Annotated in this window: 61 protein-coding genes, 1 riboswitch and 1 other annotated feature (2 of these 63 cut by a window edge); of the genes, 6 read left to right on the top strand and 55 right to left on the bottom strand. The window is 35.2% G+C overall.

What is annotated here, in order from left to right; all coding sequences use genetic code 11:
- The 21 genes from rplA to Q0977_RS06595 form a co-directional block, all read right to left on the bottom strand.
- Positions 1–449: the 5' portion of a 50S ribosomal protein L1 gene (gene rplA, locus Q0977_RS06695; RefSeq protein ID WP_119415310.1), read on the bottom strand. 253 nt of this gene lie to the left of the window's left edge; 449 of the gene's 702 nt are visible here — the first part of the coding sequence; the start codon lies at positions 447–449; its stop codon lies beyond the left edge, outside the window.
- A gap of 127 nt (positions 450–576) precedes the next feature.
- The gene (rplK, locus tag Q0977_RS06690) at positions 577–1,002 is read right to left on the bottom strand and encodes a 50S ribosomal protein L11 (RefSeq protein ID WP_146013888.1); all 426 of its coding nucleotides are present in this window, start codon (positions 1,000–1,002) and stop codon (positions 577–579) included.
- Positions 1,003–1,181: 179 nt separating this feature from the next.
- Entirely contained in the window at positions 1,182–1,715 is a 534-nt protein-coding gene (gene nusG / locus Q0977_RS06685; protein WP_119415311.1) for a transcription termination/antitermination protein NusG, read from the bottom strand.
- A 99-nt stretch (positions 1,716–1,814) separates the two neighbouring features.
- A complete protein-coding gene (gene secE / locus Q0977_RS06680; protein ID WP_119415312.1) occupies positions 1,815–2,000 on the bottom strand; it encodes a preprotein translocase subunit SecE in 186 nt (61 codons plus the stop codon).
- 45 nt (positions 2,001–2,045) lie between these two features.
- Positions 2,046–2,192, bottom strand: a complete 147-nt coding sequence (gene rpmG, locus Q0977_RS06675; RefSeq protein ID WP_119415340.1) for a 50S ribosomal protein L33 — start codon at positions 2,190–2,192, stop codon at positions 2,046–2,048.
- 85 nt (positions 2,193–2,277) lie between these two features.
- On the bottom strand, positions 2,278–2,919 hold the full coding sequence (sigH, locus tag Q0977_RS06670; RefSeq protein ID WP_119415313.1) for an RNA polymerase sporulation sigma factor SigH: 642 nt from the start codon (positions 2,917–2,919) through the stop codon (positions 2,278–2,280).
- Between the two features lie 61 nt (positions 2,920–2,980).
- Positions 2,981–3,499, bottom strand: a complete 519-nt coding sequence (locus Q0977_RS06665; RefSeq protein WP_119415314.1) for an NYN domain-containing protein — start codon at positions 3,497–3,499, stop codon at positions 2,981–2,983.
- Positions 3,500–3,510: 11 nt separating this feature from the next.
- On the bottom strand, positions 3,511–4,257 hold the full coding sequence (gene rlmB, locus Q0977_RS06660) for a 23S rRNA (guanosine(2251)-2'-O)-methyltransferase RlmB (protein WP_119415315.1): 747 nt from the start codon (positions 4,255–4,257) through the stop codon (positions 3,511–3,513).
- On the bottom strand, positions 4,257–4,676 hold the full coding sequence (locus tag Q0977_RS06655) for a Mini-ribonuclease 3 (protein ID WP_119415316.1): 420 nt from the start codon (positions 4,674–4,676) through the stop codon (positions 4,257–4,259). The genes rlmB and Q0977_RS06655 overlap by 1 nt, the downstream gene beginning before the upstream one ends.
- A gap of 4 nt (positions 4,677–4,680) precedes the next feature.
- Positions 4,681–6,081, bottom strand: a complete 1,401-nt coding sequence (cysS, locus tag Q0977_RS06650; RefSeq protein WP_119415317.1) for a cysteine--tRNA ligase — start codon at positions 6,079–6,081, stop codon at positions 4,681–4,683.
- 6 nt (positions 6,082–6,087) lie between these two features.
- Positions 6,088–6,735, bottom strand: a complete 648-nt coding sequence (gene cysE, locus Q0977_RS06645) for a serine O-acetyltransferase (protein WP_124217385.1) — start codon at positions 6,733–6,735, stop codon at positions 6,088–6,090.
- Between the two features lie 48 nt (positions 6,736–6,783).
- Positions 6,784–7,021: a binding site (T-box leader), on the bottom strand.
- Between the two features lie 46 nt (positions 7,022–7,067).
- Entirely contained in the window at positions 7,068–8,528 is a 1,461-nt protein-coding gene (gltX, locus tag Q0977_RS06640) for a glutamate--tRNA ligase (RefSeq protein WP_299511701.1), read from the bottom strand.
- Positions 8,529–8,608: 80 nt separating this feature from the next.
- On the bottom strand, positions 8,609–9,085 hold the full coding sequence (gene ispF, locus Q0977_RS06635) for a 2-C-methyl-D-erythritol 2,4-cyclodiphosphate synthase (protein WP_299511698.1): 477 nt from the start codon (positions 9,083–9,085) through the stop codon (positions 8,609–8,611).
- Positions 9,086–9,087: 2 nt separating this feature from the next.
- Positions 9,088–9,774, bottom strand: coding sequence for a 2-C-methyl-D-erythritol 4-phosphate cytidylyltransferase (gene ispD, locus Q0977_RS06630; RefSeq protein WP_124217389.1), 687 nt, complete (start codon positions 9,772–9,774; stop codon positions 9,088–9,090).
- A gap of 68 nt (positions 9,775–9,842) precedes the next feature.
- On the bottom strand, positions 9,843–10,937 hold the full coding sequence (locus tag Q0977_RS06625; protein ID WP_299511693.1) for a PIN/TRAM domain-containing protein: 1,095 nt from the start codon (positions 10,935–10,937) through the stop codon (positions 9,843–9,845).
- 110 nt (positions 10,938–11,047) lie between these two features.
- Positions 11,048–12,424 carry a DNA repair protein RadA gene (gene radA / locus Q0977_RS06620; RefSeq protein ID WP_299511690.1) on the bottom strand — a complete coding sequence of 459 codons (1,377 nt, stop codon included), beginning with the start codon at positions 12,422–12,424 and terminating at the stop codon, positions 11,048–11,050.
- A gap of 116 nt (positions 12,425–12,540) precedes the next feature.
- Complete coding sequence (locus tag Q0977_RS06615) at positions 12,541–14,979, bottom strand: ATP-dependent Clp protease ATP-binding subunit (protein WP_299511687.1); 2,439 nt, start codon at positions 14,977–14,979, stop codon at positions 12,541–12,543.
- A 26-nt stretch (positions 14,980–15,005) separates the two neighbouring features.
- On the bottom strand, positions 15,006–16,088 hold the full coding sequence (locus tag Q0977_RS06610) for a protein arginine kinase (RefSeq protein WP_233548045.1): 1,083 nt from the start codon (positions 16,086–16,088) through the stop codon (positions 15,006–15,008).
- The gene (locus tag Q0977_RS06605; RefSeq protein ID WP_119415325.1) at positions 16,075–16,641 is read right to left on the bottom strand and encodes a UvrB/UvrC motif-containing protein; all 567 of its coding nucleotides are present in this window, start codon (positions 16,639–16,641) and stop codon (positions 16,075–16,077) included. Before Q0977_RS06605 ends, Q0977_RS06610 begins: the two co-directional genes overlap by 14 nt.
- A gap of 13 nt (positions 16,642–16,654) precedes the next feature.
- Positions 16,655–17,125 carry a CtsR family transcriptional regulator gene (locus tag Q0977_RS06600; protein ID WP_119415326.1) on the bottom strand — a complete coding sequence of 157 codons (471 nt, stop codon included), beginning with the start codon at positions 17,123–17,125 and terminating at the stop codon, positions 16,655–16,657.
- A 165-nt stretch (positions 17,126–17,290) separates the two neighbouring features.
- A complete protein-coding gene (locus Q0977_RS06595; protein WP_119415327.1) occupies positions 17,291–17,608 on the bottom strand; it encodes a DUF4870 domain-containing protein in 318 nt (105 codons plus the stop codon).
- Between the two features lie 176 nt (positions 17,609–17,784).
- Here Q0977_RS06595 and Q0977_RS06590 point away from each other — a divergent pair, with 176 nt between their 5' ends.
- Together Q0977_RS06590 and corA are read left to right on the top strand one after the other, a co-directional pair.
- Entirely contained in the window at positions 17,785–18,012 is a 228-nt protein-coding gene (locus Q0977_RS06590; protein WP_119415328.1) for a hypothetical protein, read from the top strand.
- 225 nt (positions 18,013–18,237) lie between these two features.
- Entirely contained in the window at positions 18,238–19,200 is a 963-nt protein-coding gene (corA, locus tag Q0977_RS06585) for a magnesium/cobalt transporter CorA (protein WP_119415329.1), read from the top strand.
- 89 nt (positions 19,201–19,289) lie between these two features.
- Here corA and Q0977_RS06580 read toward each other — a convergent pair whose 3' ends face one another.
- Positions 19,290–19,487 carry a hypothetical protein gene (locus Q0977_RS06580; RefSeq protein ID WP_147414467.1) on the bottom strand — a complete coding sequence of 66 codons (198 nt, stop codon included), beginning with the start codon at positions 19,485–19,487 and terminating at the stop codon, positions 19,290–19,292.
- Between the two features lie 241 nt (positions 19,488–19,728).
- Between Q0977_RS06580 and Q0977_RS06575 the strand changes: the two genes are divergently transcribed.
- Positions 19,729–21,042 (top strand): globin-coupled sensor protein, encoded by a 1,314-nt coding sequence (locus tag Q0977_RS06575; RefSeq protein WP_299511666.1) that lies wholly within the window; start codon positions 19,729–19,731, stop codon positions 21,040–21,042.
- A gap of 97 nt (positions 21,043–21,139) precedes the next feature.
- Here Q0977_RS06575 and Q0977_RS06570 read toward each other — a convergent pair whose 3' ends face one another.
- The 13 genes from Q0977_RS06570 to Q0977_RS06510 all read right to left on the bottom strand — a co-directional run bounded on the left by Q0977_RS06570 (position 21,140) and on the right by Q0977_RS06510 (position 35,337).
- Positions 21,140–21,631: an acyl-CoA thioesterase gene (locus Q0977_RS06570; protein ID WP_119415332.1), complete on the bottom strand. Its 492-nt coding sequence runs from the start codon at positions 21,629–21,631 to the stop codon at positions 21,140–21,142.
- A 119-nt stretch (positions 21,632–21,750) separates the two neighbouring features.
- On the bottom strand, positions 21,751–23,178 hold the full coding sequence (locus Q0977_RS06565; protein WP_124217400.1) for an aldehyde dehydrogenase family protein: 1,428 nt from the start codon (positions 23,176–23,178) through the stop codon (positions 21,751–21,753).
- Positions 23,179–23,399: 221 nt separating this feature from the next.
- Complete coding sequence (locus Q0977_RS06560; protein ID WP_124217401.1) at positions 23,400–23,762, bottom strand: DUF779 domain-containing protein; 363 nt, start codon at positions 23,760–23,762, stop codon at positions 23,400–23,402.
- A 16-nt stretch (positions 23,763–23,778) separates the two neighbouring features.
- Positions 23,779–25,296 (bottom strand): aldehyde dehydrogenase family protein, encoded by a 1,518-nt coding sequence (locus Q0977_RS06555; protein ID WP_124217403.1) that lies wholly within the window; start codon positions 25,294–25,296, stop codon positions 23,779–23,781.
- A 243-nt stretch (positions 25,297–25,539) separates the two neighbouring features.
- On the bottom strand, positions 25,540–26,241 hold the full coding sequence (locus Q0977_RS06550; protein WP_124217405.1) for a CpsD/CapB family tyrosine-protein kinase: 702 nt from the start codon (positions 26,239–26,241) through the stop codon (positions 25,540–25,542).
- Between the two features lie 2 nt (positions 26,242–26,243).
- Complete coding sequence (locus Q0977_RS06545) at positions 26,244–26,996, bottom strand: YveK family protein (protein ID WP_299511653.1); 753 nt, start codon at positions 26,994–26,996, stop codon at positions 26,244–26,246.
- 234 nt (positions 26,997–27,230) lie between these two features.
- Positions 27,231–28,001 (bottom strand): tyrosine-protein phosphatase, encoded by a 771-nt coding sequence (locus Q0977_RS06540; protein WP_299511650.1) that lies wholly within the window; start codon positions 27,999–28,001, stop codon positions 27,231–27,233.
- A gap of 196 nt (positions 28,002–28,197) precedes the next feature.
- Complete coding sequence (locus Q0977_RS06535) at positions 28,198–28,905, bottom strand: ABC transporter ATP-binding protein (protein ID WP_124217414.1); 708 nt, start codon at positions 28,903–28,905, stop codon at positions 28,198–28,200.
- A complete protein-coding gene (locus tag Q0977_RS06530) occupies positions 28,905–29,681 on the bottom strand; it encodes an ABC transporter ATP-binding protein (RefSeq protein WP_124217416.1) in 777 nt (258 codons plus the stop codon). The genes Q0977_RS06535 and Q0977_RS06530 overlap by 1 nt, the downstream gene beginning before the upstream one ends.
- Positions 29,674–30,621, bottom strand: a complete 948-nt coding sequence (locus tag Q0977_RS06525) for a branched-chain amino acid ABC transporter permease (RefSeq protein ID WP_124217418.1) — start codon at positions 30,619–30,621, stop codon at positions 29,674–29,676. The genes Q0977_RS06530 and Q0977_RS06525 overlap by 8 nt, the downstream gene beginning before the upstream one ends.
- Before the next feature lie 13 nt (positions 30,622–30,634).
- Positions 30,635–31,510: a branched-chain amino acid ABC transporter permease gene (locus Q0977_RS06520; RefSeq protein WP_299511639.1), complete on the bottom strand. Its 876-nt coding sequence runs from the start codon at positions 31,508–31,510 to the stop codon at positions 30,635–30,637.
- 72 nt (positions 31,511–31,582) lie between these two features.
- Entirely contained in the window at positions 31,583–32,782 is a 1,200-nt protein-coding gene (locus tag Q0977_RS06515; protein WP_299511636.1) for an ABC transporter substrate-binding protein, read from the bottom strand.
- Between the two features lie 341 nt (positions 32,783–33,123).
- The gene (locus Q0977_RS06510; RefSeq protein WP_124217423.1) at positions 33,124–35,337 is read right to left on the bottom strand and encodes an MMPL family transporter; all 2,214 of its coding nucleotides are present in this window, start codon (positions 35,335–35,337) and stop codon (positions 33,124–33,126) included.
- Positions 35,338–35,455: 118 nt separating this feature from the next.
- On the opposite strand from Q0977_RS06510, the gene Q0977_RS06505 reads away from it, so the two are divergent.
- Positions 35,456–36,076 carry a TetR/AcrR family transcriptional regulator gene (locus Q0977_RS06505; RefSeq protein WP_124217426.1) on the top strand — a complete coding sequence of 207 codons (621 nt, stop codon included), beginning with the start codon at positions 35,456–35,458 and terminating at the stop codon, positions 36,074–36,076.
- A 113-nt stretch (positions 36,077–36,189) separates the two neighbouring features.
- Here the strand turns inward: Q0977_RS06505 and Q0977_RS06500 are convergent, their stop codons facing one another.
- The 15 genes from Q0977_RS06500 to Q0977_RS06430 form a co-directional block, all read right to left on the bottom strand.
- Complete coding sequence (locus Q0977_RS06500; protein WP_119416604.1) at positions 36,190–36,615, bottom strand: MarR family winged helix-turn-helix transcriptional regulator; 426 nt, start codon at positions 36,613–36,615, stop codon at positions 36,190–36,192.
- Between the two features lie 23 nt (positions 36,616–36,638).
- A complete protein-coding gene (locus tag Q0977_RS06495) occupies positions 36,639–37,394 on the bottom strand; it encodes an SDR family NAD(P)-dependent oxidoreductase (RefSeq protein WP_119416603.1) in 756 nt (251 codons plus the stop codon).
- A 104-nt stretch (positions 37,395–37,498) separates the two neighbouring features.
- Positions 37,499–38,698, bottom strand: a complete 1,200-nt coding sequence (locus tag Q0977_RS06490) for an MFS transporter (RefSeq protein ID WP_119416602.1) — start codon at positions 38,696–38,698, stop codon at positions 37,499–37,501.
- Positions 38,699–38,708: 10 nt separating this feature from the next.
- Positions 38,709–39,131 (bottom strand): MarR family winged helix-turn-helix transcriptional regulator, encoded by a 423-nt coding sequence (locus Q0977_RS06485; protein WP_119416601.1) that lies wholly within the window; start codon positions 39,129–39,131, stop codon positions 38,709–38,711.
- A 163-nt stretch (positions 39,132–39,294) separates the two neighbouring features.
- Positions 39,295–39,891: a class I SAM-dependent methyltransferase gene (locus tag Q0977_RS06480; RefSeq protein WP_299511622.1), complete on the bottom strand. Its 597-nt coding sequence runs from the start codon at positions 39,889–39,891 to the stop codon at positions 39,295–39,297.
- A 13-nt stretch (positions 39,892–39,904) separates the two neighbouring features.
- Positions 39,905–40,492, bottom strand: coding sequence for a class I SAM-dependent methyltransferase (locus Q0977_RS06475; protein WP_158582388.1), 588 nt, complete (start codon positions 40,490–40,492; stop codon positions 39,905–39,907).
- A gap of 286 nt (positions 40,493–40,778) precedes the next feature.
- On the bottom strand, positions 40,779–42,800 hold the full coding sequence (locus Q0977_RS06470) for a CotH kinase family protein (protein WP_124217428.1): 2,022 nt from the start codon (positions 42,798–42,800) through the stop codon (positions 40,779–40,781).
- A gap of 26 nt (positions 42,801–42,826) precedes the next feature.
- Entirely contained in the window at positions 42,827–43,510 is a 684-nt protein-coding gene (locus tag Q0977_RS06465) for a DUF4956 domain-containing protein (RefSeq protein WP_124217430.1), read from the bottom strand.
- Between the two features lie 28 nt (positions 43,511–43,538).
- Positions 43,539–44,240, bottom strand: coding sequence for a polyphosphate polymerase domain-containing protein (locus tag Q0977_RS06460; RefSeq protein ID WP_119416597.1), 702 nt, complete (start codon positions 44,238–44,240; stop codon positions 43,539–43,541).
- A gap of 19 nt (positions 44,241–44,259) precedes the next feature.
- Entirely contained in the window at positions 44,260–45,204 is a 945-nt protein-coding gene (locus Q0977_RS06455) for a peptidylprolyl isomerase (protein WP_299511609.1), read from the bottom strand.
- Positions 45,205–45,371: 167 nt separating this feature from the next.
- Positions 45,372–46,820 carry a HAMP domain-containing sensor histidine kinase gene (locus tag Q0977_RS06450; RefSeq protein WP_119416595.1) on the bottom strand — a complete coding sequence of 483 codons (1,449 nt, stop codon included), beginning with the start codon at positions 46,818–46,820 and terminating at the stop codon, positions 45,372–45,374.
- On the bottom strand, positions 46,810–47,484 hold the full coding sequence (locus Q0977_RS06445; RefSeq protein ID WP_119416594.1) for a response regulator transcription factor: 675 nt from the start codon (positions 47,482–47,484) through the stop codon (positions 46,810–46,812). The genes Q0977_RS06450 and Q0977_RS06445 overlap by 11 nt, the downstream gene beginning before the upstream one ends.
- A gap of 131 nt (positions 47,485–47,615) precedes the next feature.
- A complete protein-coding gene (locus Q0977_RS06440; RefSeq protein ID WP_119416593.1) occupies positions 47,616–48,896 on the bottom strand; it encodes a cation:dicarboxylate symporter family transporter in 1,281 nt (426 codons plus the stop codon).
- A 202-nt stretch (positions 48,897–49,098) separates the two neighbouring features.
- Positions 49,099–49,995: a response regulator gene (locus Q0977_RS06435; RefSeq protein ID WP_119416592.1), complete on the bottom strand. Its 897-nt coding sequence runs from the start codon at positions 49,993–49,995 to the stop codon at positions 49,099–49,101.
- Between the two features lies 1 nt (position 49,996).
- Positions 49,997–51,265 (bottom strand): sensor histidine kinase, encoded by a 1,269-nt coding sequence (locus Q0977_RS06430; RefSeq protein WP_119416591.1) that lies wholly within the window; start codon positions 51,263–51,265, stop codon positions 49,997–49,999.
- 416 nt (positions 51,266–51,681) lie between these two features.
- Between Q0977_RS06430 and Q0977_RS06425 the strand changes: the two genes are divergently transcribed.
- Both Q0977_RS06425 and Q0977_RS06420 read left to right on the top strand, forming a co-directional pair.
- Positions 51,682–52,470 carry an ABC transporter ATP-binding protein gene (locus Q0977_RS06425; protein ID WP_124217431.1) on the top strand — a complete coding sequence of 263 codons (789 nt, stop codon included), beginning with the start codon at positions 51,682–51,684 and terminating at the stop codon, positions 52,468–52,470.
- A 149-nt stretch (positions 52,471–52,619) separates the two neighbouring features.
- The gene (locus Q0977_RS06420; RefSeq protein ID WP_119416589.1) at positions 52,620–53,321 is read left to right on the top strand and encodes a pirin family protein; all 702 of its coding nucleotides are present in this window, start codon (positions 52,620–52,622) and stop codon (positions 53,319–53,321) included.
- An 89-nt stretch (positions 53,322–53,410) separates the two neighbouring features.
- Here Q0977_RS06420 and Q0977_RS06415 read toward each other — a convergent pair whose 3' ends face one another.
- The 5 genes from Q0977_RS06415 to Q0977_RS06395 form a co-directional block, all read right to left on the bottom strand.
- The gene (locus Q0977_RS06415) at positions 53,411–54,406 is read right to left on the bottom strand and encodes a methyl-accepting chemotaxis protein (protein WP_119416588.1); all 996 of its coding nucleotides are present in this window, start codon (positions 54,404–54,406) and stop codon (positions 53,411–53,413) included.
- A 196-nt stretch (positions 54,407–54,602) separates the two neighbouring features.
- Entirely contained in the window at positions 54,603–55,337 is a 735-nt protein-coding gene (locus Q0977_RS06410) for an amino acid ABC transporter ATP-binding protein (protein ID WP_299511590.1), read from the bottom strand.
- A gap of 23 nt (positions 55,338–55,360) precedes the next feature.
- Positions 55,361–56,110: an amino acid ABC transporter permease gene (locus tag Q0977_RS06405; RefSeq protein ID WP_299511587.1), complete on the bottom strand. Its 750-nt coding sequence runs from the start codon at positions 56,108–56,110 to the stop codon at positions 55,361–55,363.
- 78 nt (positions 56,111–56,188) lie between these two features.
- Positions 56,189–57,043 carry a transporter substrate-binding domain-containing protein gene (locus Q0977_RS06400; protein ID WP_299511584.1) on the bottom strand — a complete coding sequence of 285 codons (855 nt, stop codon included), beginning with the start codon at positions 57,041–57,043 and terminating at the stop codon, positions 56,189–56,191.
- A 192-nt stretch (positions 57,044–57,235) separates the two neighbouring features.
- Positions 57,236–57,420, bottom strand: a riboswitch (Lysine riboswitch).
- Between the two features lie 135 nt (positions 57,421–57,555).
- Positions 57,556–57,671, bottom strand: partial view of a hypothetical protein gene (locus Q0977_RS06395; protein ID WP_299511581.1) — the final stretch only. The gene runs 1,351 nt beyond the window's last position; only the last 116 of its 1,467 coding nucleotides appear in the window; its start codon lies beyond the right edge, outside the window; it ends in the stop codon at positions 57,556–57,558.

Below are 57,671 nucleotides of genomic sequence, written 5' to 3'. Positions count from 1 at the left end.
GTTACGTCGAAAGTAACTGTACCAGTTTTAGGGTTTGGCATTAAACCTTTAGGTCCTAATACACGACCAAGTTTACCAACTTCACCCATCATATCTGGAGTTGCAACGATTACATCGAAGTCAAACCAACCTTGTTGGATTTTTTGGATATATTCTGCATCGCCCACGTAATCAGCGCCAGCTGCTTCAGCTTCTTTAATTTTTTCACCTTTAGCGAAAACTAAAACGCGTTGAGTTTTACCAGTACCGTTTGGAAGTACTACTGCTCCACGGATTTGTTGGTCGTTTTTACGAGTATCGATGTTTAAGTTAAATGCTACTTCAACTGTTGCGTCAAAGTTAACAGTGCTTGTTTTTTTAGCAAGTTCAGCTGCTTCAGCTACTGTGTATAGTTGGTTACGGTCAACTAATTTAGCTGCATCTTGCATTTTTTTACCTTTTTTAGCCATTATATATTTCCTCCTTGATTGTGGTTGTAACGGGTTAAACCTCCCACGAATAAAGGCTGCGAGTTTCAAATATGACTATAAGAAACAATCGCAACCTCCAAAAACAATACTTTATCAAGTAATGGGATTAGTCTTCGATCACAATACCCATGCTACGTGCAGTACCTTCTACCATTGACATAGCAGCTTCTACTGATGCTGCATTTAAGTCAGGCATTTTAGTTTCAGCGATTTCGCGTACTTTATCACGTTTCACTGTAGCTACTTTTTTACGATTTGGTTCACCTGAACCTGATTTGATACCAGCTGCTACTTTAAGTAGAACTGCTGCCGGTGGAGTTTTTGTAATGAAAGTGAATGAACGATCTTCAAATACAGAAATCTCAACTGGAATAATCAAACCTGCTTGGTCCGCAGTACGAGCGTTGAATTCTTTACAGAATCCCATGATGTTAACACCTGCTTGACCCAATGCAGGACCTACTGGTGGTGCTGGATTTGCTTTACCAGCTGGGATTTGAAGTTTTACAACTTTAACAACTTTTTTAGCCACGAGACACACCTCCTTAAGTCCGTGATGTGGTAATTGGGTTTCCCCTCCCACTCAATATCTGTCTGTCGGCTGAATCCGATAACATTAAAAATTACTATATCATAACATGTGATATATTTTTCACAGTATGACCTATGAAATGATAACACTTTTTAAAATGCAAGGCAAGTACCTTGTATTTAAACTTTTAGAACTTGATCAAAATCTAGTTCCATTTTTGTTTCACGACCGAACATGTCCACTTTAACATTTACTTTGCCTTTATCAGCGACAATTTCTTCTACAATTCCTTGGAAATGAGCAAAAGGTCCTTCAAGAACTTCAACTAAATCACCTACACCGAAGTCTAGGTCAACAGTTGCTTCGTTTTCGCCCATTTGTTGTAGAATTGCTTCTACTTCTTCAGGAAGTAATGGTGTTGGTTTTACCCCACCACCTGAAGAACCGATGAAACCAGTCACCCCTGGTGTATTACGAACAACATACCAAGCATCATCTGTCATAACTAATTCTACTAATACATAGCCTGGGAAAGTTTTACGCATATATGTTTTTTTACGACCGTCTTTTACTTCAGTTTCTTGCTCTTCTGGAATAATCACGCGGAAGATTTTATCTTGCATACCCATTGTTTCAACACGTTTTTCTAGGTTTGCTTTTACTTTGTTTTCATAACCTGAATAAGTATGAACGACATACCATTTTTTCTCCATAATAGATAGGACTACTCGTCCTTCCCTCCTTTTCTAAAGGCAAAATGAAAAAACCCGTTACAACACACGGGCTATTTCAGACATATTAACTTTATTAAATCATAACTCCAAGTACCAGCGCAATAATTTAGAAACACCTAAATCGATTACCATGAAAAATGCAGCCATAAACAGCAAAGTTGTAATGACGATAATTGTATATTTCGTCAATTCTTTACGTTTTGGCCAACTTGTTTTTCTCATTTCTGATAGAACACCGCGGAAAAACACACCTAACTTACCCATCCAACCAAACCTCCGAATATAATCATATATACATAACGTATTGTATTATCTAGTCTGTTTATGTAATGTATGCTCATTACAATGTGAACAATATTTTTTAAGTTCCATTCTCTTTGAACTGTCTTTAGCCGCGGGTACATGATAATTTCTAGCCCCGCATTTTTCACAGCTTAATGCTACTTTTTGTGTCATGCTATCACCTTTACGGAATTGTCCTTTTAAAAGCCTATCATCTATTAGAAAAGCTGTCAACTTACCTCTTAACCCTATAAAACTACTATTCTACTTCTAAATGCCGTTCTAATTTTCGCTTAATACGTTGTAAAGCATTATCAATCGACTTAACGTGCCGATCTAATCTAGCAGAAATTTCTTGGTAAGAGCAACCTTCTAAATAGAGGGTTAAAACTTGTCTCTCTAAATCACTTAAGACTTGTCCAATTTTCTCTTCTAAATAGTTAAACTCTTCACGATGAATGATTAATTTCTCAGGATCATCAACTGTCGCCCCTGTAAGCATATCCATTAGCGTTTTCGTTGATTCTTCTTCAAAAACTGGCTTATCTAGTGAAACATATGAGTTAAGTGGTATATGTTTCTGTCTAGTGGCCGTTTTTATAGCCGTAATAATTTGACGCTTAACACAAAGTTCAGCAAAAGCTTTGAAAGAAGCTAATTTATCATCTTTAAAATCCCGGATTGCTTTATACAATCCGATCATACCCTCTTGCACAATATCCTCTTTATCAGCACCAATTAAAAAATAAGATTTAACTTTTAAGCGTACAACCGGCTTATACTTACTAATTAGGAAATCCAATGCTTCTGTATCGCCATCGCGTGCCGCTTCTACTAGTTGCTCATCAGTCAAAGTCTCAAATTGTTGATGCTTAACGTGTAAATGATCACTTGTTAACAAAGTATCACCCCAATTGCGCTAGCCTATTTAAACATAGTATAACGGAATTGGAAAATATCAGTCAATCACTCAATTTATTTCCTCTACGCATTTGTTCGAATTTTTCTAAAACATCTGCTGATAATTCAATTTTAGAGCTAGGTTTTTGGACTTGAATATTTTTAACTTTTTGAGAAATTTGAGTGCGTACATTTTGGATTTCAATTTCAAATTCACGCGCAGATTTTCGAAGAGCACCATTTCCAAATATTACACTTTGTTCAGCCATATCTGATGTGGCTACGTAAATTTTGTTTCTCTTGGTTGTTAGTTCAGCAGTGAGCTTTTCAATACGATCATCTGCAGTTTCTTTTGCTCTGGTATAAATAACTTCAACATTATGCTGTGTCATCTTTGTAGCGATGCCAGGAACGAGATACGCGTCAAAAACGACAATGACGCGCATTCCCGAGTAGGCTTGATAGTCTGCCATTAACTCTATCAGTCGATCTCTCGCATCTATTAGCTTATGTTCTTTTAACGCTTGTAGTTCCTTCCATGCACCAATAATGTTATAGCCATCAACTAAGAGTATGTTCATCAGCAGCCACCTTAAATTTCTTGACGTTTACGAAGTACTTCATACATCAGTAAAGAAGCTGCGACGGAAGCATTTAGAGATGTGACATGTCCTACCATTGGTAAATTATAAAGAAAATCACATTTTTCTTTTAGGATGCGACTCATACCTTTGCCTTCACTACCAATAATAACAGCCAAAGGTAATGTAGCATCCATTTTACGATAATCTACCGAACCTTTCGCATCAGTACCAGCGATCCAAACACCACGTTCTTTTAACTCTTCCACTGTTTGTGACAAGTTATTAACACGTACTGTCGGAATATATTCAATAGCTCCTGTAGATGCTTTTGCAACAACAGCTGTTAAGCTAACTGAACGACGTTTCGGAATAATAATACCATGTGCACCTACTGCATCAGCTGTTCGCATAATTGAACCAAGATTATGTGGATCCTCTAATTCATCCAAAATGATAAAGAATGGATCTTCTCCTCTTTTTTCAGCTAATTTAAAAAGATCATCGAGTTCTGCATAATTATAAGCAGCAACAGAAGCAACAATTCCTTGATGATTTTCAGAAGATAATTGGTCCACTTTTTTCTTAGGAACAAATTGTACGATTACGCCACGCTCTTTTGCTAAATTAAGTAATTCGTTAATGCCACTTTTTTTGACGCCTTCTGCAATCCAAATTTTATTAATATCTCTTGTAGATCGAAGTGCCTCAAGTACTGGATTTTTTCCGGCAATTATTTCTTTTATTTGTTCAGTCATTATTTCGACACCTCTTTCTTATTTTCAACTACATGAATAGCATATTGGATAATTGCATCAACGCGTTCATGCTGCCCTGTTAAATATAAATAGCCGAGAACCGCTTCAAAAGCCGAGCTATAATTATAAGTTTGAACATCTGTATTTTTAGGTATAGAACCAGATTTAGCATTACGGCCACGTTTTAATACAGCCATCTCTTCTTCAGTAAAGTAATCCTCATCTATCATTTGATGAATCACCATGGATTGGGCTTTCGCTGATACATAATGAGTTGCCTCACGATGTAGAACTTTTGGCTTTACACGACCTACTCTTAATAAATGTTCACGAATCGCTATTTCTAATACTGCATCGCCCATATAAGCTAAAGCGAGTGCATTTAATTGTTTTACATCTGCATTACGAAGTTCTCCCACTTCATTAACCTCGTTTCCATCGAACACCTTGACGCGTATCTTCCAAAATAATGTTCATATCTTTCAATTGATCTCGAATTTCATCAGCACGTTTAAAATCACGATTCTTTCTAGCTTGTTGACGTTCTTCGATTAACGCATCAATTTCTTCGTCTAATAATTCTTCTTGTACTTCTAGTTTAATACCTAGCACATTTGAAAGTTCGTTTAATGTATTGATAAATTCTTTTAATAATTCTTCGTTTGTGTTTGTTTCGTTTAAATATTTATTGGCCTCTGTAGATATGTTAAATAAGGTTGCAATTGCATTTGCTGTGTTAAAGTCATCATCCATTGCCACTTCAAAGTTTTGGCGTTCTTGTTGGATGACATCTAACCAAGACTGCTCTTTGTCGCCTATGTTGGCCGTATTTTTTAGGCGATGTGTTAAGTTGTTATAAGAAGTACGGATGCGTTCTAAACCATTAGCTGCTGCTTCGACTAAGTCTTGTGAAAAGTTGATTGGGTGACGATAATGAACAGAAAGCATAAAGAAACGCAATACTTGTGGATCTATCTGTTGGATAATATCATGTACCAAGATGAAGTTGCCAAGTGATTTGGACATTTTTTCATTATTAATATTAATATAACCATTATGCATCCAATATCGAGCAAATGTTTTGCCTGTATAGGCTTCTGATTGAGCAATTTCATTTTCATGATGAGGGAACGTCAAATCTTGACCTCCTGCATGAATATCAATTGTATCACCAAAATGGTTATGGACCATCACCGAACACTCTATATGCCAGCCAGGTCTACCATTTCCCCAAGGACTTTGCCAGAAAATTTCACCTGGTTTTGCTGCTTTCCAAAGCGCAAAATCGAGTGCATCATCTTTCTTTTCTCCTGCTTCAATTCGTGCACCAATTTTCAAATCATCCACAGATTGATGTGATAATTTTCCGTAATCCTTAAACTTACGTGTACGATAATACACATCTCCTTGAGATTCATAAGCGTAACCTTTTTCAATCAATACAGCGATGAAATTAATAATTTCATCCATATGTTGCGTTACACGTGGATGTGAATCTGCCTTTTGGCATCCAAGAGCTGTAATATCTTCAAAATAAGCATTTATAAAACGTTCTGTTAGTTCGGAAACTTCTTCTCCTAACTCATTTGCCGCTTTAATAATCTTATCATCCACGTCTGTAAAGTTTGAAACATACGTAACTTCATAGCCGCGGTATGTTAAATAGCGACGCACTGTATCATAGACGATAACAGGACGTGAATTCCCAATATGAATGTAGTTATATACAGTTGGACCACACACATACATTTTAACTTTGCCTTCTTCAAGAGGTACAAAAGGCTCCTTTTCACGTGTTAATGAGTTAAAAATTTGAATACCCATGAGAAATTATCTCTCCTTTTTACTCTGCTCTAATTCTCTATACAATTCATTGATCTTTTGTTCCATTTGCTGGCAACGATCTTCCATTGGATCCGGTATATTTTGATGATCTAGTTTTTGCTCACGGTTTACACGAACACCATCTTGTATCACAACTTTACCTGGAATACCAACAACTGTAGCATTTGGGGGTACCGGTTTCAAGACAACTGAACCTGCACCAATTTTACTGTTCTCTCCAATTGTAATAGAACCAAGTACTTTTGCACCAGTTGCAACCAGTACATTATCTTGTAGTGTAGGATGTCTTTTACCTTTTTCTTTTCCGGTCCCTCCTAATGTTACACCTTGATATAAAGTACAATCATTGCCAATTTCACATGTTTCACCAATAACAACACCCATTCCATGATCAATAAAGAAACGACGGCCAATTTTTGCACCTGGGTGAATTTCAATACCCGTAAAGAAGCGGCTAATTTGTGAAATAGACCTTGCTATAAAGTAAAATTTACGTTTATAAAAAGCATGTGCAATTCTATGGGACCATATCGCATGTAAACCAGAATAAGTTAAAACTACTTCTAGTGTACTACGAGCCGCTGGATCATTTTCAAAAATTGTTGCAATATCTTCTCTCATTCTTTTAAACATATATAAGCCTCCTTTTAAATAAAAAATAAAAACGCCTCTGCCGTAATAGACAGAGGCGCCTTGAATGCGCGGTTCCACTCTGGTTGAAAATATTTTTAAAATATTTCCCACTCAAACGTCTTTAACGGCGACAAACCGACTAAGCTTACTAATTTGCATACGCCAAATGTTCAGCTTAGTACTCGGAGGTGCATTTCTGTTTTGCATTGGCTCAGATCACTTTCAGCCGGTGATGATCCTCTCTTTGGAGCATACGCCACATACTTCTCCTCTTCAACGTTTTACATTTATTAGCTTAATTGTACAATGAAGCAGAAAAAAATCAACAAAAATTATTTTACATATTTTCCAATACGTTTAAGAACTGTTTCTTTGCCAAGTAAAACAAGTGCATCATTTAGTTCTGGACCATGCATTTCACCTGTTGTAGCAACACGAATAGGCATATAAAGATTTTTCCCTTTATGGCCTGTTTCTTTTTGTACAGCTTTGATTGCTTTTTTGATTTCTGCTGGTTCAAATTCTTCTAAAGTTTCAAGTTTTTCTTTAAATGCAGCCATAACTTCTGGTACTTGTTCACCAGCTAATACTTCTTTTTCTTCATCATTAAATTCAAGTTCTTCTGTAAAGAACATTTGAGATAATTCTACGATTTCAGCGCCGTAGCTCATTTGTTCATGATAAAGACCGATTAATTGACTAGCCCATTCAGCTTCTTCAGCTGTTGGATTTTTTGCAACCAAACCTTCTTTTTGTAGGAATGGTAAACATAATTCAACCACTTGCTCATGAGATAATTTTTTCATGTATTGGTTGTTCATCCATTTTAATTTATGTGTATCGTACATAGATGGTGATTTAGAAAGACGTGATTCGTCAAATTGAGTGATTAACTCATCCATTGAGAATATTTCTTCTTCACCTTCTGGAGACCAGCCGAGTAATGCTAAGAAGTTTAGCATAGCTTCTGGTAAATACCCAAGTTCTTTGTATTGAGAGATGAATTGGATAATAGATTCATCACGTTTTGAAAGTTTTTTATGGTTTTCGTTAACGATTAATGTCATGTGGCCAAATTTAGGTGGTTCCCAGCCAAATGCACGATAAATCATCAATTGTTTTGGTGTATTTGATAAATGTTCTTCACCACGGAATACATGTGTCATTTCCATCAAGTGATCATCCAGAACAACTGCAAAGTTATATGTTGGAATACCGTTTGCTTTTACGATTACCCAGTCACCAATATCTTTCGATTCAAATGTTACTTCTCCACGAATAATATCTGTAAATGTATATGTTTCATTTTCTGGGACTTTGAAGCGAATTGTGTAAGGCATACCTGCTGCCTCTTTTTCAGCTACTTCTTCAGCAGATAAGTGACGGCAAGTTCCATTATACATTGGTGCAGCCACACCGTTTGCACGTTGTGTTTCACGTTCAGCTTCTAATTCTTCTGGTGTACAGAAACATTTGTAAGCCATACCCATATCGATTAATTTTTGTGCAGCTTCTTTATAAGTGTCTAAACGTTCCATTTGACGATAAGGAGCGAATGGACCACCGATTACTGGTGATTCTACAGGTTCAATACCTAACCAAGCTAGGTTATGAAGTTGAGATTCTTCGCCGCCTTCAATGTTACGAGCTACATCTGTATCTTCAATACGGAAGATGAAATCTCCGTTATAGTGTTTTGCATATAAATAATTGAATAGTGCTGTACGTGCGCCACCGATGTGTAAATGTCCTGTTGGACTTGGTGCATAACGAACACGAACTTTGTTAGTCATGATTAGAATCCTCCTATTTATCGTTCAAAAAAATTCAACTTTGTCCATTTTACCACTGCAACTATAAAAATTAAAGAAAGTCAATTTTTTATAAGTAAAATTGTTGCCATTGAAGCAATTCCCTCTTCACGACCAGTAAAACCTAGTTTTTCCGTAGTCGTTGCTTTAACATTAACTTGAGAAGGTTCTGCGTGTAAAATTTCTGCAATACAATTACGCATTTGTTCAATGTATGGTGCCAATTTTGGGCGTTGTGCCATTATTGTACAATCTACATTTCCTAAAGAATAGCCTTTATCTTCGACCATTTTCCAAATAAATGCTAATAACTTTGCAGAATCTGCATTCTTGAATTCAGGGTCTGTATCTGGAAAATGACGTCCTATATCACCTTCACCAATTGCCCCAAGCGCCGCATCTGTCACAGCATGCAACAATACATCTGCATCTGAATGGCCTAATAATCCTTTATCATGAGGAATCGTAATCCCTCCAATAATTAGCGGACGTCCTTCCGCAAAAGCATGTACATCAAAACCTTGTCCTATTCGAAACATAATTATCCTCCTATACGTTGGCTCAGAATTGCTTCACCAAACACTAAGTCCTCTTTAGTAGTTATTTTAACGTTTTCATAGCTACTTTCAACAATATATACAGATTGTCCCAAACGTTCTACAAGCATTGCTTCATCAGTTCCCAAGAAATGATCTTCTTCTGCTTGTTGTTCTGCACGTTTTAGTATCTCGAAGTTAAATGCTTGTGGTGTTTGAATCATCCATAGGCTCGAACGGTCTACTGTCTCTTCAATGACACCATCCTTTACACGTTTCATTGTATCCTTTGCACGAACTCCAGCTATTGCTGCTCCCTTGGCATGTGCTGCCTCAACTAACTTATGGATAGTAGGTATTGTGATAAAAGGTCTTGCTGCATCATGAACCAATACGATTTTCCCGTCTTCCACCTTTTTCACACAATTATTCACACTATATTGTCTTTCTGAACCTCCATCAAGAAGTGCTCTTACTTTTGTAATTTGATATTTGGCTAAAAGCATTTCAATATATGAACGTTCCTCTGGTTTTACTGCTAACCATATTCCTTTACATTCACCATCTTGTTGAAATACTTCTAATGTATGTATCAAAATAGGCTTTTGTCGCAATTCCAAAAACAATTTATTTCGACCTGCAGCCATTCTTTTGCCACTACCTGCTGCTGGTAATATAACATCGTATTGCATGTCCTTTTCTCACTTCCTCATCAATGAAAAGACAAGGCAAATCTGCCCTGTCTTTTCTTTCTTTTGAATTATGCCATTCTTCCATTTTGCTTAGGTTTTGCAAATATCATTCGACCTGCGGATGTTTGTAATACACTTGTGACAGTTACAACGATAGCTTGCCCAATAAATGATTTACCTTCTTCAACAACAATCATTGTACCATCATCTAAATATGCAACACCTTGGTTATGCTCCTTACCATCTTTGATTACTACTACATTCATCTCTTCGCCAGGAATTACAACCGGTTTCACTGCATTTGCTAAATCATTTATATTAAGAACTTCTACATTATGCAAATCACAAACTTTATTTAGATTAAAATCATTTGTTAAAATTTTGCCACCCATTTTTTTGGCAAGACGGACTAATTTTAAATCCACTTCTTGAACATCTTCAAAATCAACTTCTGTTATTAGAACTTGTGAAGCCCGTTCGTCTTGAAGCTTTCTTAAAATATCTAATCCTCTACGACCCCTTGTACGTTTTAATGTATCCGAAGAGTCTGCTATATGTTGCAACTCAGTTAAAACGAATTGAGGGACGACTAGAATCCCCTCTACAAAACCTGTTTCGGAAATATCTGCAATTCTACCATCGATAATGACACTTGTATCTAATAACTTATAGATAGTCCCTGAAATTTCCGTTTCATCTGTGGCTCTTTTCTTTGAGCTATTATGCGATTTACCTGTGGTAAACACATTGATTAACTCATCTCGCTTTTTAAAGCCTACTTGGAATCCTAAGTACCCTAGTACAATCGATAATAAAATTGGTAAAACTGTCGTAACAATAGGAATGTTCACGCTATCAATTGCAAAACCTATTAAATAAGCAACAATTAATCCAATGATTAAACCAAGTGTACCGAACAATAAATCTCCAACAGGCGCTTTCAATAATTTTTCTTCCATCCACTTGATAAACTTCACGAAATAGTCTGAAAGTAAAAATGAAAACCCAAATAATATTAACGCACCAATAGCAACTGAAGTATACGGATTATTTAGCCATGGGTTTGAAGATAAATGAATCAATTCGTATAATGGCGGTAATATAAATAAACCCATTGTTCCTCCGATAAAAAGAAACGCAATTTGGATAATTTTCTTAAGCATATGATACACCTCCTAGGATAACAATTATTATTACATATCAACGCTTGATATACCCATATAAACAATTTATGACATATAAACTTAAATATAGACATTAAATTATTAGAAAATCACACGCCTTTAAAGCTAAGTTGTAACGCTTGGTTCACTGTATCTACTCCAAGTACTTCAATATCATTTGGATAATCCCATCCACCTATGTTTGATGACGGAATTATAACACGTTTAAAACCTAATTTAGCTGCCTCTTGCACTCTTTGTTCAATGCGAGAAACACGACGTACTTCACCAGTCAAGCCGACTTCCCCTATATAGCAATCCATTGGTTTCGCTGCAACATCCCTAAAACTAGAGACAATACTAACTAAGACCGCTAAGTCAATGGCGGGTTCATCTAATTTAACACCACCAGCTACTTTAATATAGGCATCCTGAGCTTGTAGTAGCATCCCCATTCTTTTTTCTAACACTGCCATTAAAAGCGAAATACGATTTTGATCAACACCTGAGGCCATTCGCTTAGGATAATTAAAACTTGATGGTGTTACAAGCGCTTGAATTTCCACCAAAATAGGTCTAGTTCCTTCCATCGAAGCTACAACAGTTGAACCAGGTGCTCCTTGCGAACGTTCTTGTAAAAACAATTCTGAAGGATTTAATACTTCTTTCAACCCATTCTGAAGCATCTCAAAGATGGCGATTTCATTTGTTGAACCAAAACGGTTTTTTTGGCTACGAAGTATTCGATACGTATGGTGACGCTCGCCTTCAAAATATAAAACAGTATCCACCATATGTTCCAAAATACGTGGACCAGCTATTTGACCTTCTTTTGTTACATGTCCAACTAAGAAAATGGCAATATTCTTTGTTTTAGCAATCCTCATGAATTCAGCAGTACATTCTCGGACTTGGGATACACTACCGGGTGCACTCGTTACATTTGGATGATAAACCGTTTGAATAGAATCTACAATGACAAACTTTGGTTTTACATCTTCAATCGTCTGATTTAAAAATTCTAAATTGGTCTCTGAATATATATATAGTTCTGATGACTTTACGCCAAGACGTTCTGCTCGTAGTTTTGTTTGACGAATAGATTCTTCTCCAGAAATATAGAGAACACGATGTCCCTTATTTGACAAAAGTGCTGATAATTGCAGTAATAATGTGGATTTTCCGATACCTGGATCCCCACCAACTAATACAAGTGATCCTGGTACCACTCCACCTCCTAGGACGCGGTTCAATTCTTTAAGTTCCGTTTCTACTCTTGGTGCTTCTTCTGATTCTACAGAAATGATTGGTACCGCTTTTTGCGAAACTTTATCAGAGTGTTGAAACGCACCTCTTGGACCTTTTGAAACAATCTCTACTTCTTCTACCATCGTATTCCATTCACCGCAACCCGGGCATCTACCTAGCCATTTTGGCGATTCATATCCGCATGAGTTACAAAAGAATTTTGTCTTTTTTTTGACCATTTTTTTCTCCTTATAGTGTCATTTCTTTACTTCATATTATAAAACAAGGCATTCCAAATTTCTCATTTGGAATGCCCTTTTAAGACATATATTCACTTTTCGCTATAAGTCATTCATTATTTTGTAACGAGTCCTTTTACATTTACAACAAATTGATCGTCTTCTACATCAAATACAACTCGTTGACCATTTAACACGGTACCTTTTAAAATTTCTTCAGAAAGTCGATCTTCTACATGTTTTTGGATTGCTCGACGTAATGGACGTGCTCCGTATTGCGGATCATATCCTTCCTTCGCTATTTTTTCAATAGCATTTGGTGTTAACTCAAGTGTAATATTTTGTTCTTCTAGTCGTTTTGTTAATGTTTTTGCCATAAGAACAACAATTTTATTCAATTCTTCTTTTTCTAGTGAATGGAAGACAATCATTTCATCAATACGGTTTAAAAATTCAGGACGGAATGCTTTTTTCAATTCTTCCATCATTACATTTTTTGCATTTTCTTGACTTTGTTTTGCACTTTGAGCACCAAATCCAAGAGATTTACGATATTTCAATGCTTCTGCACCAATATTAGAAGTCATAATAACTACAGTATTACGGAAGTCAACGACGCGTCCTTTAGAATCTGTCAATCGACCATCATCAAGGACTTGCAAAAGAATATTGAAAACATCTGGATGTGCTTTTTCAATTTCATCAAGTAAGACAACAGAATATGGTTTACGACGAACCTTTTCTGTTAGTTGACCACCTTCATCAAAACCTACATATCCTGGTGGTGAACCTACAAGGCGTGAAGTCGAATGTTTTTCCATGTATTCAGACATATCAACTCGAATCATTGCATCTTCATCACCAAACATAACTTCTGCCAAAGCTCGAGCAAGTTCTGTTTTACCTACACCTGTTGGGCCTAAGAAGATAAATGATCCAATTGGACGTTTCGGATCTTTTAATCCAGCACGTGCTCTACGAATAGCTCTTGAAATAGCTTCAACTGCTTCACCTTGACCTATGACACGTTTGTGCAATTCTTCTTCAAGATGTAATAACTTCTCAGATTCTTCTTGAGCTAATTTAGAGACAGGCACTCCTGTCCACATCGATACGACTTCCGCAATATCATTTACCGTTACTTTTGACTCTGCCTTTCCTTGAGCTTCTTTCCATTCTTTTTTGGTTGTATTTAGTTTGTCTTTTAGCTTTTGTTCAGTGTCACGTAATGATGCAGCTTTCTCAAACTCTTGTGATTGAACTGCAGCCATTTTCTCTGAATGAATCGAATCTAGCTGTTGTTCTAATTCTTTTAAGTCAGGCGGCGTTGTAAATGAACGTAAGCGTACTTTTGAACCTGCTTCATCGATTAAGTCGATTGCTTTATCTGGTAAGAAACGGTCAGAAATATAGCGATCTGACATTTTAGCAGCTGCTTCAATTGCTGCATCTGTAATTTTCACACGATGATGTGCTTCATAACGATCACGCAATCCTTTAATAATTTGAATAGCTTCATCTACAGTTGGTTCATCTACTTGAATTGGTTGGAAACGACGTTCCAGTGCAGCATCTTTTTCAATATATTTACGATATTCATCTAACGTTGTGGCACCGATACATTGTAATTCACCACGTGCTAGTGATGGTTTTAAAATATTGGATGCATCAATTGCACCTTCTGCACCACCCGCACCAATCAATGTATGCAATTCGTCGATAAATAAGATGACATTACCAGCTTGACGTATTTCATCCATAACTTTTTTCAAGCGATCTTCGAATTCACCACGGTATTTGGTACCCGCCACTACAGTTCCCATATCTAAAGTCATCACACGTTTATCACGTAGTGTTTCTGGAACCTCATTGTTCACAATTTGTTGAGCAAGACCTTCAGCAATTGCTGTTTTACCTACACCGGGTTCCCCGATTAATACAGGGTTGTTTTTTGTTCGACGAGATAATACTTCAATAACACGCGTAATTTCTTTGCTACGGCCAATTACAGGGTCCAAGCTGCCTTCTCTAGCAATTTGCGTAAGGTCGCGTGCTAAGCCATCCAAAGTCGGTGTATTCGCTGCTGGAGCTGCATTCGTATTTGCTTGTGGATGATCACTACTACCTAATAGTTGTAATACTTGTTGGCGAGCTTTGTTTAAGCTTACCCCTGCATTATTTAATACTCGTGCTGCTACACCTTCGCCTTCACGAATTAATGCTAAAAGTAAATGTTCTGTGCCAATATAGGAATGGCCTAATTTACGTGATTCATCAACTGATAACTCAATTACCTTTTTAGCTCTAGGCGTATAATGGACAATCGGGCCAACATTTTTTGTACCCATTCCGACTAATTCCTCAATACCTTCTTCAATCATTTCGGTACTTACATCGATTGCTTCAAGTGCTTTCGCGGCAATTCCGCCACCCTCGCGGATTAACCCTAATAATATATGTTCAGTACCAATTGCCTCGTGTTTCATACGAATTGCTTCTTCTTGAGCAAGTTGCAAAACCTTTTGAGCACGCTGTGTAAAACGATTATACATCATAAAAATCCTCCCCTTCTTCACCGTTTCTACTGTTTAGAGTCTGTATTATTCATTTGCAATTGTTCTCTAATAATAGATGCACGATAAACATCTCTTTCGTTTGCTTGAAGTGTTGTACCTGCATGTTGCTGTAAAAATCCCGGTTGCATGATTAACATGCACTCATTTAACACACGATCTGGAATAGGTGGTATCAATCCTAAATCTATACCTAATCGTACATTTGATAGACAATTTGCTGCTTCTTCACTCGAAAGGATTCTTGCATATTGTAAAACTCCTAGCGAGCGATTTAATCTGTCAGACACAGCAATAGATGCATGTTCTAATAACGCTCGCCTTGCACCAATTTCCTTTTGAACAATCTGTTCTGCAACGCTTTGTAAATCTAAAATTATATCTTCTTCGGGCTTACCAAGCGTAATTTGATTTGAAATTTGATAATAATTACCGGTAGCCTCTGTACCCTCACCATAAATTCCTCGCACAACCATCCCTAATCGCGCCATCGTATTAATAAGTGGTCCCATTTGGTTCGTCACTGTTAGAGCAGGTAAATGCATCATTACTGAAGCTCTAAGACCAGTTCCTGTATTAGTTGGGCAACTCGTTAAATACCCAAATGAATCATCGAAAGCATATGGTAATTTTTCTTCTAACAGGCGATCCATCTCATCAGCTAAATGATATGCTTTGTCTAGTTGTAATCCTGGTTGTAAGCATTGAATTCGGATATGATCCTCTTCATTTATCATAATACTAATCGTTTCATCTTCTGATACTAAGATTGAACCCATTTTTGTTTTATTTGCCAATTGTGGGCTTATTAAATGCTTTTCCACTAATACTTGTCGTTGTAATGCTGGCATATCATGAAGTGAAAAATAGGAAAACGGAACATCTAGATTATTTTCTTCATCAATAATTGCACTAGACACAAGTTTATCAATTTGTAGTGCTTCCTCATCTGAAAAAGCTCTTGGAAAACGAAAACCCGTTAAATTCCTAGCCAATCGAATGCGTGTACTCATAATGATATCCCCATAATTAATATCCCCACGCATCCAAAGAGGTGGCTTACTTTTTAGAAAATGATCAATGCTCGTCACTTTCTTCACCCCCTGATTGTAACTTCTTCTCTATTTCTCGAACTTGGTCTCGAATACTAGCTGCATCTTCAAAACGTTCTTCCTCAACAGCCGATTTCATATCTTGCCGTAATGCCTCAATTTGCCTTTTCATCTGATAACTCTCGTTAATAGAACCTGGTACTTTTCCAATATGCTCAATTGCACCATTATGAAGTCTTTTAAGTACTTGAGGTAATTGCTCTTTAAAAGTTTCATAACAAGTTGGGCAATTAAATTTCCCCTCTTCTAAGAACTTTCTATAAGTCATGCCACATTGTGGACAACTATCGTTTTGAACTTTTGTCTGAGTATTACTAATTGGAACTGCCTGAACCGACCAGCTTGGTGTCCCAAACCAACTTGAAAATAATTTTTGCACTGCATTTGGGTCTTCATCTGAATCGAGGTTCAAGTGAAAATGATCCAACTGCTTATTACACACATCGCAATAATGCCTAGTCAATTTTTTACCATTTTTCATTTGTGTAACTGTGATAGTAGCCGGTCGCTGTTTACAATTTTCACAAATCATACCTTGCACCTCTTTACGTTTGCTTGTCATACTTTAACGTTAATAACATAGCGTGCAATATTCGTGCACGTAATTCATCCCTTACCGGCAAGTTAATACATAGTACTGAACGATCAAGTGCTGCAATCATCATTTTGGCTTCTCTACGGGTAATCACATCTTCGTCAATCAAACGGAAAATAAAATCTTGAGTCGACGACTGGGATATTGAATCACCGACTTGTTGTAAAATTTCATCGATCAGTTCTGCCTCAGAGTTAGCCTTTACACGTAAAATTCGAATATAGCCGCCTCCACCACGTTTACTTTCTACTATATAACCACGTTCAGCAGTAAATCTTGTATTAATGACATAATTTATTTGTGACGGTACACATTGAAATTTATCGGCAATCTCACTTCTTTTTATCTCAATATGCCCTTTACCACCTAATTCAATAACTTCCTTCAAATACCCTTCAATAATGTCAGAGATATTTCGCATTTAGCTTCCACCTCACTCGCATCACTGACTTTGACTATCTTTGACTATATTATATAAGGCTATAAAAAATGTCGCAAATATTCTGCATTACTTTTTATGGTTTTCGTTTTTCTAATATACATAAAAAGCATACCGCTATATGCAGTATGCTCAACAATTAACTGATTAAATCCACTTACCCACTATAGGATAATCCCACGCTTCATCTTGCAACGCTTTAACAATCCCAATGATCGGAACAATAATACCCATAAGACCGAAGACAATAATCATCGGAATACCAATTATAGCTAAAATTATGGTGATGGATAAGAAGGTCCCAACACCAACTAATAACCACATTACAAATTGGAATAACAACGCTTGAATGGATAATTTTTTTACTTCTTCATCTTTAATAAAAAGGAAGAAGAGTATTGGCACTAAACATGGAGCAAAAAATGCACTTGCATGCAAGATCACTTTTATTCCCTTTTCCTCCAAACTAATCACTCACTTTCAATGTACTAAAAACATTTATGTTATAGCTATTTTACGTTCAATACGATAAATAAGTTTCACTTTTTATAAAACTTTACATAACCCCTTTCTACTAAACTGGAACATTTCAATTATTGTTTCGTCTTTTTTTATATAACAAAGTAAGGAGGTTGTTTCCTATGAAAAAAGCACTTTTACTTATAGGGACAATTCTACTCAGCTTACTCATTTTTATCGGTATGCCCTACTACTTACTAAAAAGTTCATTAATGCACAATTGCAGCGAGCAATCAGCGACATGTACCGAAACAATGCATCATAAATTATCCCACGAAATTTCAATTCACCCCGATTTTCGGGATTCTAATATACTAGAGAAACTTTCAACTAATAAACCCGGCTATTGAAATCTTTAGTAGGGATCATTTATAACGAGAAAACTTACTAGGCTATTCCTTTCTACTATAAAATTTTGCTAGCTATGGTTGTCGAATTAAGATTCCACCATTCTCATTACAAGAGGCTTGTCTCAAAAGAGCTTTTCAGACAAGCCCTTTTTCTATTCAATTTATGGAAACATTAGCATTTTTGTGAGAGGATAAGTATAACAATGGTTGAAATGAGGCGTAACAATGATTCGAACACTTGGAGTGACTAATGATCAACAACTAAAAGTGAATTTCCCATTAGAAGAAATTAAACAAGGTCAATTCGATTGGTATTGGGTAGATTTTGTGAAACCTGATGCCAAAGAAGATGCATTATTAGATACCTTTTTCCACTTTCATCCTTTAGCAATTGAAGATTGTTTAATGCGTCTACAACGCCCAAAAATAGATTATTACGATGATTATCATTTTCTAGTTGTCCATAAGATTAACGAAGAAACATTTGAAGCTGAAGAAGTAAACCTGTTCGTTTCCCCTAATTTTGTGGTAACTTATCATAAATCCTCTGTACCGGAATTTGACGTTGTAAGGAATCGATTAGCAAATCGTCCACAGACTTGGGAACGGGGGTCTATTTTTGTTATGTACCAAGCAATAGATAAAATTGTAGACAGTTATTTTCCTATGGTATATAACATCGAAGACCATTTAAATGAAATTGAAGATCATTTGAATTATCAAAATAGCACAAAATCCATGGGTAATGTATTCGACTTACGAAGCGATTTACTTCATATAAGAAGAACGATTTTACCAATGCGCGATTTACTGTATCGTATATTAAATTCTTACCGATTTAATTTGGGCGATCAAGAAAGGGTCTATTTTGGAGATATTCATGACCATTTACTCAAACTAACTGAAATGGTTGAGTCGAATCGTGAACTAACAGCTGATATGAGAGATAGCCATATGTCAGTAAACGCTACTCGTATGAATGGTATTATGATGATTTTAACAATTATTTCATCTATCTTTATCCCATTAACCTTTATAGCTGGGGTTTATGGTATGAACTTTAAGCATATGCCAGAACTTGAATGGCATTATGGATACTTCATTATTTTATTAGCGATGTTAGGCATTGCTATTTCAATGATAGCTTGGTTCAAATATAAAGGATGGTTTGACTTATTTAAACCATAAAAAATGCCTCTTTCATTTTTATGAACGGAGGCATTTTTACTTTTTAAAGAAGATTCTATTTCAAAAATTAGCGACTGATAAATTTTAAACTATTTATCTTTTATACCGAATAAAATAAATGACAAAATGTAAGTTACTAAAGTTGCTCCAGCTGCAATTAAAATACGATTAGTAGTTGGGACTGAAGTGTAATTAGAATTCAGTAACATCATAGAAGATACAGCAACTACAGCAGCTAATGGTAATGCGTATTTCATACCTCTTTGTTTATCCATTCTATCGTACATCCTTTTCTCTAAAACATTTTCTTTATTGTAGCATGCTAACATCTATACGTAACTTAAAACCTGTGACAATCTATTTTCTACCTTGATATAAAACTTGTTTTTTTGTTTAAGAATACTCTATATCTTATACATTTAATTACATTGTAATAATTCCACGCGTAAAATATTGAAAAAAATGATAAAATGATAGATAAATCGGTATAGTCAATATTAATTATATAACTAATGAAATGGAGACATTATGGTGGCACTTTGGTCTAGTAAACGTAATATAAACAAGAGCAATAACTATTTCAATATTAATCAATACATTGGACAAGTCACATTAGATCTATCAAAACATCCAGAAATACAAAAACAAGCTAAATTATTGCAACTAACAGTAGAGGACTTAGCAATTATTAAACAACTACAACCACTTTCACAGGAATTAATCGTCGAAATGGTTGACAATTTTTATAATTCTATTAGTCAATCATCGGATTTAAGCAATATTATCAATAAATATTCCGCTATTGATCGTTTAAAAGTAACACTTACACGTCATATTACAGAAATTTTCAACTGTCATATTGATGATGAGTATATTCAACAAAGGATTAAAATCGCTCATGTACATGTTCATATCGGTCTAAAATCTAAATGGTATATTAATTCTTTCCAATCCTTAACGACAACTTTTTCAGCATTTATACAACGACTAGAGCTATCAAATTATGATACAGCACTAGCTATTAATGCTTTTTCTAAAATCATAAATTTAGAACAACAAATTGTCATAGAAGCTTATGAACTAAAACAAGAAGATGAACGTATCCAAGCAAATGAATTTAAGCATAATATTATTCTTTCAGTTCAAAGCACTTCACAAGAATTAAGTGCAATTAGTGAAGAAACAACAGCTTCCATTCAATCATTGGCAAGCCAAGCGAATGATATAACGCAATCTACTCAACAAGGACTTGAATTTGTTACTTCTACTCAAGAAAAATCTGAGAGTGGCAAACAACTTCTAGAAGAACAAACGAAACTTATGAATCAAATGTCAAAAAGCGTATCCACACTTGATGATACAATGAGCCAATTACGTGTATCATCTCATAAGATAAATGAAATCGTACACCTTGTTACAGATATTGCGGATCAAACTAATTTATTAGCATTAAATGCTTCTATAGAGGCAGCCCGTGCAGGTGAGCATGGTAAAGGTTTTGCAGTCGTAGCAGAAGAGGTCCGCAAACTTGCCGAAGAAACAAAAAATGCAGTTCAAAATGTATCACACCTTATTGAAGAGACAGAAAATAATATTGAAAATATGTCGAGTTCCGTAAAAGGTGTTGATACACAAATAACAAATGGTGTTAGTATGCAAAGTGAATTAGAAAAATCATTTCTTAAAATTGCTGAGGCAGTAGCTGGGATTAAAACAATTAATGAAGACACAATTGAAGACATCACAACAATTTCACAACTGTTACGTGATTTAAGCGAAGGTGCTATGCAAGTCTCAACATCTGCCGATCAATTAACGAATATCGCAAACAGTCTAGATTAATAGAAATTATCTATAAGACAACTAACAGGAATTACTTAAATCTAAAAAAACGTCAACCCCGTATATCGAGTTGACGTTTTTCATTTTCTTTTATCATTTACATGGTAAAGAATTCATGCGGCATACTACGCTTTTCTTTACGATGTTCACGACGTTGGGGACCTGTTTCGAATAATCTCTTTTCTGCTTCTGTTTCAGGATATACAGGAGCAACTTCTTGTGGTTTACCATCCTTATCTACTGCAACCATAGTTACAAATGATTCAGTTGTTAGTCGCTTTTCGCCTGTATGAATATCTCGTGATTGCACAATAATATACAGCTCCATTGAAGTTCGACCAGTAGAACTTACGATAGCTTCCAATTCTAACACCTCACCTGAATGAACAGGAGAGATAAAATCAACCGAATCAAACGATGCTGTAACAGTTTGCATTTTAGCATGTTTCATAGATGTTATGGCAGCAATTTCGTCAATATACGCCAAAACTTTTCCACCGAAAATAGTATCCATATGATTTGTATCTGGTGGCAATACTAATCTTGTTTGAATAGTTCTAGATTGACTCATTGGAATAGGTTTAAGCATAAACAACACCCCTTTAAAATGTATCTGTATCTATGCTATATTTAAATCTGTATCTATGCAACAATAAAGCATTAGTTTATATATATTATGTTGTTATATAATTCCTAAAGACATAAATATTACAGTTTAGTTTTAATTGTTATAAACTTCATTTCTGTCATTTCTTGAACTGCGAATTTAATTCCTTCACGTCCATAACCGCTTTTTTTAATACCACCATATGGCATATTATCGATACGGAATGTTGGAACATCATTAATAATAACAGCTCCCGCTTCTAGTTCATCTGCTGCTCTCATTGCATCTTCTAAATTATTTGTAAAAATACCAGCATTTAAACCTAAGTCGGATTTGTTCAATAAATCGATAGCTTTGTCGAATGTTTCATATGGAACAATCGACACAATAGGTGCAAATGTTTCTTGACATACTATTTTCATATCTGGTTTGACATTCGTCATGACGGTTGGTGTCAAAGTACGTTCTGTAAAAGTACCACCTGTTGCAACAGTAGCTCCCTGCGCTTTTGCCTCTTCAATCCATTCAGTAATTCTAGTAACTTCTTTCGGGTTTATCATTGCACTTACATCTGTATTTTCATCCATCGGATCACCAACAACTAATTTTTCAGTTGTCTCCACAAATGCTTTTGTGAATTGTTCATAAATTGATTGGTGGACAAAAATCCGTTGCAATGAAATACATACTTGTCCTGCAAATCCAAATGCACCTCCTACACATCGATCAACAATTTTTTCTATTGGTGCACTCGGTTCAATGATCAATCCTGCATTAGAACCAAGTTCAAGTGTTACTTTCCGTAACCCCACTTTTTCTTTTATCTTCAGTCCAACAGTGCCACTACCTGTAAACGTTACTTTTTTAACAAGTGGATGTGTAACTAAAATATCGCTTAATTCGCTTCCGCTACCTGTCACAATTTGAAGCATACCATCTGGTAATCCTGCCTCTTTAAAAATTTCAGCCATCACAATACTACTTAGTGGTGTTTGCGTAGCTGGTTTTAACACAACTGCATTTCCTACTGCAAAAGCTGGTCCTAATTTATGTGCTACTAAATTAAAAGGAAAATTAAAGGGCGTAATCGCTGATACCACGCCTAAAGGAACACGTCTTGTCCAACCAATCCGATCAGATACGCCAGGCGCTGCATCCATTGGTATCGTTTCACCACTTACTTGTTTCGCTGCTTCTGCAGCAAATTGATAAGTTGCAATAGTGCGATCAATTTCAGTTAACCCTGCAGATAACGGTTTACCTGCTTCTAGTGCCAAAATTTCAGCAAATTCTTGTCGACGTCCTCTCATTATATTTACAACACGGTATAAAATCTCAGCTCTTTCATAAGCAGTTGATGATTTAAATTTTTTAAATGCTTCTTGTGCACTTTCAATCGCATATGCTACATCTTGTGGAGTCGCTTTTGCTACTTTTGCAATCACTTTCCCATCATAAGGTGATGTTAGCTCATAACTTTCTTTTGTATCTACCCATTGTCCATTAATCCATAGTTTTGTTTCTTTCAACACAAAACACCTCCATTTATGTTATACCCTCTTCTCTCCATACTATCACCTTTATTTGCTTAATGTCGTATAGCAAATTCAATTTTATCGGAAGATTTTATCATTTAAACTTTTGTAAAAGGGCATGAACATTAAGTAAAATATTGTTCATTAAAAAAGGGCCTGTCCCATAAGTAGAACACTTACGAGATAGCCCTTCTTTCTAATATGAGATTTCCGGTTTACAAAAGTTTTTTTACCTTTTCATATTCTTCATTTGTGAATACTCTTGAATTCGTAATGAAATGTTTTTCTTCTATACTATCCAGTGAAAAGGTAGCACCTCTACCTTCAACTGCATCTATAATTAGTTGCGTATGTTTCCAATAGTCATATTGACTCCTATGCATATAGAAAGGAACATTCCCTATGGAGCCAAGGTATATATCTGAAGCACCTAGTATAAAGTCACCCTCTCTATAGCACATAGGTGCAGAACCGTCACAACACCCAGCAGATTGATAAAACATGATAGGTCCATAAATGCTCTTCATATGTTCAATTAAGGTAAGTGCATCTTCTGTAGCAACAACACGTTCTACCATCTCTTTACCTCCTGACTTAGAAGAAGCCTTGTGGTTTACGGTTATAACTAACTAGTATATTTTTCGTTTGTTGATAGTGTTCAAGCATCATAGCGTGATTCTCTCGGCCAATCCCAGATTGTTTATAGCCACCGAATGCAGCACCTGCTGGATATTGGTGATACGTATTTGTCCAAACTCGGCCGGCCTGAATCGCACGACCTGCACGATATGCAATATCGCCTGAACGAGACCATACACCTGCCCCTAAACCATATACAGTATCATTTGCTATTTCAATTGCTTCCTCAAAATCTTTAAAAGTAGTTACCCCAATAACTGGGCCAAAGATTTCTTCCTGGAAGATACGCATTTTGTTGTTTCCTTTAAACACTGTAGGTTTAATGTAATATCCACCTTCAAGGCCTTCAATATGGTTTTCTTCACCACCAATCAAACATTCAGCACCCTCTTCTTTCCCTAATTTTAGGTAAGAAAGAATTTTTTGCTGCTGTTCATTAGAGGCTTGAGCACCCATCATGACTTCCGTGTCTAGTGGATTACCAATTTTAATCGCTTCAACACGTTGTAATGCGCGTTCAATAAATTTATCATAAATGGATTCTTGGATTAGTACACGAGATGGACATGTACAAACCTCGCCAGAGTTTAATGCAAACATAACTAAACCTTCAATTGCTTTATCCAAAAATTCATCATCATGATCCATCACATCTTCAAAGAATATATTTGGAGATTTACCACCAAGTTCGAGTGTAACAGGAATAATATTTTCAGTCGCATATTGCATAATTTGACGACCAACAGCCGTTGATCCAGTGAATGCAATTTTTGCAATACGCGGATTTGTAGCAAGTGGTTTTCCTACTTCGATGCCAAAACCATTTACGATATTCACAACACCTGCTGGAAGTAAATCTTGGATTAACTCCATCACTACCATAATAGATGCTGGCGTTTGCTCAGCTGGTTTCAACACAACACAGTTTCCTGCGGCTAATGCAGGAGCAAGCTTCCAAACTGCCATTAAAATCGGGAAATTCCAAGGGATGATTTGTCCAACAACACCAAGAGGCTCTTGAAAATGATAAGCAACGGTATCGTCATTTATTTGAGAAGTACGTCCTTCTTGAGCGCGAATGGCCCCCGCAAAATAACGGAAGTGATCAACTGCTAACGGAATATCGGCATTTAACGTTTCACGAACGGCTTTTCCATTATCCCATGATTCGGCTACAGCTATCATTTCTAGGTTTTCTTCAATACGATCTGCTATTTTGTTTAAAATTTGAGCACGTTCTGCTGCAGAAGTTTTGCCCCAAGCATCTTTTGCTGCATGTGCCGCATCTAGTGCCAATTCAATGTCTTCAGCAGTAGAACGAGCTGCCTTCGTAAAAACTTTTCCGTCAATCGGTGAAATATTTTCAAAATATTGTCCCTTTAAGGGTGCTACCCATTCGCCACCGATAAAGTTATCGTATTTTTCTTTGAAATGTACGATTGCGCCTTCAGTATTAGGATTTGCATAAATCATAGTAGAATCTCTCCCTTTATCAATATTGAAAACTCACTCCCTTAATATCCACTCAATTCTTTTAATATATCAATCTACCAAATTTGTCTGAGAGCGTTTTCACTTATTATAATGCCTTATACGCGTCTTATATTCAAATAATTCGCAAATTTTTATATTTTCGTTAAAAATTATTGTTCTTGCTGCGTTGAATAAGACTTAAATAGGAATGGAATTCTAAAAGTAAAACAATTATAAATTAGCTCAATGATATTGATAGTAATGATGTTTATGTGGCATTGCACTGTTATTTAAAACAATCCCTAAAATTTTCGCTTGAGAATTTTCAAGCGCTGCCCTCGACTTTAAAATATCCGCTTTTTTGGTCTTATTTCTATTAACTATTAATAATGTTGCGTTGCACTTATTGGATAAAATTCGTGCATCTGTAACCGGTAATAATGGAGGTGAGTCAAATATAACCAAGTCATATTCCTGAGTTACAATACTTATAAATGTATCCATCGTTTGAGATGCCAATAATTCTGATGGATTTGGTGGTAGAGGTCCGCTTGTTATCACATCTAATCCTACTATTGAAGTTTCTTGCACTGCTTCTTGAATAGTCTGATGTTTGATCAGTATACTTGATAGACCCTCTCTATTTGATAATCGAAATGTATGATGTAGTGTTGGTCTGCGCATATCGGCATCAACAAGTAATACCTTTTTTCCCTCCTGAGCAAAAACAACTCCTAGATTAGCTACATTCGTTGATTTCCCTTCACTTGAAAGGGATGAAGTAACAAGTAATGTTTTTAGATCTTCCCTCGGAGCAGAAAATGTAATATTTGAGCGGATTGTTCGAAACTGTTCTGAAATGATGGATTTAGAATTTGATATCGTTATAAGATTTCTCTCTAGTTTCAAAAGGTTATTTTTTTTTCGTTTTTTAAAAAGGACCACAATTAGACTCCCCCTACTCTACGAGATTGAGTTGGCATCTTTTTTCTCTCTTTTCTTGAGAAAATCATCCTTTTATCTTCAACAATAGGACCAACAGAGCCGATAACTGGCAGTTCTAACATCTCCTCAATATCTCGTTCGGATTTTATTCTTGTATCAAACGTTTCAATTAAAATAGCTATCCCTATGCCCAACAGTAATCCGACAATTGCTGCAATGCCCATATTTAATATTTTATTGGGCTTAATGGGGGTTGGATTTTCATCTAGTTTAGCAATTGATAATATATTTATATTATCCACTTTCATTAATTGCGGTATATTGCTTTCAAATACTTGAGCAACTTCATTTGAAATTTCCACTGCTTTCGCTGGACTTGAGTCTTCTACTTGAATCGTTAGCACTTGCGAATTGTTAGTACTTGAAACTGATATCTGTTGTGTCAGCTCTTCAGGGGTACTTTCTAATTGAAGATTATTAATAACTTTTGTTAAAATCACAGGGCTTTTGATAATGACATTATACGTATTGATTAACTGTAAATCCGCATCAATCTGTTGTGAGGATAGATATTGGTCCCCTTGTTCATATTTTTGATTGACTAGAATTTGGGTTTCCGCTTTATATACTGGTTTTAATACAAAATTATTCAGAGCTATCGCAATCCCAATAAAAATTATTGTTACTGATATGATTAAAAATGCAAATCTCTTTAAAATTATTATTAAATCACTTAGTTTGATCGTTGTTTCCAAGTCTCTCCCCCCTGTTCTAGTTACCTATTATTTTCTTCTCTTTGTAGTATAGTGTTGAATCTTTTAAGTTATTCATTCAATTGTTCAAAAATTTATAAATGCTATTTATATTGATGTTTTTTATTTAAAACAAAAAGCCGCATTAATCGAATATCATCAATTAATATGGCTTTTAAGAAAAGTTTATATCAATACGCTAAAAGGATCAGCATGGTATGAACATAGACAGTTACTCTATTGAGAAAATAATCCCAACCATTTTCTTTTTAGAATTTTCTCTGGTTCAAGTATAATGACGTCACTATTTGCAAGTATTCTTGCGTTATTTTCTAAAAATATGTCTACAAAGTCAGAACACTTGTGTTTTTCTAAATAAGATAATCCTTTGGCATATAAAAATGGGCGTTTCGACAAATTATGAACATCAGACCCATACGCGTGTATTATATTTGCCTTGATTAATTTCAAAGCATTTTGTTGAATACGTTTCCCAAAATGCCCCACAATGCTCCCTGCATTTATTTGAGATATCGCACCATGAAGCACGAGGCGCTCCAACAATTCAGGTTTTTCCATTATTCCATAATTTCGTTCGGGGTGGGCAATAACTGGAACAATACCTCTTGTCACTAATTGATTTATGATTTCAAAAGTATACTTAGGTACTCCTTGAGAAGGCAACTCTAACAATAAATACCTAGAATTTGCTAAAGTTAAGACTTTTCCTTTATCTAACTGCGGACATATTTGATCATTGAGTCTTACTTCATGACCAATATGGATATTTAATGGGATATCATGTATTTTTATCCCTTCTCTGAGAACATCGAATCTTTCCTTCACAATTCCTGTTTGAGCATGATATTGAGGATGAAATGCGTGTGAAGTAAAGACAATTTCAGTAATCCCTTCATCCACTGCACTGTAAAGCATTTTAATCGACTCTTCTATACTTTTTGGACCATCATCCACATCAAAAATGATATGACTGTGTATATCAATCATTAAGAACACACCCTTCTCAAAAGAAAATAATAAATCTTTTATTCTATATTCAAGAATATTTACCTTCAAGAATGGAATTTCATTATTATGTAATTATTATATTCGAGTATAAAACTGATTTCAGTAAAATAAATCTCTCTTCAAAGCGCAAGAGCCATATTCCTTGTATCATTTATACAAAAAATATGGCTCACTTTTATAATCCACCTAAATATGCAGCTTTCACTTGTTCAGTCTCTTTTAGTTCGTTAGCAGTGCCTGAAAGTACAACTCTACCGGTTTCAATTACATAGGCTCGGTCGGCTATAGAAAGAGCCATATGGGCATTCTGTTCTACCAAAAGAATTGTAGTTCCTTCTTTTCGAATTTCTTCTATTGTATTAAAAATCGTTTTTACCATGATTGGTGCTAGCCCCATTGATGGCTCATCTAGCAAAAGCAATTTTGGTCTTGCCATAATTGCCCTCCCCATTGCAAGCATTTGCTGCTCACCGCCAGATAATGTACCAGATAATTGTTTACGCCTTTCTAATAATATAGGAAATATCTTAAAAATCCGCTCTTTATCTTTTGCAATTTCTGCACGGTCATTTCGTAAATATGCACCTAATTCAAGATTTTCTTCCACTGTCATATTCGCAAAAACACGCCGTCCTTCTGGGACCTGTGAAATCCCTGCTTTCACAATAGATTGTGCAGCCTTTCCTGCTATTGATTTACCAAGATATTCAATTTCACCTTGTTTTGGCTTTAATAATCCTGATAAAGTTTTTAAGAGAGTACTCTTACCCGCTCCATTTGCACCTATTAATGTGACAATCTCACCTTCGTTTACCTCCAAGGAGACTCCCTTTAATGCTTGAATGTTACCGTAAAACACATTGATATCATTTACCTTCAGCATCATTCTGTTACCTCCTCACCCAAATAAGCTTCAATAACTTTTGGATTGTTACGAATCTCCTCTGGATTGCCATGTGCAATGAGTTGACCATGGTCAAGAACATAAATCCGTTCACAAATCCCCATTACAAGTCCCATATCGTGTTCAATTAAAAGAATAGTTAGATCAAATTTTTTGCGAATTAATGCGATTAACTCCATTAAATCATGGGTTTCTTGAGGGTTCATACCAGCTGCAGGTTCATCTAATAATAAGAGCTTAGGCTTTGCCGCCAATGCTCGAGCAATTTCTAGCCTACGTTGCATCCCGTATGGAAGGTTTTTAGCCAGCTCATTCATATATTTATCTAAGCCAAAAATTTTAAGAAATTCAATCGATTCTTGTTCCATTTTTGCTTCACCAGAGAAATAACTTGGTAAGCGTAAAATAGAACTTAATACCGAATGATGTGCAAGTGAATGGTTTGCCACTTTTACATTATCTAGAACTGATAGCTCTTTAAACAGACGAATATTTTGGAAGGTACGACTTACACCACTCTTTGTAACTTGGTGAGGTGACATGTTATTCATCTTTTTTCCATCAAATATGATAATACCCTCTGTCGGTTTATAAACGCCTGTTAACATATTAAAGCTTGTCGTTTTCCCAGCACCATTCGGACCAATTAAGCCAATCAGTTCACCCTGATGCATCTCCATATTTAAGCCTGAGACAGCCTTCAAACCACCAAATCGTATCCCTACATTCTCAACATTTAAAAGAAGGTCACTCATTAACATTACCTCCTTTCGACTTCTTACCGAATTTGAAGAGATCGGTGACTTCCTTTGTCCCCATCAAGCCAGATGGACGATATAACATTACAATGATTAATACTAAACTATAGATAATCATACGAGTTTCGGGGAAATCTTGTAGATATAAAGAAATAATAGTTAGAAGTATTGCAGCGATAATTGCTCCTGATAAGCTACCTAAACCACCTAGTACAACATAGATTAAAATATCGAAAGACTTTAAAAAACCAAATTGTGATGGTTGGATGATAAAGAAGTTATGAGAGAATAACCCACCGGCAAGTCCAGCGAAAAATGAACCAATTGCAAATGCTAATACTTTATAGAATGTGGTGTTGATTCCCATTGCATCGGCTGCAATTTCATCTTCCCGTACAGCTATACATGCACGACCATGACGTGAATTCGTAAAATTTGAAATAACAACAATTGTAATAAGTACAGCGAAAAATGCATAAGACCAAGTTGTTAGATAATCTACCTGCATACCTGCTGCGCCACCAACGTAATCAATATTCAAGAATACAATACGAATAATTTCAGCAAATCCAAGTGTAGCAATTGCTAAATAGTCTCCCTTTAAACGAAGTGTAGGGATACCTACGATTAATCCAGCAATTGCTGCTACAAACGCACCTATTAATAATGCTACTGGAAACGGCCATCCAAGATTTGTTGTGAAAATAGCCGAAATATACGCCCCCACCGCTAAGAACCCTGCATGGCCAATCGAGAACTGCCCTGTAATCCCAATTACTAAATGTAAACTAACGGCTAAAATCACATTAATCGCAATTGTAATAAATAAATTTGAATAATACATATCTAAATTCCCGCTTGAAATTAAAAATTGCACAACGCCATAGACGACTAGAGCCACTGCAACATATACCCAAAATACTTTAGACTTTTTCATAAGTACCTATCACCTACACTTTCTCACGGGTGTTCTTGCCAAATATCCCCGCCGGTCTAAAGATTAAAATTAAGATTAAAATAACGAAGGCAGCTGCATCTCTCCATAAAGAGAAGCCTAATGCACTAACAACCGTTTCAACAACACCGAGCACCATACCACCAGCTACCGCGCCTGGAATAATACCAATTCCGCCAAGTACTGCAGCTACAAACGCTTTAATCCCTGGTATAATCCCCATTAATGGGTCTATTCTCGTATAATAGATACCAAATATAACACCCGCTGCACCAGCAAGCGCAGAACCAATTGCAAATGTTACTGAAATGGTATTATCTACATTTATACCCATTAAGCGAGCTGTCTCCACGTCATAGGAAACGGCACGCATAGCTTTACCGATTTTTGTCTTATGTACGATAAATTGTAGGATAAGCATTAGTACGATGGATACTGATAGAATCATGATCGATTGCATACTAATTTGTGCACCTAAAAAGTTAAATGTCTTATTTGAAATAACATCGGGATATGTTTCAAGTTGTGCTCCTCGGAAGAATATAGTTGTATATTCAATTAAAAGGGAAACACCGATTGCCGTTATTAATGCTGCAATACGTGTTGCATTACGTAATCTTTTATAAGCAATACGTTCAATCAATACCCCCAATACCGCACAAACAACCATTGCTAAAAGTAATGCTGGAAAGAATCCTAAATCCCATCTTGCAATGGCTAAAAAGCCTATAAACGCACCAATCATAAAGACATCGCCATGCGCAAAATTGATCAGTTTTATAATGCCGTATACCATCGTATAACCGAGGGCGATTAATGCATATATACTTCCGAGTGAAATACCATTGATTAACTGTTGCAACCACTCCATAAAATCCCACTCCTTTAAAAAGAAATAAATACGAAAAGGGAGGACAGTTCCCCCCTTTTCTTAACTAAAGCATTAAGGATTAACTTTAGAGTTGAACACTTGCTTACCGTCTTTAAATTCAAGAACTGTTGCTGTTTTTACTGGATTGTGTTTTTCATCTACTGAGAAGTTACCTGTAACTAATGATAAGTCTTTTGTATCTGCTAGTTTCTCTTTAATTTTTTCACCGTCTGTTGATCCTGCACGTTCAATTGCATCTTTTAACCAATAGACTGTATCATAGCCTAATGCATTAAATGCATCCGGTGCTTGATCACTATTAGCTGCTTTAAATGCCGCAACGAACTTTTGAATTTTTTCATCTGGATCTTCAGCTGAATAATGGTTTGTAAAGTATGTCTTATTAAGCGCATCTTTACCTGCTAACTCAACCATTTTAGGGGAATCCCATCCATCTCCACCCATTAAAGGTACATCGATTCCAGCGGCACGGGCCTGTTTAATGATCAGTCCGACCTCTTCGTAATAGCCTGGGATATAGATAAAATCAGGCTTTTTAGATTTTAAACGTGTTAGTGTAGATTTGAAGTCTGTATCTTTTGCGACATACGATTCCTCTGCTACAACTTTGCCGCCATTACTCTCAACAGTTTCCTTAAATGATTTGGCTAATCCTTTTGCATAATCACTAGCACTATCTGCAAAAATAGCTACGTTTTTCGCCTTTAACGTATCTAGTGCAAAGTTTGCAGCGATTTGGCCTTGGAATGGGTCGATAAAGCATGTACGGAAGGCAAACTCATTTAGTTCACCTTTTTCGCTTACTGTTACAGTTTCAGAAGTTGCAGAAGGCCCAATAACAGGCATTTTATATTTGTTCGCAATTTGTACCGCGGCAACTGTATTACCAGATGTTGCCGAACCAACTTGTGCTACTACTTTTTCTTGTGTTGCTAACTTAATGGCTGCAGATGTTGCTTCAGCTGCATCTGACTTGTTGTCAATTTCAACTGGTACAATCTTTTTGCCATCAATACCACCCGCTTTGTTGATCTCATCAATTGCAAGTTTAGCTCCTTTTGAAATACCAGAACCATAGGACGCTACAGCACCAGATAATTCTAAATTCAAGCCAATTTTTATCTCATCACTACTTCCCTTACTACTTCCCGAAGACTTTTCATCCTTACTTCCACACCCCGCTAAAACCCCAACAACTAAAGACGATGCTAAAAATACTGACGCATATCGTTTTAATTTTTTTGAACTCATACCATATCCCCCTCACCTAAAATATATTTTAAATATTCTGACAAATAAATTCATTCAACATATTTATTTATTATAGATTTATGCCTTTTAACACTTTATTAGACTCTTTTTTACAAATCATATTGTAAATGATTCATGCCATTTAGTCTATATCAATTTTTAGTAAATTTGAAATATTTAAATTTTTAACGAAAAATGATATTTTTCTATTTTTATTTATTTAAAATAGTATTTTTATATCTTTTTGTTAGGGGATAAATTGAACAAAAGGAGCAACTAATTAGTTTTATATGGTTACATCAAAAAAGCTGAGATAACATCTCTCAGCTTTTTTGATGTATTTATTTATCTGCATTCTTAAATAGTTTCCCTGGCCAAAAAGCATACTTACCTAAAACTGTAGTTATAGCAGGTACAAGTAATGGACGGACGATAAAAGTATCCAGTAAAACGCCTATTGCTGTTACCACACCGAATTGTACCAATGCTTGAATAGGCAAAGTTGCTAACACTGCGAAAGTACCAGCTAAAATTAGACCTGCTGACGTAATAACGTTACTTGTGTGTACTACTCCATCGGAAACTGCAGAATGGTGATCTTGCTTTTTTCTCTTTTTCCAAATCTCAGATACCATAAATATATTGTAATCTTCGCCGAGTGCCACTAAAAATACAAACGAATAAAGCGGGATTGATCCTTGAATAGCATCTGCATCAAAGAAGTAATGTAATATTAACCAACCTGCACCTAATGCTGCAAAATAAGATAAAACAACTGTACCGATTAAGTATAGAGTTGCTGTAATCGAACGTAAATATCCAAGTAACAACAGCGCAATGATAGCAATCATTGTTGGTATAATAATAGATTCATCTCGTTCAATAGTTTGCTTTGTATCATATTGAGTAGCGGTTTCCCCACCAATCCATACACGTTTACTAGCGTCTTGAATACCCACATCTTGTAGTATTGCTGTTACTTGTTTTTTAAGCTTAGGTATTTGTTCAATTGCTTCCGTTGAATATGGATTTCCATCAAGATAGAGTTCTACTAATTGAAGTTCCTCTCTAGTTTTGCCTGTCAGTGGCTTGTTAACTTGATCAACATTAGATAGTTTTTTTAACTCTTTTTGTAAATCTATATTCTTACCATCAGTATCTACAATAACCTTTACTGGCGCTAATTCACCAGGACTAAAATTATCAGATATTAGTTGAAAACCTTCTCTCGAAGCAATGTCTTTTGGGAACGACGATAACAAATCAAAGGTAAATTGTATTTTAGGCACAAACGTTGCTAGCCCGCCTAATAAGATTATTGTGGTAATAATAACAGTCCAAGGTTTACGAGTTACAACATGGCCAATTTTACGACTGAATCGATGTTTTGGCTTTGGTTCTTTAAAAACTTTCCCTTTCTTTTCAGCTCTTGCCTTCTCCATTTCTACAGTACGAGGGATAAATGGATAGAAAGCTATTCTACCTATTAGCACCAATAATGCTGGTAAAACTGTTAATGATGCAATTCCTACTAAAAGAACCGCAAAGCTAAATGGTATTGAAAATCTTTGGAAAGATCCATAGTGTGCTAGACTAAGTGTCAACAACCCAATGACGACCGTCAAGGCACTCATGGCTATAGCACCACCTGATTCTTTTACCGCTATTTTCATCGCTTTAAAACGATTCTCTTCTTCATATAAAATATCTCTATATTTTGAGATTAAAAATAGACAATAATCTGTTCCTGCACCAAATAATAATACTGTCATAATAGATACAGCTTGTGCATCTTTTGTAATCCATCCTTGTTCAGAAAAGAAACCTAGAGATGGACTTATTAAACCATAAGCAAACCCAACAACTAATAATGGTACGACTGCCAAAATAGGTGAACGGTATAATAGAATTAATAATACTAATACTAATAATACTGTTGCAATCATTAGTTTCACATCGGCTTGAGAGAATAAGCTGACTGCATCAATTTGAATACCTACAGGTCCTGATAATCGTAAATGTAAACCACTTTCAGATAATTTGTTACTAAAAGGATCTTCCCCTAACTCTTTTGTAACTAGTTTCTCAAATTTTTCTACATTCGTTTTTAATACATCAGTAGATGCATCCTTGTCAAAAAAGATAGGTGTAACAATTGTAGTACCATTTTCAGATACTTCTGCTTTTATCGCTTGTGATGGCAGAGTCCCAAGTGGTGGAATTGATTGTTGCTTAGTTAACGGCTGATCCATTAAATTTTTATAGACATTTTGAATAGCTTCAATATCATCATCTTTTAATGCATCATTTCTATGCCAAACCACTAATAACGGATTTCCTGAATCACTTGAAAATTCATCACTTATTAATTGCTCCGCTTTTTGTGACATTAACTCTTTTGGTAAATCATTAGCTGATCCATTTTCTATACTGTTTATTTGCGGCCAAAGGAAAGATAAAACAGTAACTAATAATACCCAAACAACCAATGGAATCCAACTCGTCTTTTTTCCACCAACCAGTGAACCCCAAAGCTCTAACGGTCCTCTTTTCATCCAATATTCACCATCCTCATGTTAATGATTTAATTATATATACTGGTTAGTTAATTATTCAAGCTTTTTATCTTATGCTATACTGTAGTAAAAAATGGCGTATTTAGGAGCGATTGCAGTGCAACAAAAACAACGAAGCCTAGGTAGACCTCGTCATGATCAACAAGATAAACCCACTAAGTCCATTATTTTAGAAGTTGCGACAAAATTATTTCTTCAAAATGGTTATAAAATTGTTTCTATGGATGATATTGCTAAAGCTTGTAATTTAACAAAAGCAACCATTTACTATTACTACTCTACAAAAGCAGAATTATACACGGACTGTATGATTGTGATGATGGATTATATTCGTGAGCAAATTTCTAACATTTTGAATAGGGATGAGCTTCCGCTGAAATCACGATTCCATCAACTCATTAAAATCCATTTATCTGCAACGGAAGATATTGACTTAAATAACTTTATGCGTGATGCCAAAATTAGTTTATCTGAAGAACAAAAAAAGAAAATGAAACAATCCGAGGAAAAGATGCATGAGATTATTCAGCATACTTTAATGGAGGCAATGGAAAAGGGAGAAATCCCTCAGCATGACCCTAAGTTTGTAACACAGTTATTCACATCGTTATTAAACGTTGGAAATCATCGTGATGAAAATGGTCAGGCTTTTTTCACTTCAATCGATGATATGGCGAAAAATATTGGTGACTTTTTTTGGAAAGGGTTAGGTGTATAAAATTATATGCCTAGTCTTTTTTATATTTTTTTGTAGGAGATTTGGGCAACTCCTTAAATTAAAAAATTGCCGATGTCGTCATGAATTTGACAACGTCGGCAATCTCTGTTTTATCATTTATCGATTATAGACAGAAGTTTTTGTTGGATGGACAAATATTGTTCTATTTCTTCTTTACTTAACATGCTGAATAGTTCTACTTGAATTTCATTTCCTACCTTTTGCGCTTCCTCTAATGCTTTTAATCCTAGTTCGGTAATTGCTAACAATACGTTTCTGCGATCATCTGCATTATATTGACGCTCTGCATATCTCTCTTTTACTAACTTTGAAGCAATATTCGTCATAGCCCCTGGTGAATAGCCTAATTCCTCAGCCAGTACGGTTTGCTTCTGGGGTCCATTTTGTTTAAGCTCACTAAGAACCAAAATAGGTGAAATTCCTATATAATTTTGAATACGTTGCGAAAATTGCAGGATATTCGCATTATTCACTAATTCGTTTGCATGTATCAGTTGAAAAATATTTGTTTCTTTCAAAACGTCCTCCTAACTCCAAAATACTATCGAAGCATAGTTGCTCCACCATCAGTCATAATTGTTTGACCAGTAATATATTTTGAATCCTCAGATGCTAAAAATACAGCGACACGGCCAATATCTTTTTCAACATCACCAAAACGGCCCATTGGAATTTTATTTTTAACTGCTTCATAGTATTCAGGTTGAGCTTTAGACCATGCTTCTACACCTGGTGAAAGAGCAATTGGGCTAATAAGGTTAATATTAATACCATATTGTCCCCATTCACGAGCAGCTACTCGTGTAATACCGCGAATAGCTTCTTTTGCAGCAGCATATGCAGCTTGTGTGGGATCGCCATTTAAGCCAGCGCCTGATGCAAAGTTGATAATATTACCTTTGGTTTCTTTTAAATAAGGGAATGCTGCTTGCATTAAATAGAATGTCGGATAAAAACCTGTACCGAAAGAAAGATCGATATCTTCTTGTGTAGTTTCCATGAATGGCTTTTGTCTTGAAGCATGTGCATTGTTTACTAAGACATCTAGTTTACCATATTTTTTAACAACTGTTTCAACAATATTCCCTAACTTATTGCGGTCCATTAAGTTTACTTGCATGAACATGGATTCTGGAGAATATTGTTGTAATTCTTTCTCCATCGCTTTTCCTGTTTCTTCATTTAAATCAACGATTGTTACGATAGCGCCTTCTTTAACCATTGCTTTTGCCATACCACTACCGATACCGCCTGCACCACCAGTAATAATAGCAACTTTGCCATCTAATTTTCCCATTGTTTACATCTCCTTTATTTCGAATAAATATATTTTAACACTAAAATATTTAATATTAAAATATATTACACCTTACAATAAAAGAATGCTCTAAAATGAAAAAATTACCCTACTTTTTTCTCCAAGATTAGATGATCTTTTCTTCCATGAAGTATGAAATAAATTGCAATGGTGATGAAAATGAAAATGCTTAATGATACATATAATTTTCCATAACCAAGCAATGGAATAATATACCCCAGTAAATATGGTCCTACACCTAAACCACCATCTAATGCGATAAAGTAAGTTGATGTTGCTAATCCCATACGATGTGGAGGTGTCAACTTTACAGCAATGGCCTGTGCTGTTGAGGATAGATTCCCATAACCTGCACCAATCATGGCACCTGATAATAACAATACGACACCGCTATGAGAAGTACTTAGCAAAAGTAAACCTAGTGCAAACAGAACAAAACATGGATACATTACAAAGTTTGCACCTTTCGTATCCATTAATCTTCCGGTAAATGGGCGTGTTACTAAAATAGCAATAGCATATACAAGAAAGAAGAAACTTGATGCTGCTACTAAATCACGTTCTTTAGCAAAAAAGTTAATAAAGGAAAGAATACCTGCATATCCAAAAGCAATAAAAATTGTAATAATAGCAACTGGTATCGCCTTTGGTTCTAAGTATTGTGAGATACTGAATCCCTTTGAAGATGCTTGAGAATCTGGTACTCCTGGTACTGGGGGAACTTTCGCCATTAACGATATAACTAAACAGATAATACCTAATAACATACATAGTAAAAAGATCATACTATAAGATGAATGTTGACTCATCATAATTCCTATAAACGGACCTATTGCAGTCCCTAGTGTAGCACTCATACTATAATAGCCAATTCCTTCACCTTTACGAGATTGCGGAAGAATTTGTGCCACAATAGTACCTGTTGCTGTTGACGCAATCCCAACAGATATACCATGAACTAATCGACATAAAAGCAAAACAGTAATCCCCGCATTAATGAAATAAAGTGACATTGTTAGCACAAACAGAGCTAAACCAATAATAAGCACTTTTTTACGTCCGAATTGGTCGATTACTCTCCCCGTTCCAAGTCTACCTATTAAAGTACCAATAATATAAATCCCTGTCACCAGACCTGCCTGGCTTGTTGAAGCATGATATTCCTTCACTGCAAATGATGCCATCGTTACCATTAACAAATAAAAAATAACTAAAATGATAAAGTTAATGATCGACATAATGACAAAATCTTTTGACCATAATTTTTCTTTCGCATGACTCATTGGAAGACCCCTATCTATTTAATAAATTCCCTCTAATTTTTTTCATCGTTCGCATAAATACTAGTTGTTCTTCTTCTGGGATTCCTTTTAGTATTTGCTGTTCAAATACATCAACAGTCACCCGTATTTCCTTATAAATCTCTAGGCCCTTAGCTGTTACCACCATATGCTTTTCACGTTTGTCTTTCCCGGGCTTAGCCTCTACAAGACCTTGTTCTATTAAACTCTTCATCGTCCTCGTAATATTAGGCTTTTCTACACTCAGAAGTCTTGCCATTTCTACTAATGTCATCGATTCAGAGTTCACTAAATAATACAAAACAGACCATTCAGCTCGGTGTAAATGATGCGTTGCAAGCCTCTCATTTAACTGCGTTTCAAATGGTCTGTATGTTAAAACTAATTGATGAAATAAAGTTCTAAAAGCAGTCATATAAATCTCCTTTTCAAATTAGTTAACAATGATAACTATTAAAAATGAACTTTCTCATCATATCAAACTTAGTTTTCAATTTCAAGTAGTCTACTAGGAATTACCTTCTATAAAATAAAAATAGACAACCCTAAATTAAACATTAGAGTTGCCTTCATATTTACTATTTCTCAATAATAAGTTGGATAACATGGGCCAGTCCTGTATGAAGTGTCCCTTCTTGCCTTGACTGCTCCCCTACAAAAAAGTGAACTATTTTATAGTTTTCACACCAATCTAAAATATCTTGGGGTTTATAGAGCATCTCTAATTTCTTAGGTCCACCAGTCCGATAGTCGAGTTGTTTTTCAGAATACAACTCCATCATTATTTTGCCACCAGGCTTAACCGATTTTAAAATTTTCTCAAATACATTTCTCTGGTCTTCTTTTCGAAAATGTCCAAATACCATGATTGCTGCATCGAATTGTTCATTTGGCACAGAACCCTCTAATAAATCTACCTGTACAGTCTTCACTTTTACATTATTTTTTTCTGCCAATTGTACTGTTTTGTTTAAGCCGCTTTCTACATAGTCAAAAGTTGTAACATCATGTCCTGATTTAGCTAAAAATATAGCATTTCGCCCTTCACCTTCTGCAAATGCAGCAACTTTCTTAAGATTTTCTAATTGAAAGGTGTATTCTTTAATAAAGGCATTTGGTTCCTCACCATATATATATTCAGTTGTGTTAAATCGTTCATTCCATAAATTTGTCATATCAACAATCCTCCTAATATTCAAAAATCATAATTCGCTCATGCGTATTATAAGCAAATTGATTTGGCACTAGAACATCCTTTATAACTTTAAATTTTGTTTCGCTTTTTAAGTATTGAATATACTCAAAAGAGGGGTAATATAATATCACATAAATCTTTCGAGAATTGCCTTGCTGTGATTTCAAGATATTATAAATTACTTTCCGGAAAATCTGTACTGAAAAAGGATTAAAGAAAAAGAAGATATTATCTGTCGGTTGTATTTTGTATTGTTCAGCTTTAGCATTCAGGAAGTTCACCGATTTCTCTGCTAAATGATGATTCTTTACATATTGCATTTTATTTTGGTAAGCGTCTTGTATATAATTTTTGTTTATTTCAATGCCAAGAGTATCGATATGATAACGATGATTCACATAAAACACTACTCTTCCTTTTCCACATCCAAAGTCTACAAAACAATCATCTTGTGCTAATTCAATATTATCAAAGCATAAGTCTAATACATCATAAGGTGTTGGCTCATACGGATAATAGTTAGAGAAGAGTGGTAAATCCTTTATTTCAGTTGTTTGTATATGTAGAAATTGATCATCCACTGAAAGACACCTCATTTAATTTTTATATTAAACCACTTTGTTTCAACATCACTTTTCTAAAGTTACAATTTAATATTAAAATATTTAAAAAGAAAAGGTGAACAAAATGACTTGTCTTTGAGAAATTAGAAAGGATAGCATTCATATAAAAGAACAAAAGGCTTACTCAATCGTTGTGCTAGACAATCGAGTAAAGCCTTTTGCATGTGTAAGTGTAAAATTGGGTGGGATTTCACTGCCCGCATCGTCAAACAGATACGAGCAGTGGGTAACAACACTCTATTTATTATCTTTTGTTTAATTTACGGCCCCTACGTTTAAATATAAAAACAGCAATAATAGCAAGTAGTAACACACTTGTAGCGATTCCATCCATTATCAGAGTCTCTTTGGATGTTCCTGTTTCTACTTGGTTCTGTCCTACATTTTGTGGACCACCTTGCCCCATTTTCCCTCCTGGTTGGCCTTGACCATTACCTCCAAAGGCCATTGCAACATTAGGTTCTTGACCCATTCCATTTCCTTTTGCAGCATTTTTATTGGTAGATGTATCTCTATCCTTTTGTTTTTGTTTTCTTTCATTGTCTTTTGATTTTGTTAGATCATTTGTTGACGCTTTATCATCTTCATTTGATGGAGTATTATCGACATTCAATTCACCTGAAAGTTGCTTTAATATAGATTTAGAACGTTGTTTAGCAAATTCTGGTAAACTATTATCGCCTAAAACAGCTTTTTCAAAATCCTCCTTCGTAAAGAATTTTGTAGGATCTTTTTCTACATAAGGTTTAATTAACTTCGCAATCTTCGCTGTTTCTACCGCAATTTGATTTTCCGTTAAATAACTTGTTGCCACTTTCTTTAAGTAACCTTCATATTTTTCTTTATATTGGTCATTTGATAGCAATACATTAAGTAATGGTCTTTCTTCTAAAGTTGTTCCGGATATTGGCGTCGTGATACTAAAGTTGATACTAGATTCTGCTAGTAAATCACTATTGGAAGCTCCAGCAGCTTTTTGGCCTACATTACCCTTTTTGTTTGCATTACTTGTATCATTTTTTGTATTTGTTTTTGATTGTTCACCACTCTGAGCATTACTGCTATCCTGTGGAGCAGCAGGTGCTTCTCCATTTTGTCCTTGCGGAGGTTGCATTCCACCTTGATCGTCATTTTCGCCAGGTGGCATTTGTCCACTTCGCCCTTGTGGTGGTTGACCATTACCATCTGGAGGCGTTGGCATACCATTTTCAGTTGTATTACTATTTTGTTCTGTAGAATTATTTTCCCTTGTCGTACTATTAGTAGAATTAGTATTCTTTCTACTATCAGTTTGTTTACTTGTAGTGTTTGTTTGCGGTTGAGGATCTCTAAAGCCTCCTCCTACACCAAAACCGCCAAAGGACATATTATAATCCCAAGGAATTATATTAAATTTACCATTTTCCTCATACAAATAATAATTGTGCTTTAGATTTCCTTGATAACTATCTAAATTGACAAGTGCTGTGTTTACTGCAAAGTAGCGCAACAGATTGTCCACATTGGCGGTATCTTCAAGGCTCTTTCCTTTATTGTTAATAGCCTTCAAAAAGTCTACCGTAGCATTTTCTGAATCCTCGTCAATCTTTGTTTTAACGTTTAATCCTGTATAGTCGTCTAAATCGTCACTTATCCACTTTAAGTCACTGCCTGTGCCATCAGGTTTATATAGTGCACCCGTATTTGTCTCGAAATTTTTTGCCAAAAATGTTTCATCTACTTGTTCAACACCAAGGAATAATCCGCGATCCTTACCGTTAACAGTGACATACATATATGCATATGAAGGTGTTGGCAACCCCATTTTCTCCATTAGTTGATAGGAGAGGTATTCGCGCATTTGCGTGGCATCACTATAATTATTATTAAGATTTAATTTTTTTAATCCATATAGACTTTGCTCATCGTTATAATAATCAAAGTCTAACTTTAAACTGTAGCGATCCGAATCATCATCATTAGCTACTTCACGTAACGATAGATTCCCTTTCGTACGAACCCCAACATGTTCAAGTTTTTTACCATTAACCGTAACCGTTGCTTCTTTTACTTCTTCCTTTAGCGGATTATTAAGCATATCTTTCCAATCATCATCTGATAGTTCAATATCCACTGTCGTTACTTTATTGTGATTAAACACTTGTGAGACATAACTTGTCTCTATATTCTTTTCTTTTATTGATAAGTTTGGTAAAATTCCGATGGCACATATGAACACAATCACGAGCATAGCGAGAATACTATATACAACTCTATTTTTGATCATGCTGTAGCTCCTTTACATCGTTCTTATTACGCTGTGAAATTCCCATCATAGCTAAGCATGACTGCTGATCGAACACCTTGAATAGCTGTTAACTCATTCATAAAATGTGAATCATTTTCCTTTACGCGAATTTCATAAGTGATTTCTAAATCATCGCCAGGCATAATTGATTTTGACTTCAATGCATATTTCTTTGATTTTGCTTTAATCACTTTTTCCAATGGATCTTCCGCTGAAGCATGATCATACTTCACAATAAGCAAGTAAGGATTTTCAATCGTAATTTTGTTCACGAAAAGAACAAGTATCAAACCAATTAATATAGAACCTATAATGACTAATGGAATAAATCCTGCACCACATAGAATACCTGCTACGATGGACCAGAACAAATAGACTAAATCCATTGGGTCTTTAATAGGTGTACGGAATCGAACAATTGATAATGCACCGACCATACCAAGAGATAATAGAACGTTTGATGAAATCCCCATAATAATTAATGCAGTAGCCATTGTCATAATCATCAACGAAATATTAAAACTATGTGAGTAAATTACTCCTGAAAATGTCTTTTTATAGACAGCATAAATAAATAAGCCAACTAAAAATGCTACGAGTAATCCGATTAAGGAATCTGTTAGTGAAAAACTTGTTGTTTTCTCGATAAAACTTGATTTGAAAATATCACTGAAGTTTGTGTTATCCATAAATGTTTTTCCTCCAAATATGATTTATTTAACCGTACATACGGCTAAGTTGGTATTTTGAATAGGCATCTGGTCTACGATCCATCATTTGTAATGTCATCTTGATGATATCTGGTAAATATTCGTCATACTTTACTTCCAAAATAACCTGTGTTGGATCGAATACTGGAACCATCGCTAAGTCCGGATTAAAAATATCGACGTTTCGTAAGCTTGTTTTAATCTGACTATCGAAAGTTACACGGATATTACCGTATGGGTAGATATACGCCTCACGAACATAGTCTACAACTGTCATTGGCTTGAGCTGATATAAGGTCATTTGGATGTATAACTCACGAATCAGTTGCCGTTCGTCATTTTCCATCCATTCGATTTCACCTATTCTTATCCATTCATATTCATGTTTTGAAATATAGCATTTTTCTTTAAAAGTTAAGTTGTTTCGTTTACTTTTCTTTTCTAATTTGATCAAATCGGAGCTTTTTCCGTATATTCGAACACGGTATTTATCTCTTTTGAAATAGCCTTCTTTTTTCTCGTTTAAAATCTTATTATCAAAATTATCGAAATAAACGCTGCGAATAAAGTACTTACCATCTCGTCCGGCATTTGTATCAAGTGTCATCACATGCTTTAGTTTGTTTTTCAGAATGGTATAATCCATTTGTGAAATAGCATGTTTTAGTTCTTTTCGCCCTTTTACTGTAAATTCATCTTGATAACGCATCTATCCTCGGACAACCTCCTTAGCTATTATTAGAACTTGTACTAGATGTTGAACCACTATCCTTATCTAGTTTGTTTTCAATCTTATAGTCTTCATATAGTGAAGATAACCAAGAACTATAATTGTCGTTAATCTTTTGTTCAACAACTGCTTCTCTTACCTGATCTTTTACATCAGCATATTCTGCTTTTTTTGTTGCTTTTTTACCCGTAACTTTAATAATATGATAGCCATATGATGATTTTACGATTTTACTAGTTTCTCCAACTTTCAATGAAAAAGCTGCATCCGCAAAATCCTCATCCATATCACTTTTCGCAAAGTATCCTAGGTTTCCACCATCTGATGCATTGCTTGAATCTTGTGAGTATTTTTTCGCTAACTTATCCCAATCTCCACCATCATTCAATTTAGCTAATACCGTATTAGCTGTTTTCTTATCATTTAATAAGATATGGCTAGCCTTTACTTGTGCGGTTTCATTGTAGGAATCTTTGTTTTCTTTGAAGTAAGATTTTAACTCTGAATCTGTAATATCAAGAGTTGGTTCAATCAGCTTTTTTGTTAGCAAATACGTTTTAATACTCTTCTTAGCATCATTTATTGTCATGTTGTTGGAAGCAAGTGCAGATTCTAGTGCTTCTTCACTTCCATATTGAGTTGCTAATGTGTCGAGTTGTGATTGAATGGCTTTTTTAGAAACCGTAACACTCTTCTTCTCAGCTTCTAATTCAATTACCTTATCTGAGATTAATGTATCAAGAACTGTTGCACCGTATTGCTTGTTTAAAGCTGAATTTAATTCTTCTTGAGAAATTTTTACTCCACCGACTTTAGCAACATAGTTATCTTTACTTATCAAATAATAAGCAACGACAGCAACCATACAAATTAGTGGTATACCTATAGCCAGAATTAGCTTTTTGCCAAGGCCTATCCGCTTGTTTGAGTTCAATTCGTTCATCTATATCTTCCTTCCCTTTGTTGGTAAGTTACTTTATCTTTTCTACAATTCATACTATATAGGGCTAATGTGTCAGTTAAATGTCAAAGTGAAGATTTTAATATACTTAATATAGAAAAAGGCGTCCATAAGTTCTTTTCGGAACTTATGAAACACCTTTAGCATTTTTATAATTTTGGAACCTTCACTTCAAAAATCGTCCCCTTTTTAGAACTCTCAATAAGGCGAAGATCACCACCTATAGATTGTGCCATCATTTTACTTAGTGGTAAGCCTAGACCAAGGCCACGTATTTCGTATTTTTTATTTTCCCCACGATAAAACCGTTCAAAAATAAGGTTTTGCTCTTCATTTGGAATTCCTCCTCCTGTGTCTGCAACACGAATTCGTATATCAGCCTTTGTTTCAGTAAGTGTAACAGTGATTTTGCCCTTTCCCTTCATTGCTTGCTTCGCATTTGTAAAGAGATTTGTAAATACTTGTTGAAATCTGACAAGATCAATTTCTACTTGTCTTGGTTCTGATAAAGTTTCTAATGCCAATTCAATATCTTCTGTATCTTGTGTAAGTTCCCATTGAGATACGGTATCTTTGATGGTTTGATTTATTTCAAAATTTTCGAGTTTTACTGGAATGGCATTAACAGAGAAGGAGTTAAATGCAAGTAAATCTCCTACCATAGTTTTTAGCTTTTTCGTTTCATTGACGGCCATTCTGATAAATTCTTTTAGATCTTCACCTTCAACAACATCATCTTGAATTGCTTGTAACAATCCGCTTATAGAAGTGACTGGTGTTTTTAATTCGTGCGTTACACCCGCTAGTAATTCTGTCCGCATCGCTTCTAATTGTTCCAATCTCAATGCCATGTCTTGGAATGAATGTACTAGTTCATAAACTTCTTCTTCTTTAATATTATCAGGTAGTTGAATATGATAATTTCCATCTTGTACTTGTTTGGCTGCGTAAGCTACGTCTTTAATCGGTTTTGCTAATCGCCGAGACAAGAAGTAAATTGCTCCAAGTCCAAGTAAAGCCAAACCACCTATCATAATAGCTAATTGACTATATTCTTGGTTAAGGTGCGTAAGATTTTCCTTTGTTTCCGTAATAATAACGTATCCAACGGTCTTATCATCTATTTCAATCTTCTTTTTTACTGCATAATTTAGCTGAGGAGAATCCTCGGATTTGTATTTAACTACATCATCTTTTAATGATATTACAGAACTTGGTAGACTTTTCTGTTCAATTGGACCTTTTGGTTGATTTGTAGATATTATATTTCCCTTTGTATCAACAATATAAATATTCGGTTTGATTCCCATATCCATAAAACGTTCTCGATCTCTAAATAATCCAGGATCAACTTTGTTTCCATTAGGAGCTTCAGGTGGTCCTGCTGATGAATTGCTTGTAATACTATCTGCTAAACGATTTGAGATTTCTTCGCCCATAAATTCCAACATATCTAAGCGATTCTGTAGAGTGGTATGGCGTATCCATATAGCAGAGAAAAATGCTACAATCGTAAGTCCAACACAAAGTGTTAATAGATATCTGCTTGTCCAATAACGTGTTAACGAAGTCCTCTTATCTTTACTTTTATTTAACACTTAGTTGATACCCCAATCCCCGTAGTGTTTTAATTTCACCTTCAGTTGCTGGCCAATCCTGTAACGCTTTGCGCAATCGTTTAACAGCTAAATCGACAGCTCGGTCGCTACCATCATATTCCCATCCCCAGACTTGCTCAATAAGTTGTTCTCTTGTAAACGTATGATTAGGATGCTCTGCGAGGAACATCAAAACAGATAAGTCTCTTGGCGTTAGGTCAACTTCATGCCCTCCTACATTTACTTGGTGTGATTGAAGATTAATCTCTAAACTACCAAATTGTCGTATAAGTCCCTTGTCTTCTTGAGTTCTTCTTAACACAGCCTTAACACGTGCAACGACTTCTTCTGCTACAAATGGTTTTGCTATATAGTCGTCTGCCCCTTCATTTAGACCTTCCAATCTATAATTCACATCACCTAATGCGGTAAGCATAATGACTGGGCAACTGCTTTCCTGACGAATTTCTTTTAGAATTTTCCACCCATTTTTTTCAGGTAACATCACATCTAACAAAATAATATCTGGATTCCAAGCATGAAATTTTTTGATCGCCTCAGTGCCTGTATATGCCTGCTCCGTCTGAAAATGCACCTTTTGTAAATATGCCTTCAATACTTGGCTTATGGCAAATTCATCTTCAACAATCAATACTTTATCCATTACTCTACCTCCAATCTAATTTTTTGTTTCTATAGTATCATCTCAATATGTCAGCATGATGTCTAATTTCGACAAAAAAAGCTCTGCTAATATGAGTTGAAACTCATATCGGCAGAGCTAATATCAATTAATTATGCTAATTTTTCTTTTTCTTCGTCACCAAAGTAATTTTCATACTTGTCTTTATCTAGACGGCCTTCCCATTTCGCCATTACAAGGGATGCTAATGAGTTACCTGTTACGTTTACAGCTGTACGAGCCATATCTAGGATACGGTCAATACCTAAGATGAATGCTAAACCTTCAACTGGAATATTGACAGCTGTTAGTGTTGATAATAATACAACAAAGGATACACCTGGCACACCTGCAATACCTTTAGATGTTACCATCAATGTAAGAACTAATGTGATTTGTTGACCTAGTGTTAAGTCTATACCGTACATTTGAGCAATAAATAATGCCGCAATGGATTGGTATAAAGTTGAACCATCTAAGTTAAATGAATAGCCTGTTGGAATAACGAACGATACGATATCCTTCGGTACACCAGCTTTTTCCATTTTCAACATAATACGTGGCAATACAGATTCAGAACTTGAAGTTGAATATGCTAATAACAATTCATCTTTTAAGATACGAATAATGTGGAAAATATTTAAGCCACAAATTTTAGCTACAAATCCGAGAATCACTACTACAAATAAGAACATTGCTACGTATACAAGAATTGCTAACTTACCTAATGGCACTAAAGATTGTATACCGAATGTTGAAACAGTTACAGCGATTAGGGCAAATACACCAAATGGAGCAAATTTCATAATTGTATTTGTTACCCAGAACATTGCATCTGCTACACCTGAGAAGAATTTTAAAACTGGTTTTCCTTTTTCACCAATTGCTGCAACACCTAAACCAAATAATACTGAGAAGAAGATAATCGCAAGCATATTACCTTCTGACATAGCTTGTACAATATTTGTTGGAACAATATTAATAATTGTTTCAGCAAAACCGCCGCCTTCTTTTACGTCTTTACTAGTTTCGACATAAGTTGAAATGTCGCCTTTTGTTAAGTTAGACATATCAACGCCTACACCAGGATGAAGTAAATCTGCTGAGGCAATACCGATAATAATTGCAAATGTCGTAATAACTTCGAAGTAAACAATAGTTTTAATACCTAGTTTACCAAGTTTTTTAAAGTCACCTTGACCGGCTACACCAACAATTAATGTTGAAATAATAATTGGTACTACAATCATTTTGATCATATTCATAAAAATTGTACCAACAGGTTGAAGATATTTGGTTACGTTTTCATTTCCATAAAAGATAGCTCCGACAACTACACCAAGAATTAACCCTATTAAAATTTGCCAAGCTAGTCCAAACTTAAATTTTTTCATTTATTTAGTCACCCCTTCAGTAATGGTTGCTTTTAACTTGAATCGTAAATCTTGATTTCATTATACGGGCGACTTATAAAATCCGACATTATCCGACATTTTTAATGATATAAAAATTCAAAAAAAATTAATTTTAATATAACTTTTCTATTAAATAGATAGGTTTTATGCCGATTTGAGATTAGTTTTTACATATAATTACTTATTTTGGCGGATGCTTGAATTTTTCATTTGCCTCAACATATAAAACTTGCAAAAATTTCTTAACATTGATTTTAGGTTTTTTAGAATCCATCTCGTTCTCTTGAATAGTCTTCATCAACGATCGAATTTCAGCAAACTCAAAATAGCGAGGTGCATAATATTCAAATTCAGGATTTGTATAGTCTACAGCTCCGAGAGTTGCTAGGTTGTTCATCGCAATAGAAATAGTTCGACGAATCCTCTGTTCGATTGCTTTACTCTCTTTCATTATTTCTGCACCGCTAAATTTTGTCTGACTAGCTAATTTTTCATAAATATCTTTTAACGGTGGAATTTGCATGGACTTTTCTTCATTTGAAGATAACAAATCGATGATTGTTACTATATCATCGCTTCCAACTTCTCCGAGAATCCCCATATCATTTAATATGGAAGAAACAACATCCTTAATCGTACGATGGGTTTCTTCTTTTGTTTCCTCTTCAAAGTGTAATATCGACTTTCGAATTGTTAAAAGTGACTTTTTTAGTAGTAGTCGTTCTGATGTTTTTTTTAATACACTTTGTACCTCGATACGATTAATTGGTTTGTGTATAAAAAATTCAATATCCTTTTCGTAAGCTTCGCCTATCATTTCCTTATTTTCAACTTGAGAAATCATGATAAAATGTCCTCTAAAACCTTGCTTACGCAATTGGTCAATGGTTTCTATACCATCTAATTTCGGCATTAAAAGGTCAATTAGTACAAAATCGGGGTCAGTTGATAAAATAGGATCTAATGCATTAACCCCACTATCAGCTTCTCCAATTATGACACCCATATCCCCATCTAAAATAATCTGTTTGAGCATGCGACGACTTGCAACATCATCATCTACGATAAAGTACCGCAACTTACTCCACTCCTTTTTGTATATTCTTGCGAGGTATCTTAATGTGGAAAGTGGCCCCTAAGATTGGTCGTTCAATATAAATTTCACCCTGTAGCATTTGGACAATTTCCTTTACATGAGATAATCCAATTCCGGTTGCAGCTACACCTTGTTGGTTAAATTTTGTTGTAAAGCCAGGCTCAAATATAATACCTAAGTCTTCCTCAGCTATACCTTTGCCTGTATCTTGAATAGCAAAATGAATCATCTCTCCCTGTTCAATGATTCTTAATTCAATACGGCCGTCTTCATCTATAGCTTCAATCGCATTTGCAGTAATATTATTAAGAATGGCAAGCAAAGGGATTTGTTGCGTCAATGGAAAATCAATTGTGTTTTCAATTTTAAATTCTATGTTTTTATTTAACATTTCGCTATATTTAATATTAGCCGTTACGACAAATTCTACAATATTCGATAAGTAATATTCGACATCTGTTTTAGGCATTGTAATATTAGATAAACCTGAAAAGATTCTTTGCGCATCCTTTTTTACTTCATGGATTTCCTGGGAAATGTGCAAGGCCTTTACACTTTGTTCCTGTGACTGTTGTTTTTTTAATGTTCTATATAAATCATAGCTGTCTGCCATAATTTGTTCGATATGATTCATTATTTTTTGCAAATACAATGTTTCGACATATAAATCTGATCCTAGAGTGAGCTGTTGATCTAGTCTTTTATGTTGTTCAGACGTAATAATCGAGCTATATATCCCTACTACAAAAAAACTCCTTAATATGGCTACCAAGATGATTAAAAACCAATCGTAAAATCCTAAATAACTATTTGGTAGGATAAAATAACGAACAATATGTTCAGCACTATTAGAAATAATTTCTATAAAGGTTGCCAAGATGCCCAATTTAAGAGGTTGCTCAATAAAACTTCTAACATCTAAAAGTGTGAATAATACAACATACACAAAATAAAACAAAAATGCAGGATAGTGTTCAATTAGACTATCAGGAAACGTACCATTATATATTAAAACACTTGAAAATACTCGAAAAAGAACTACTGTTAAACCTGTTATAACCCCAGTACGTATAACAGATCTCGGTATACGGATTAATATTAATAATAAGAAAGTAATACTCCCCAATCCAAAGCGAAAATCTTCACCATTAAACGGTATGAGCTTAATTTCGCTACTTATTGCTGTAAAACTTGCAATGAGTAATATCCAAATAACTTCAGTTCTCAACCATTTAAATGATATTGAATTCATAAAAATCACCTTATAAAAAAGACTTATAGTCTATTTTAACATTGTCAACATCATAAAGAAAAATTTTTATTGAACGAGAAAGATAGCCCTTACAAAGATAAATACCCTTTGGATTCATATAATCCAGAGGGTATTTTTTAAAGTACTAATATTTTTTGAATAGTTTTGTTTGGAAAGTGTTCGAATCTAACTTCCTGTATGGCTACTTTATTATTAATAATTGGTTATTATTTAATGTTTCTTCACGGGCACGTTTATGTGATTCAACATTTTTTCTATTTATCACCATACAATTTTATAAATCATCCAAAATCATTATTGACAGTAATTACTAATTAGAATTATGATAATGATCAGATGAAATTGATTTTCATTCTCATTAATTTGTTTGCTTATTATAAATTGGAGGTTGAATAATGGTCCGTTTACTTACTAATAACCTAAGTGTTGGCTATGGTGAAAAGCTGATTTTACAGAATTTAAACATCGAAATTCCTGATAAGAAAATCACCACCATCATAGGTTCAAATGGCTGTGGGAAATCTACCTTACTAAAAACAATGACTCGAATTATTAGTCAACAAGCTGGCTACACTGTTTTAGACGGTGAGGATATTGCAAAACAAAAAACAAAAGATCTGGCACGCAAAATGGCGATTCTTCCGCAGACTCCTGAAAGCATCGACGGATTAACTGTCGGTGAACTTGTCTCTTATGGTCGTTTTCCTTATCAAAAGGCTCTTGGAAAACTAACGAAAAGAGATTATGAAGTAATTGACTGGGCTTTAGAAGTGACAGGTACTTCTGATTACAAATATCGTTCTGTTGACGCACTTTCAGGTGGACAGCGCCAACGCGTCTGGATCGCAATGGCCCTTGCACAAGAAACAGAAATTATTTTCTTGGATGAGCCAACTACGTATTTAGATATGGCCCATCAATTAGAAGTTCTCACGCTGCTCCAAAAGTTAAATAAAGAACAACAACGCACCATTATTATGGTACTTCATGATTTAAATCAAGCGGCTAGGTTTGCTGATTATTTGATTGCGTTAAAAGATGGGGAAATTATCAAAGCTGGAGAATGTGAAGAAGTTATCCAACCAGAAGTTTTAAAAACTGTTTTTAATATTGATGCTTTTATTGGTTTAGATCCTCGTACAAAAAAACCAATTTGTATTACATACGATCTCATTAAAGAGTAAGAAAAAGATGTCTTATGAGTTGAATTTAACCTTATAAGACATCTTTATATATATATTAAGTTGAAAGGTTTGACTAATTATAAAATTGCTTATAAAATTATCTCGAATTAAAGATATTTTCAAGATAATTATTTGAAGGGAAGATTATTATGCTTAGAAAAGTTGACCATCAACAAATGGGGACTAGCCACCTAGGTTGGTTAAACAGTACATTCCATTTTTCATTTGCAGAATACTACAATCCAAAAAACATTCAATTTGGTGCATTACGAGTTATAAATGACGATTTAATCGCACCTCATACAGGATTTGACCTTCATCCTCACCGTGATATGGAGATTATTTCTTATGTTGTCAAAGGCGCACTTACACACCAAGATAGCATGGGAAACAAACATACCATCACACGAGGGCAAGTCCAATATATGAGTGCTGGGACAGGCGTTTTCCATAGCGAACATAATATGGGTGATGAAGAACTAAGAATGCTTCAAATTTGGATTTTACCAGATCGTCATGGGCATACTCCACATTATGGTGAGTTCTTATTCGAAATGGATGAACGCAAAAATAAATGGCTCCATATGGTCTCAAACAAGAATGGAACCGCACCAATTCAAATTAACCAAGATGCTAATTTATATGCAATAGAATTAGAAGCTAGTAAGGAAATTAATTTTGAAGTAGCCAAAGGACGCCAAGCTTATCTTGTAGATATAGAAGGTCAGGCTACGATAAATAATGTTCCACTTGAAGCACGTGATGGCTTAGAAATCGTAGAAGAAAACATTCATATCAAAGCCGAAAATACAGCACACATTTTAGTGATTGAAATGGCAAAAGTAGATTAATAATACTTTGGTTTAAAAAATCGAAAGAACTCACCAAAAGGCGAACAACTGGTGGAAGTTGTTCGCCTTTTAATTAAAAAATATAATAACTATATCGACTCAATAACAATAACAGACCAGCCTTTCCCCTTATAGGCATTGTACCCTTCAGTTAAACAATATGCACAAATTTGATTGTTTTCAATCACATATCCACGGTTATCAGCTCCACTAGTAACCTTTTGAACCGCCTTCATATCACTCAAATTTTTACTCAAAACATTCTCTCTATCTTTTGATGCAATTACAATACCCTCTTTGTTAATAACATATAATTGAGAGGATTCATCAATTTTAACATTGTCAATAATGTCATATATAAAATCCCAGTTAAAGCGAGTAGAAAATACACCCCTAACTTGACCATGTTCATCTCTTATTGGACATGAATACCCCATCGTATATCCCTGAACAACTTCAGAATAATACATATCCGTTACATATACATCATTATTGCTAATAGTTTCTCTAAACCATTCCCGATTAGCCATACTCTTGCCAACTTCACTTTGATTTTTCGCAGTGACTATAATATTACCGTCTAGGTCAACTACTAGCAGTTCAAAATACACTTCGTAAATTTCATATATATTTTTTAATAAGGCCTGTGCTTCTTCTCTAGTTTCAAGTGTTGGATTAGCTATGACATTTTTAACAGCATCAAAAGTAGCCCACGCTTGTACATCACAATTTCGTTCAAACAAATTACGATCAATTTTATCAATCGTATCATATGCAATGTCAACTGTTCGAACAGCAATTATTTCATTTGCCTTTTGTTGAATAGATTTAATAATTTCTTCACTTTCTTTACTTGCATCCATACTGGCAGCAGCAAACTTATTAATCTCTTTTGCAACTACTGAAAATCCACGTCCTGCTTCTCCAGCCCGAGCCGCTTCAATACCAGAGTTCAATGCTAGTATTTTGGATTGCATGGAAATCTTCTGTAACTTTTGCATAACATTTTGCATTTCTCGATTTTCAAATTTCAATTCATTCATCAAAGTGGAAACATTAAGGTTTTCGTTTTCAGTGTTGATCATATCTTCAACCCCCTATGTATAAAGTTCTCTACTAAATAGTATAACACCTATTTGTCTAATTTTTCTGATTTTTATGTAAGGTTTATTAACATGTTTTCTACAAATAGGCCAATATTTGATATCATATATCTATTTTAATTCCAAAGGATCATACAGAAAAAGCTGTCACCCAAAACGTGAGATGACAGCTCTATTTTTATTTTAAAGCGCGGTTTAAAAATGCCTTCGTCCGTTCGTGTTTCGGATTATTAAACACTTCATCAGGGGTATCGTCTTCAACAATTACACCTTTATCCATAAATACAATCCTATCCGAAACTTCTCTTGCAAACTCCATTTCATGCGTAACAATAATCATGGTTAATCCGGACTTTGCTAATTCCTTCATAACCTTTAAAACTTCTCCAACCATTTCAGGGTCAAGCGCTGATGTTGGTTCATCAAATAATAATGCATCAGGCTGCATGGATAAAGCTCGAGCAATCGCAACCCTTTGCTTTTGTCCACCTGACAATTGGCTAGGTCTCGCATTTAAATAACGATCCATACCAACTACCTTTAGATATTTCATAGCTACTTCCTTAGCTTCCTCTTTTGAACGTTTTAAAACCTTTGTTTGCCCAAGGATACAGTTACTTAATACGTCACAATTATTAAATAGATTAAATTGTTGAAATACCATTCCTAAATGCGTTCTAAACGTATTAAGATTATGCTTATCTGCTAGAATATTTTTACCTTTATAAAAAATCTCCCCGCCACTTGGTGTTTCAAGCAAGTTTATGCAACGCAAAAGTGTTGACTTTCCTGACCCAGATGATCCAATAACACATACTACTTCACCTTTTTTAACAGAAAAATTAACGTCTTTTAATACTTCATGTGTACCAAAGGATTTACTAAGATGCTGAATATCGATAATGGTTTCCATAGTTTTTTCTCTCCTTTGTACCTCTATTTCGTCTGTTCCGGTCTACGGATATATGTAGCGTCATCTAACATTTGATAATTTGCATTACCCGAGAGTTTACGTTCAAAGAATCGCAAAATTTGCGTAACAATAATCGTCATTACTAGGTAAATCACACATGCTACAAAGAATGACTCAAAGTATCGAAAGTTATTTCCTGCAATAGATTTTGTTTGGAAGTACAATTCGGTCACACCAATTACATTTAATACAGACGTATCTTTTATATTCATAACATATTGGTTTCCTGTTGCAGGTAAGATATTGCGCATTACTTGTGGCAACACAACATGAATCATTGTTTGCCAATGGTTCATCCCTATAGCTCGAGCCGCTTCAAACTGTCCTTGTTCAATACTCATAATCCCACCACGAACAATTTCAGCCATATAAGCGCCTGTATTAATCGATACGATAAAAATTGCTGCAAAAGTACGATTCATATCAATACCAAACAACAAATCTGATCCGTAATAAACGACCATTGCTTGCACAATCATAGGTGTGCCACGGAAGAACTCAACATAAATTGTTAAAATAGCATTGATAATTTTCAAGAGCCACTTTTTAGCTCCACCATTGCCCTTTGGAATTGTATTAATGACGCCAATAATCAAGCCGATTAATGCGCCAATAATAGTCCCGATTGTTGAAATAACCAGTGTCATCCAAGCGCCTCTTAAGAACATCGGCCAGTTATTTGTAATGATATTGATAAACCATTCTAAGCTCATTATTACTCCTCCTTAAAAGCATAACAAGAACTACCAATTGCAATAATCACAATCGGTAGCTCTTTAAGTTCAATATAACTATTTAGCTGCTGGTTGATTTTTGATCGCTTCATCCATGATTTGTTCACGGTCTGCTTCTGAAATTCCTTTAAGGATTTCATTGATCTTATCTGTTAAATCACTATCTTTTTGTAAACCAACCGCGATTGCTGTATCTTCTTCTGAAGTTTTAAATCCTTCGCCTTCAGTAAACTCTACCATTGCAAACTTGTCGTTAGCTGCTGTTGCTGAAACAGCTTCAGGTTTTTCTGAAACGTAACCGTCAATTTTACCTGATTCAAGTGCAACGCGCATTGCTGGGAAATTATCCATTGCAGTTTGTTTTTTAACGCCTTTAATTTGATCGATAACTGTATAGTGGAAAGTGTTCAACTGAGCCGTCACCTTCGCACCTTTGAAATCAGTAATTGATGTTGCACCATCATATTTGCTACCCTTTTTTACAACCATTACTAAATTAGATTTATAGTAGATATCTGAGAAATCTATTGTTTGTTTACGTTCTTTCGTTGGTGACATACCGGCGATAATGGCATCAATTTTCCCAGAAGTTAGTGCTGGTACAAGACCATCCCATTCTGTTTTCACAACAACTAATTTCTTGCCTAAACCATCTGCGATTTTTTGCGCAATTTGCACATCATAGCCGTTTGCGAATTCTGCATTTCCTTTAATAGCAACACCACCATTTGAATCGTCTGATTGTGTCCAGTTAAAAGGTGGATATCCTGCTTCCATACCTACTGTAAATGTATCTTGTTCCTCACCATTTCCTGATGATTCCGACTTTTTAGAATCGCCTGTGCCACATCCTGCTAATACAAGGATGGCCATTAATAAAACACCAGTTAATAATGTCCATGTCTTTTTCATATTTCCCTCTCCTTTAAAAACAGTTCCCTTATGTGTAGAAAAAGAGCTAAATGTCTAATCTTTGCATCTACCCGTTCAGCCAATTCTATTATTCATTGGCCATACAGGTACTTCGATACAAAAATAAAAGGAACCTGAGTTGAACTCAGGTTCCAGAATATATCTAGTCCCAAATCCTCCACTTTTATCCCAAAATGAGATAGCTCAACTCAATAAACCAGGGTAGCTTATTGAGACAGTCTTACAATTATTCATTGCAAGCCCAGCATGTAATATCGAGATCTATTACAAACTTCGGCAACATTTCCTTCTTCCCGGTTTCACCGCTCTCTCTAACTCCGCCAAGAACTAATAAATATCGCGCCTCTACCTCACCAATAAGTGAGGTCGTATTTACTTGTTGTGAACAGTCTACAATACTAGTGTTTTTCTGTCAATTCTTATTTTCTAATTATTTTTAAGATTTATAGTTTTCGGAAATCCATTGTTCATTCAAATAAATTTATTTACTATTATCCTTCTCTTAGAACATCTGAGAATTCGTAATAAACCTCACCTGTAGTTGCATCGATTCTTTCTATTCTTCTGTTTTGAGGGAAATCCATTACATAATCTAATCCATATAAAG

Origin of the sequence: uncultured Rummeliibacillus sp. (assembly GCF_934216135.1) — a bacterium.
Classification (GTDB): domain Bacteria; phylum Bacillota; class Bacilli; order Bacillales_A; family Planococcaceae; genus Rummeliibacillus.
This window is presented reverse-complemented; position numbering and strand designations above follow the sequence as displayed.

Excerpts from the sequence above, each read along its gene's own strand:
- Q0977_RS06490 (WP_119416602.1), bottom strand. The coding sequence starts at position 38,698 with ATGAGTCATGCGAAAGAAAAATTATGGTCAAAAGATTTTGTCATTATG.
- Q0977_RS06480 (WP_299511622.1), bottom strand. The coding sequence starts at position 39,891 with ATGACAAATTTATGGAATGAACGATTTAACACAACTGAATATATATAT.
- cysE (WP_124217385.1), bottom strand. The coding sequence starts at position 6,735 with ATGTTTAAAAGAATGAGAGAAGATATTGCAACAATTTTTGAAAATGAT.
- Q0977_RS06625 (WP_299511693.1), bottom strand. The coding sequence starts at position 10,937 with ATGCTTAAGAAAATTATCCAAATTGCGTTTCTTTTTATCGGAGGAACA.
- Q0977_RS06460 (WP_119416597.1), bottom strand. The coding sequence starts at position 44,240 with ATGCGTTATCAAGATGAATTTACAGTAAAAGGGCGAAAAGAACTAAAA.
- Q0977_RS06515 (WP_299511636.1), bottom strand. The coding sequence starts at position 32,782 with ATGAGTTCAAAAAAATTAAAACGATATGCGTCAGTATTTTTAGCATCG.
- Q0977_RS06410 (WP_299511590.1), bottom strand. The coding sequence starts at position 55,337 with ATGGAAACCATTATCGATATTCAGCATCTTAGTAAATCCTTTGGTACA.
- Q0977_RS06590 (WP_119415328.1), top strand. The coding sequence starts at position 17,785 with ATGAAAAAAGCACTTTTACTTATAGGGACAATTCTACTCAGCTTACTC.
- Q0977_RS06415 (WP_119416588.1), bottom strand. The coding sequence starts at position 54,406 with ATGATCAACACTGAAAACGAAAACCTTAATGTTTCCACTTTGATGAAT.
- ispF (WP_299511698.1), bottom strand. The coding sequence starts at position 9,085 with ATGTTTCGAATAGGACAAGGTTTTGATGTACATGCTTTTGCGGAAGGA.
- Q0977_RS06495 (WP_119416603.1), bottom strand. The coding sequence starts at position 37,394 with ATGGGAAAATTAGATGGCAAAGTTGCTATTATTACTGGTGGTGCAGGC.
- Q0977_RS06540 (WP_299511650.1), bottom strand. The coding sequence starts at position 28,001 with ATGATTGATATACACAGTCATATCATTTTTGATGTGGATGATGGTCCA.
- Q0977_RS06400 (WP_299511584.1), bottom strand. The coding sequence starts at position 57,043 with ATGAAAAAGACATGGACATTATTAACTGGTGTTTTATTAATGGCCATC.
- Q0977_RS06615 (WP_299511687.1), bottom strand. The coding sequence starts at position 14,979 with ATGATGTATAATCGTTTTACACAGCGTGCTCAAAAGGTTTTGCAACTT.
- Q0977_RS06420 (WP_119416589.1), top strand. The coding sequence starts at position 52,620 with ATGCTTAGAAAAGTTGACCATCAACAAATGGGGACTAGCCACCTAGGT.
- Q0977_RS06555 (WP_124217403.1), bottom strand. The coding sequence starts at position 25,296 with ATGATTTATGCAAATCCTAATACTGAAGGCGCAATCGTACATTTCAAA.
- Q0977_RS06570 (WP_119415332.1), bottom strand. The coding sequence starts at position 21,631 with ATGCTTAAACCTATTCCAATGAGTCAATCTAGAACTATTCAAACAAGA.
- rlmB (WP_119415315.1), bottom strand. The coding sequence starts at position 4,257 with ATGACTGAACAAATAAAAGAAATAATTGCCGGAAAAAATCCAGTACTT.
- Q0977_RS06530 (WP_124217416.1), bottom strand. The coding sequence starts at position 29,681 with ATGAGTGACCTTCTTTTAAATGTTGAGAATGTAGGGATACGATTTGGT.
- rpmG (WP_119415340.1), bottom strand. The coding sequence starts at position 2,192 with ATGACACAAAAAGTAGCATTAAGCTGTGAAAAATGCGGGGCTAGAAAT.
- Q0977_RS06470 (WP_124217428.1), bottom strand. The coding sequence starts at position 42,800 with ATGATCAAAAATAGAGTTGTATATAGTATTCTCGCTATGCTCGTGATT.
- gltX (WP_299511701.1), bottom strand. The coding sequence starts at position 8,528 with ATGACTAACAAAGTTCGTGTTCGTTATGCACCAAGTCCAACAGGACAT.
- Q0977_RS06600 (WP_119415326.1), bottom strand. The coding sequence starts at position 17,125 with ATGCGAAATATCTCTGACATTATTGAAGGGTATTTGAAGGAAGTTATT.
- Q0977_RS06455 (WP_299511609.1), bottom strand. The coding sequence starts at position 45,204 with ATGAACGAATTGAACTCAAACAAGCGGATAGGCCTTGGCAAAAAGCTA.
- Q0977_RS06485 (WP_119416601.1), bottom strand. The coding sequence starts at position 39,131 with ATGACTGCTTTTAGAACTTTATTTCATCAATTAGTTTTAACATACAGA.
- Q0977_RS06560 (WP_124217401.1), bottom strand. The coding sequence starts at position 23,762 with ATGGTAGAACGTGTTGTTGCTACAGAAGATGCACTTACCTTAATTGAA.
- Q0977_RS06465 (WP_124217430.1), bottom strand. The coding sequence starts at position 43,510 with ATGGATAACACAAACTTCAGTGATATTTTCAAATCAAGTTTTATCGAG.
- Q0977_RS06525 (WP_124217418.1), bottom strand. The coding sequence starts at position 30,621 with ATGAAAAAGTCTAAAGTATTTTGGGTATATGTTGCAGTGGCTCTAGTC.
- Q0977_RS06580 (WP_147414467.1), bottom strand. The coding sequence starts at position 19,487 with ATGTACGATAGAATGGATAAACAAAGAGGTATGAAATACGCATTACCA.
- corA (WP_119415329.1), top strand. The coding sequence starts at position 18,238 with ATGATTCGAACACTTGGAGTGACTAATGATCAACAACTAAAAGTGAAT.
- secE (WP_119415312.1), bottom strand. The coding sequence starts at position 2,000 with ATGGGTAAGTTAGGTGTGTTTTTCCGCGGTGTTCTATCAGAAATGAGA.
- Q0977_RS06430 (WP_119416591.1), bottom strand. The coding sequence starts at position 51,265 with ATGAATTCAATATCATTTAAATGGTTGAGAACTGAAGTTATTTGGATA.
- Q0977_RS06535 (WP_124217414.1), bottom strand. The coding sequence starts at position 28,905 with ATGCTGAAGGTAAATGATATCAATGTGTTTTACGGTAACATTCAAGCA.
- cysS (WP_119415317.1), bottom strand. The coding sequence starts at position 6,081 with ATGGGTATTCAAATTTTTAACTCATTAACACGTGAAAAGGAGCCTTTT.
- Q0977_RS06665 (WP_119415314.1), bottom strand. The coding sequence starts at position 3,499 with ATGAACATACTCTTAGTTGATGGCTATAACATTATTGGTGCATGGAAG.
- ispD (WP_124217389.1), bottom strand. The coding sequence starts at position 9,774 with ATGCAATACGATGTTATATTACCAGCAGCAGGTAGTGGCAAAAGAATG.
- Q0977_RS06510 (WP_124217423.1), bottom strand. The coding sequence starts at position 35,337 with ATGAAAAGAGGACCGTTAGAGCTTTGGGGTTCACTGGTTGGTGGAAAA.
- Q0977_RS06440 (WP_119416593.1), bottom strand. The coding sequence starts at position 48,896 with ATGAAAAAATTTAAGTTTGGACTAGCTTGGCAAATTTTAATAGGGTTA.
- Q0977_RS06520 (WP_299511639.1), bottom strand. The coding sequence starts at position 31,510 with ATGGAGTGGTTGCAACAGTTAATCAATGGTATTTCACTCGGAAGTATA.
- Q0977_RS06575 (WP_299511666.1), top strand. The coding sequence starts at position 19,729 with ATGGTGGCACTTTGGTCTAGTAAACGTAATATAAACAAGAGCAATAAC.
- nusG (WP_119415311.1), bottom strand. The coding sequence starts at position 1,715 with ATGGAGAAAAAATGGTATGTCGTTCATACTTATTCAGGTTATGAAAAC.
- Q0977_RS06445 (WP_119416594.1), bottom strand. The coding sequence starts at position 47,484 with ATGGATAAAGTATTGATTGTTGAAGATGAATTTGCCATAAGCCAAGTA.
- Q0977_RS06605 (WP_119415325.1), bottom strand. The coding sequence starts at position 16,641 with ATGATTTGTGAAAATTGTAAACAGCGACCGGCTACTATCACAGTTACA.
- Q0977_RS06425 (WP_124217431.1), top strand. The coding sequence starts at position 51,682 with ATGGTCCGTTTACTTACTAATAACCTAAGTGTTGGCTATGGTGAAAAG.
- radA (WP_299511690.1), bottom strand. The coding sequence starts at position 12,424 with ATGGTCAAAAAAAAGACAAAATTCTTTTGTAACTCATGCGGATATGAA.
- Q0977_RS06405 (WP_299511587.1), bottom strand. The coding sequence starts at position 56,110 with ATGAGCTTAGAATGGTTTATCAATATCATTACAAATAACTGGCCGATG.